Origin of the sequence: Algicella marina (assembly GCF_009931615.1) — a bacterium.
Taxonomy (GTDB): Bacteria; Pseudomonadota; Alphaproteobacteria; order Rhodobacterales; family Rhodobacteraceae; genus Algicella; species Algicella marina.
Genome location: NZ_CP046620.1, coordinates 57,672 through 112,795 on the forward strand (window position 1 = coordinate 57,672; position 55,124 = coordinate 112,795).

At 61.2% G+C, this 55,124-nt stretch carries 55 protein-coding genes (2 of these 55 cut by a window edge); 28 read left to right on the forward strand and 27 right to left on the reverse strand.

Annotated features, from left to right (window positions below):
* A protein-coding gene (gene aspS, locus GO499_RS00305) for an aspartate--tRNA ligase (protein ID WP_161860304.1) crosses the window boundary here: on the reverse strand, positions 1 to 227 show its beginning. Its footprint begins 1,558 nt before the window's first position; only the first 227 of its 1,785 coding nucleotides appear in the window; its start codon is at positions 225 to 227; its stop codon lies off the left edge, out of view.
* 122 nt (positions 228 to 349) lie between these two features.
* On the opposite strand from aspS, the gene GO499_RS00310 reads away from it, so the two are divergent.
* The gene (locus GO499_RS00310; protein ID WP_161860305.1) at positions 350 to 1,600 is read left to right on the forward strand and encodes an SAM-dependent methyltransferase; all 1,251 of its coding nucleotides are present in this window, start codon (positions 350 to 352) and stop codon (positions 1,598 to 1,600) included.
* Between the two features lie 432 nt (positions 1,601 to 2,032).
* Here GO499_RS00310 and GO499_RS00315 read toward each other — a convergent pair whose 3' ends face one another.
* The gene (locus GO499_RS00315) at positions 2,033 to 2,620 is read right to left on the reverse strand and encodes a cytochrome P460 family protein (protein ID WP_161860306.1); all 588 of its coding nucleotides are present in this window, start codon (positions 2,618 to 2,620) and stop codon (positions 2,033 to 2,035) included.
* A gap of 133 nt (positions 2,621 to 2,753) precedes the next feature.
* Positions 2,754 to 3,770, reverse strand: a complete 1,017-nt coding sequence (locus GO499_RS00320; protein WP_161860307.1) for an acyltransferase family protein — start codon at positions 3,768 to 3,770, stop codon at positions 2,754 to 2,756.
* Positions 3,771 to 3,895: 125 nt separating this feature from the next.
* On the opposite strand from GO499_RS00320, the gene GO499_RS00325 reads away from it, so the two are divergent.
* Complete coding sequence (locus GO499_RS00325; RefSeq protein ID WP_161860308.1) at positions 3,896 to 5,590, forward strand: ATP-binding protein; 1,695 nt, start codon at positions 3,896 to 3,898, stop codon at positions 5,588 to 5,590.
* A 77-nt stretch (positions 5,591 to 5,667) separates the two neighbouring features.
* On the opposite strand, the gene GO499_RS00330 is transcribed toward GO499_RS00325, so the two are convergent.
* From GO499_RS00330 to fsa, 5 genes are all read right to left on the reverse strand, one after another.
* Entirely contained in the window at positions 5,668 to 5,976 is a 309-nt protein-coding gene (locus GO499_RS00330) for a cupredoxin domain-containing protein (RefSeq protein WP_161860309.1), read from the reverse strand.
* A gap of 188 nt (positions 5,977 to 6,164) precedes the next feature.
* On the reverse strand, positions 6,165 to 7,619 hold the full coding sequence (locus GO499_RS00335; RefSeq protein ID WP_161860310.1) for a calcium-binding protein: 1,455 nt from the start codon (positions 7,617 to 7,619) through the stop codon (positions 6,165 to 6,167).
* A gap of 118 nt (positions 7,620 to 7,737) precedes the next feature.
* Positions 7,738 to 8,679, reverse strand: coding sequence for a tyrosine recombinase XerC (locus GO499_RS00340; protein ID WP_161860311.1), 942 nt, complete (start codon positions 8,677 to 8,679; stop codon positions 7,738 to 7,740).
* Between the two features lie 66 nt (positions 8,680 to 8,745).
* Positions 8,746 to 9,468: a DUF484 family protein gene (locus tag GO499_RS00345; RefSeq protein ID WP_284154831.1), complete on the reverse strand. Its 723-nt coding sequence runs from the start codon at positions 9,466 to 9,468 to the stop codon at positions 8,746 to 8,748.
* Positions 9,461 to 10,114 carry a fructose-6-phosphate aldolase gene (fsa, locus tag GO499_RS00350; RefSeq protein ID WP_161860312.1) on the reverse strand — a complete coding sequence of 218 codons (654 nt, stop codon included), beginning with the start codon at positions 10,112 to 10,114 and terminating at the stop codon, positions 9,461 to 9,463. The genes GO499_RS00345 and fsa overlap by 8 nt, the downstream gene beginning before the upstream one ends.
* A gap of 84 nt (positions 10,115 to 10,198) precedes the next feature.
* On the opposite strand from fsa, the gene GO499_RS00355 reads away from it, so the two are divergent.
* Both GO499_RS00355 and GO499_RS00360 read left to right on the forward strand, forming a co-directional pair.
* Entirely contained in the window at positions 10,199 to 12,385 is a 2,187-nt protein-coding gene (locus GO499_RS00355) for a primosomal protein N' (RefSeq protein ID WP_161860313.1), read from the forward strand.
* A complete protein-coding gene (locus tag GO499_RS00360; protein WP_161860314.1) occupies positions 12,386 to 13,087 on the forward strand; it encodes a hypothetical protein in 702 nt (233 codons plus the stop codon). It begins immediately after the preceding gene.
* A gap of 18 nt (positions 13,088 to 13,105) precedes the next feature.
* On the opposite strand, the gene GO499_RS00365 is transcribed toward GO499_RS00360, so the two are convergent.
* Both GO499_RS00365 and GO499_RS00370 read right to left on the reverse strand, forming a co-directional pair.
* A complete protein-coding gene (locus tag GO499_RS00365) occupies positions 13,106 to 14,713 on the reverse strand; it encodes a peptidoglycan -binding protein (protein WP_161860315.1) in 1,608 nt (535 codons plus the stop codon).
* Between the two features lie 3 nt (positions 14,714 to 14,716).
* The gene (locus GO499_RS00370) at positions 14,717 to 15,874 is read right to left on the reverse strand and encodes a biopolymer transporter ExbB (protein WP_161860316.1); all 1,158 of its coding nucleotides are present in this window, start codon (positions 15,872 to 15,874) and stop codon (positions 14,717 to 14,719) included.
* A gap of 184 nt (positions 15,875 to 16,058) precedes the next feature.
* On the opposite strand from GO499_RS00370, the gene GO499_RS00375 reads away from it, so the two are divergent.
* The 3 genes from GO499_RS00375 to GO499_RS00385 all read left to right on the forward strand — a co-directional run bounded on the left by GO499_RS00375 (position 16,059) and on the right by GO499_RS00385 (position 18,701).
* The gene (locus tag GO499_RS00375) at positions 16,059 to 16,979 is read left to right on the forward strand and encodes an SPFH domain-containing protein (RefSeq protein WP_161860317.1); all 921 of its coding nucleotides are present in this window, start codon (positions 16,059 to 16,061) and stop codon (positions 16,977 to 16,979) included.
* A gap of 3 nt (positions 16,980 to 16,982) precedes the next feature.
* Entirely contained in the window at positions 16,983 to 17,468 is a 486-nt protein-coding gene (locus tag GO499_RS00380) for an NfeD family protein (RefSeq protein WP_161860318.1), read from the forward strand.
* An 84-nt stretch (positions 17,469 to 17,552) separates the two neighbouring features.
* The gene (locus tag GO499_RS00385; RefSeq protein WP_161860319.1) at positions 17,553 to 18,701 is read left to right on the forward strand and encodes a LysM peptidoglycan-binding domain-containing protein; all 1,149 of its coding nucleotides are present in this window, start codon (positions 17,553 to 17,555) and stop codon (positions 18,699 to 18,701) included.
* Between the two features lie 5 nt (positions 18,702 to 18,706).
* On the opposite strand, the gene GO499_RS00390 is transcribed toward GO499_RS00385, so the two are convergent.
* Positions 18,707 to 19,246 carry a gamma-glutamylcyclotransferase gene (locus GO499_RS00390; RefSeq protein ID WP_161860320.1) on the reverse strand — a complete coding sequence of 180 codons (540 nt, stop codon included), beginning with the start codon at positions 19,244 to 19,246 and terminating at the stop codon, positions 18,707 to 18,709.
* 75 nt (positions 19,247 to 19,321) lie between these two features.
* Here GO499_RS00390 and GO499_RS00395 point away from each other — a divergent pair, with 75 nt between their 5' ends.
* Positions 19,322 to 20,335 carry a DUF2125 domain-containing protein gene (locus tag GO499_RS00395; RefSeq protein ID WP_161860321.1) on the forward strand — a complete coding sequence of 338 codons (1,014 nt, stop codon included), beginning with the start codon at positions 19,322 to 19,324 and terminating at the stop codon, positions 20,333 to 20,335.
* 6 nt (positions 20,336 to 20,341) lie between these two features.
* Here the strand turns inward: GO499_RS00395 and GO499_RS00400 are convergent, their stop codons facing one another.
* Together GO499_RS00400 and GO499_RS00405 are read right to left on the reverse strand one after the other, a co-directional pair.
* Positions 20,342 to 21,262 carry a DMT family transporter gene (locus tag GO499_RS00400; RefSeq protein ID WP_161860322.1) on the reverse strand — a complete coding sequence of 307 codons (921 nt, stop codon included), beginning with the start codon at positions 21,260 to 21,262 and terminating at the stop codon, positions 20,342 to 20,344.
* Positions 21,263 to 21,331: 69 nt separating this feature from the next.
* Positions 21,332 to 21,862 carry an acyl-CoA thioesterase gene (locus GO499_RS00405; RefSeq protein WP_161860323.1) on the reverse strand — a complete coding sequence of 177 codons (531 nt, stop codon included), beginning with the start codon at positions 21,860 to 21,862 and terminating at the stop codon, positions 21,332 to 21,334.
* A 145-nt stretch (positions 21,863 to 22,007) separates the two neighbouring features.
* Here GO499_RS00405 and GO499_RS00410 point away from each other — a divergent pair, with 145 nt between their 5' ends.
* The gene (locus tag GO499_RS00410) at positions 22,008 to 22,292 is read left to right on the forward strand and encodes a YggT family protein (RefSeq protein WP_161860324.1); all 285 of its coding nucleotides are present in this window, start codon (positions 22,008 to 22,010) and stop codon (positions 22,290 to 22,292) included.
* On the opposite strand, the gene GO499_RS00415 is transcribed toward GO499_RS00410, so the two are convergent.
* Positions 22,293 to 22,925 (reverse strand): VOC family protein, encoded by a 633-nt coding sequence (locus tag GO499_RS00415; protein WP_161860325.1) that lies wholly within the window; start codon positions 22,923 to 22,925, stop codon positions 22,293 to 22,295. It lies immediately after the preceding gene.
* A 126-nt stretch (positions 22,926 to 23,051) separates the two neighbouring features.
* Here GO499_RS00415 and chrA point away from each other — a divergent pair, with 126 nt between their 5' ends.
* Positions 23,052 to 24,272 carry a chromate efflux transporter gene (gene chrA / locus GO499_RS00420; protein ID WP_161860326.1) on the forward strand — a complete coding sequence of 407 codons (1,221 nt, stop codon included), beginning with the start codon at positions 23,052 to 23,054 and terminating at the stop codon, positions 24,270 to 24,272.
* Positions 24,273 to 24,328: 56 nt separating this feature from the next.
* On the opposite strand, the gene msrA is transcribed toward chrA, so the two are convergent.
* Positions 24,329 to 24,928, reverse strand: coding sequence for a peptide-methionine (S)-S-oxide reductase MsrA (gene msrA, locus GO499_RS00425; protein ID WP_161860327.1), 600 nt, complete (start codon positions 24,926 to 24,928; stop codon positions 24,329 to 24,331).
* Positions 24,929 to 25,071: 143 nt separating this feature from the next.
* On the opposite strand from msrA, the gene GO499_RS00430 reads away from it, so the two are divergent.
* From GO499_RS00430 to GO499_RS00440, 3 genes are all read left to right on the forward strand, one after another.
* Positions 25,072 to 25,539, forward strand: coding sequence for a DUF302 domain-containing protein (locus tag GO499_RS00430; RefSeq protein WP_161860328.1), 468 nt, complete (start codon positions 25,072 to 25,074; stop codon positions 25,537 to 25,539).
* A 159-nt stretch (positions 25,540 to 25,698) separates the two neighbouring features.
* On the forward strand, positions 25,699 to 26,214 hold the full coding sequence (locus tag GO499_RS00435) for a DUF305 domain-containing protein (protein WP_284154832.1): 516 nt from the start codon (positions 25,699 to 25,701) through the stop codon (positions 26,212 to 26,214).
* Positions 26,215 to 26,272: 58 nt separating this feature from the next.
* Positions 26,273 to 26,848: a hypothetical protein gene (locus GO499_RS00440; protein WP_161860329.1), complete on the forward strand. Its 576-nt coding sequence runs from the start codon at positions 26,273 to 26,275 to the stop codon at positions 26,846 to 26,848.
* A gap of 12 nt (positions 26,849 to 26,860) precedes the next feature.
* Here the strand turns inward: GO499_RS00440 and GO499_RS00445 are convergent, their stop codons facing one another.
* The 3 genes from GO499_RS00445 to GO499_RS00455 all read right to left on the reverse strand — a co-directional run bounded on the left by GO499_RS00445 (position 26,861) and on the right by GO499_RS00455 (position 30,067).
* Complete coding sequence (locus GO499_RS00445) at positions 26,861 to 28,075, reverse strand: sensor histidine kinase (RefSeq protein ID WP_161860330.1); 1,215 nt, start codon at positions 28,073 to 28,075, stop codon at positions 26,861 to 26,863.
* Between the two features lie 186 nt (positions 28,076 to 28,261).
* On the reverse strand, positions 28,262 to 29,485 hold the full coding sequence (locus GO499_RS00450) for an argininosuccinate synthase (protein WP_161860331.1): 1,224 nt from the start codon (positions 29,483 to 29,485) through the stop codon (positions 28,262 to 28,264).
* A gap of 315 nt (positions 29,486 to 29,800) precedes the next feature.
* Positions 29,801 to 30,067 (reverse strand): hypothetical protein, encoded by a 267-nt coding sequence (locus GO499_RS00455; RefSeq protein WP_161860332.1) that lies wholly within the window; start codon positions 30,065 to 30,067, stop codon positions 29,801 to 29,803.
* Between the two features lie 207 nt (positions 30,068 to 30,274).
* On the opposite strand from GO499_RS00455, the gene GO499_RS00460 reads away from it, so the two are divergent.
* From GO499_RS00460 to GO499_RS00480, 5 genes are all read left to right on the forward strand, one after another.
* Positions 30,275 to 31,366, forward strand: a complete 1,092-nt coding sequence (locus GO499_RS00460; protein ID WP_161863782.1) for an iron-containing alcohol dehydrogenase — start codon at positions 30,275 to 30,277, stop codon at positions 31,364 to 31,366.
* Complete coding sequence (locus tag GO499_RS00465; RefSeq protein WP_284154834.1) at positions 31,360 to 31,806, forward strand: VOC family protein; 447 nt, start codon at positions 31,360 to 31,362, stop codon at positions 31,804 to 31,806. The genes GO499_RS00460 and GO499_RS00465 overlap by 7 nt, the downstream gene beginning before the upstream one ends.
* Positions 31,807 to 31,860: 54 nt before the next feature.
* The gene (locus tag GO499_RS00470; RefSeq protein WP_161860333.1) at positions 31,861 to 32,634 is read left to right on the forward strand and encodes an alpha/beta fold hydrolase; all 774 of its coding nucleotides are present in this window, start codon (positions 31,861 to 31,863) and stop codon (positions 32,632 to 32,634) included.
* A gap of 144 nt (positions 32,635 to 32,778) precedes the next feature.
* Complete coding sequence (locus GO499_RS00475; RefSeq protein WP_161860334.1) at positions 32,779 to 33,207, forward strand: TadE/TadG family type IV pilus assembly protein; 429 nt, start codon at positions 32,779 to 32,781, stop codon at positions 33,205 to 33,207.
* Positions 33,208 to 33,216: 9 nt separating this feature from the next.
* On the forward strand, positions 33,217 to 34,524 hold the full coding sequence (locus GO499_RS00480) for a pilus assembly protein TadG-related protein (protein ID WP_161860335.1): 1,308 nt from the start codon (positions 33,217 to 33,219) through the stop codon (positions 34,522 to 34,524).
* A gap of 3 nt (positions 34,525 to 34,527) precedes the next feature.
* On the opposite strand, the gene GO499_RS00485 is transcribed toward GO499_RS00480, so the two are convergent.
* Together GO499_RS00485 and GO499_RS00490 are read right to left on the reverse strand one after the other, a co-directional pair.
* Positions 34,528 to 35,703, reverse strand: a complete 1,176-nt coding sequence (locus GO499_RS00485) for an acetyl-CoA C-acyltransferase family protein (RefSeq protein ID WP_161860336.1) — start codon at positions 35,701 to 35,703, stop codon at positions 34,528 to 34,530.
* Between the two features lie 88 nt (positions 35,704 to 35,791).
* On the reverse strand, positions 35,792 to 36,817 hold the full coding sequence (locus GO499_RS00490; protein WP_161860337.1) for a GGDEF domain-containing protein: 1,026 nt from the start codon (positions 36,815 to 36,817) through the stop codon (positions 35,792 to 35,794).
* A 248-nt stretch (positions 36,818 to 37,065) separates the two neighbouring features.
* Here GO499_RS00490 and GO499_RS00495 point away from each other — a divergent pair, with 248 nt between their 5' ends.
* A complete protein-coding gene (locus GO499_RS00495; protein WP_161860338.1) occupies positions 37,066 to 37,476 on the forward strand; it encodes a response regulator in 411 nt (136 codons plus the stop codon).
* Between the two features lie 12 nt (positions 37,477 to 37,488).
* Here the strand turns inward: GO499_RS00495 and GO499_RS00500 are convergent, their stop codons facing one another.
* Positions 37,489 to 38,490, reverse strand: coding sequence for a glutathione S-transferase family protein (locus GO499_RS00500; protein ID WP_161860339.1), 1,002 nt, complete (start codon positions 38,488 to 38,490; stop codon positions 37,489 to 37,491).
* Between the two features lie 281 nt (positions 38,491 to 38,771).
* Between GO499_RS00500 and dgcN the strand changes: the two genes are divergently transcribed.
* Complete coding sequence (gene dgcN / locus GO499_RS00505; RefSeq protein ID WP_161860340.1) at positions 38,772 to 39,767, forward strand: N-acetyltransferase DgcN; 996 nt, start codon at positions 38,772 to 38,774, stop codon at positions 39,765 to 39,767.
* Complete coding sequence (dgcA, locus tag GO499_RS00510) at positions 39,767 to 40,729, forward strand: N-acetyl-D-Glu racemase DgcA (RefSeq protein ID WP_284154835.1); 963 nt, start codon at positions 39,767 to 39,769, stop codon at positions 40,727 to 40,729. The genes dgcN and dgcA overlap by 1 nt, the downstream gene beginning before the upstream one ends.
* Before the next feature lie 12 nt (positions 40,730 to 40,741).
* Here the strand turns inward: dgcA and GO499_RS00515 are convergent, their stop codons facing one another.
* The 3 genes from GO499_RS00515 to GO499_RS00525 all read right to left on the reverse strand — a co-directional run bounded on the left by GO499_RS00515 (position 40,742) and on the right by GO499_RS00525 (position 46,408).
* A complete protein-coding gene (locus tag GO499_RS00515; RefSeq protein WP_161860341.1) occupies positions 40,742 to 41,995 on the reverse strand; it encodes a calcium-binding protein in 1,254 nt (417 codons plus the stop codon).
* 38 nt (positions 41,996 to 42,033) lie between these two features.
* Entirely contained in the window at positions 42,034 to 43,191 is a 1,158-nt protein-coding gene (locus GO499_RS19600) for a calcium-binding protein (protein WP_284154836.1), read from the reverse strand.
* A 196-nt stretch (positions 43,192 to 43,387) separates the two neighbouring features.
* A complete protein-coding gene (locus tag GO499_RS00525) occupies positions 43,388 to 46,408 on the reverse strand; it encodes a vWA domain-containing protein (RefSeq protein WP_161860342.1) in 3,021 nt (1,006 codons plus the stop codon).
* Between the two features lie 349 nt (positions 46,409 to 46,757).
* Between GO499_RS00525 and GO499_RS00530 the strand changes: the two genes are divergently transcribed.
* Positions 46,758 to 47,060 (forward strand): DUF6280 family protein, encoded by a 303-nt coding sequence (locus GO499_RS00530; protein ID WP_161860343.1) that lies wholly within the window; start codon positions 46,758 to 46,760, stop codon positions 47,058 to 47,060.
* A gap of 77 nt (positions 47,061 to 47,137) precedes the next feature.
* Here GO499_RS00530 and GO499_RS00535 read toward each other — a convergent pair whose 3' ends face one another.
* Positions 47,138 to 47,593 (reverse strand): GNAT family N-acetyltransferase, encoded by a 456-nt coding sequence (locus GO499_RS00535; RefSeq protein WP_161860344.1) that lies wholly within the window; start codon positions 47,591 to 47,593, stop codon positions 47,138 to 47,140.
* Between the two features lie 131 nt (positions 47,594 to 47,724).
* On the opposite strand from GO499_RS00535, the gene glpK reads away from it, so the two are divergent.
* Positions 47,725 to 49,209 carry a glycerol kinase GlpK gene (gene glpK, locus GO499_RS00540; protein ID WP_161860345.1) on the forward strand — a complete coding sequence of 495 codons (1,485 nt, stop codon included), beginning with the start codon at positions 47,725 to 47,727 and terminating at the stop codon, positions 49,207 to 49,209.
* Here glpK and GO499_RS00545 read toward each other — a convergent pair.
* A complete protein-coding gene (locus tag GO499_RS00545; RefSeq protein ID WP_161860346.1) occupies positions 49,206 to 50,192 on the reverse strand; it encodes an L-threonylcarbamoyladenylate synthase in 987 nt (328 codons plus the stop codon). The genes glpK and GO499_RS00545 overlap by 4 nt on opposite strands.
* Before the next feature lie 120 nt (positions 50,193 to 50,312).
* Between GO499_RS00545 and GO499_RS00550 the strand changes: the two genes are divergently transcribed.
* The 5 genes from GO499_RS00550 to GO499_RS00570 all read left to right on the forward strand — a co-directional run bounded on the left by GO499_RS00550 (position 50,313) and on the right by GO499_RS00570 (position 55,112).
* Positions 50,313 to 52,019, forward strand: a complete 1,707-nt coding sequence (locus GO499_RS00550; RefSeq protein WP_161860347.1) for an acyl-CoA dehydrogenase — start codon at positions 50,313 to 50,315, stop codon at positions 52,017 to 52,019.
* 2 nt (positions 52,020 to 52,021) lie between these two features.
* Positions 52,022 to 53,056 (forward strand): MBL fold metallo-hydrolase, encoded by a 1,035-nt coding sequence (locus tag GO499_RS00555; protein ID WP_161863786.1) that lies wholly within the window; start codon positions 52,022 to 52,024, stop codon positions 53,054 to 53,056.
* Between the two features lie 138 nt (positions 53,057 to 53,194).
* A complete protein-coding gene (locus tag GO499_RS00560; RefSeq protein WP_161860348.1) occupies positions 53,195 to 53,329 on the forward strand; it encodes an aa3-type cytochrome c oxidase subunit IV in 135 nt (44 codons plus the stop codon).
* Between the two features lie 386 nt (positions 53,330 to 53,715).
* Positions 53,716 to 54,291, forward strand: coding sequence for a hypothetical protein (locus GO499_RS00565; protein WP_161860349.1), 576 nt, complete (start codon positions 53,716 to 53,718; stop codon positions 54,289 to 54,291).
* The gene (locus tag GO499_RS00570) at positions 54,291 to 55,112 is read left to right on the forward strand and encodes an alpha/beta hydrolase (protein ID WP_161860350.1); all 822 of its coding nucleotides are present in this window, start codon (positions 54,291 to 54,293) and stop codon (positions 55,110 to 55,112) included. Before GO499_RS00565 ends, GO499_RS00570 begins: the two co-directional genes overlap by 1 nt.
* Here GO499_RS00570 and GO499_RS00575 read toward each other — a convergent pair.
* Positions 55,109 to 55,124 carry the final stretch of a metallophosphoesterase family protein gene (locus GO499_RS00575; RefSeq protein ID WP_284154837.1) on the reverse strand. It continues 731 nt past the right edge of the window, so 16 of the gene's 747 nt are visible here — the last part of the coding sequence; its start codon lies beyond the right edge, outside the window; the stop codon is at positions 55,109 to 55,111. The genes GO499_RS00570 and GO499_RS00575 overlap by 4 nt on opposite strands.

The window sequence follows — 55,124 nt, forward strand, 5'->3', positions numbered from 1 at the left end:
TCGCCGTCGATGCGGATCACCCATTCGGAGCGGACCTTCTCCACCTCCGAGAACACCGGGCTGTCGGGGTCGGCCAGCACCTGGGTGATGCCGTAATGGTCGCGCAGGTCGATGAACAGGATGCCTCCGTGATCGCGCACGCGGTGGACCCAGCCCGAGAGGCGGATCGACTTGCCGACATCGGCTTTGGTAAGCTCGGCGCATGTGTGGCTGCGATAGACGTGCATCGGTGACTCCGGGTTTCAGAACAGGTGCCGATACACCGCGCGGGCGGCGCATTGTCAAGGGCCGGAGGTGGACGGGCTGCGAAAGCCCGCGTAAAGACCGGAAAAGCCGGAGAGGTACACCGATGGAAAATACCGTTGCCAATGCGTTCGCGCGGATCATGCGGGAGGGGGATGTGACCGTGCATTATCCTTCGGGCCGGGTGCAGAAGCTGGGCGACGGGGATGTCACGGCGACAGGGCAGGCGGTGGTGGTGCGGCTGAGCGAGAAGGCTGTGCGCCAGCTTGCCTGGGATCCGGTGCTTGCCATCGGCGAGACGTATATGGACGGCGAGATGACCTTCGAGGAGGGAGACTTCTTCAGCTTGCTGACCTTCCTGAAGAAAGGTGGCGTGGCGAAGGGGTGGACGCCCGGCGCGGTGGTCAACCATCTGATGCGGGCGGCGAAGAACGGGGTGCGGCAGCGCGCCGGGGTGCGGCTGGCGCAGCGCAACATCGCGCATCACTACGATCTGTCGGAAGCGCTGTTCCGGCTCTTTCTCGACGACGACATGAATTATTCCTGTGCCTATTTCGAGCACGAGCGGCAGGGGCTGGAGGATGCGCAGCGCGCCAAGCAGCGGCATATCGCGGCGAAACTGCTGAGCGCGCCGGGTGCGCGGACGCTTGATATCGGGTCGGGCTGGGGCGGCATGGGGCTCTATCTCGCTGGCGTTTGCGGACACGACGTGACGGGTGTGACACTGAGTGTGGAGCAGCAGCGGGTGGCAAATGCGCGGGCGGCAGAGCGTGGCGTGGCGGAGCGACTAAAATTCGAACTGAAGGATTACCGGGAGGTTCAGGGAACATTCGACCACATTACATCCATCGGGATGTTGGAGCATGTGGGCCTGCCGCAGATGAAGACCTATTTCAAAACTGTCGCGCGGCTTCTGGACAAGCACGGTACTGCCCTGATCCATACGATGATACAGCCCCGCCCGCAGCCCTATGCGGCACCGTTCGGCGACAAGTACATCTTTCCGGGCGGCTATGTGCCGGCACTTTCCGAGGTGCTGCCGGCCATCGAGAAAGCGGGGCTTCTGGTCAAGGATGTGGAAGTTCTGCCGCTGCACTATGCCGAGACCTGCCGACACTGGCGCGAGCGGTTCCATGCAAACCGGGATGCGGTGCTGAAGCTCTACGACGAACGGTTTCTGCGGATGTGGGAAGTCTACCTTGTGGGCGCGGATTTGGGTTTTCGCCATGATCGCATCTATGTCGGCCATTTCCAGTTGTGCCGCCATCAGGACCGCGTGCCGATCCGTCGCGACTGGATTGACGAGGAAAAGTCCCGGTTGCGGCAGTCGGAGGCGGTATGGGACGCAGCGCGTTAAAGTGGCGAAAAGCATTTCAATTACGCTTTCATCTGGCGTCAGCGTACCGGCAAGCGAAAGCAAGATGTGGATGCAGTTGTAAGCATCGTCGTCAGTACTGAATCGGCAGTTGGAAACGGTCCAATCCAATTGTGTCGGTGAGAGCAAAAGTGCGGCAGGGCGAGAAGTTCTGCGCGTCAGATGGAGTCAGGAGGGTCTGCCGCAGGTTTCTTTGCGTTTCCTTCCGCGCGGAAAACACAGCTCCCGCTTTGGATTAGCTTTGCAAGTCCTGCCGGCCGAGGCGGCCGACGATCATGGCGGGTTCGTTCATCGGCAGCAGGTTTTTGCCGCCGATGTTAATACCCATGGTAAATGCGGCGCATGTTGGCATGTGAGCACTATTGCCAAACCGTGCGCGGACACAAAAATTTGCGCCTCTTCAAACAAATCTCGTTAGTTGGTAACGCGAACTTCCGGCAGCGGGTAGCCAAGTGCATCCTGACCCTCGAAGGCGGCGTGACAATCGTGGCAGAAGCTCTGCTTGAATTTCATCGGCTGGCCATTGGGCTGAACGCCGGAATAGACCCAGTCCGCCGTTTCGGGAGCGGTGCCAGGATCACCCTTCGTCATGATGAAGAGCGGACCAATGCGGACTTCGCCCTTGGCGGTGATCTTCAGGCTCTCCTTGGCCAGAATGGAACCAACGGGCATGGTGACGCCATTCTCTGCGAATCTCAGGTACTGCTCGGCGGCGACATCATTGGCGAATGTGTAGAGGAACCTTTCGCCATGCGCGCCGGCCACTGCCGGTCGGGTAGATGTGGCGGTCCAGTCACGATAGGCACTGGCGGTTTCGTTGTCGCCACTGGAGTAGGCTTGCTGCATAGCGTCTTCCATACAGGCGTAAAGATCAGTGACCTGTTCTTCGGTGAATTCCCAAGGGTCCGCGCCGGGGACGTCGCAATCCTGCGCATGGGCAGTCGTCGGGCCAAATATGAGTGCGGTGAAGCCGATGGCTGCGGTGAGCGATGAACGGATCATTATCGTTTTCCTATTTCCGTGGCGTTTCCGGTTGCTTTCAGCATTGGGACAATGCCACGACCGGGGCCATTCCGTCGCCCAACAAGTTCACACGACTGCGTTATGGTTTGGCGGAAAATTGAAACAATGCGGTTCAGAAGCCGGCAAGTTTCGTCAGTCGGAAACGGCGTGCGATTTCATAGAGGATGATTGGCGCGATCAGTCCGATGCCTGTGCCCAGTACCAGATGGACGGGCAGGTTGGTGACGCCAAGCTTGAAAAGAACCTCCCTCAGACCGGCAGAAAAGATTGTGTGGGCAAGGAAGATCGCCATGGACGCCGTGCCGAGATAGGCAAGGATGCCACTGCCGGGACCGTTACCGAACCAGACGAAAACGGCAACGCTGGCGATGGAGAGAGCGGCTGCAAGAAAGACCGTGTTGTAGAGACCTGTGACTTGCGGAGCAATCGCGAGAAGGGCGGCAAAGAGACCGACTGCGAGGATTGCGCCGACTGCGGATACCTGCATTCGGCCCTGAAACCGGCCAATGACAACGCCGAGCAGGAAAAATGGCAGGTGATAAAGTGCCAATCCGATCCAGGCAAAGGCTGCCGGAGGCAGTGGGATCAGCAGAAGGGCCAGCGATCCGGTAAGGAGGGCCAGTGAAACCGGCAACCAGTTACCCTGGTTGGCGAATAGTGGTTTGGCAGGCAGCAGGGCCACCTGAATGAGGAAGAGAGCCCAGAGAAACCAGAAATGGAACCGGCCGGGAATGGGAGACTCGAGGAAGGCGCCGAGACCTACGGGAGTATTGCTGAGCGAGCCTGCCAGAACCTTGAAGGCCAGGAAAAGATAGGTCCAGAGAACCAGTGGCCATAGCAGACGGAGGGCGCGACTGCGCAAAAACGGTATGCCGCGCGCCCTGGCGAGACCATGTGCGAAGAAGAGACCCGAGAGCATGAAGAACAGCGGCATGTGAAAGGCGTAAATGCGGCTGTCGACCGCTTCAAACAGGAGGGGGGGGATGACGCCCTTCTCATAGAGGCCGCGCCAGGCGTGGCCAAACACTACGAGCACGATGCCGAACCCTTTGGCGCAATCTGCCCACGTAACGCGAGACTTGAGTGAAGTTGTGTCACCTGTCTCGTATCGTTCGGAAATCTCGCTCATCGTGATCCCATTTTTCAATGCGCTACCGGCAGCTTCGAAGGCATAGACCTTGACGGCTGATAAATTGTTAACGGAATGTTAATCCATATTGCGGATGGTATACCAGACACAGCCGGGAGACTGCAGTGCAGACGGCGCTATGGGATATTCTTTCGGCCATAGGGTTTCTACCCTATGGCCAGATGCTGCTGGAGAGATCGGATCTCTTCTGGGTGGCTGTCGTTGCGCAGGGCGTGACGTTCCTGTCCTGCTCCACTTGCGCCATTATCCTTCTTCATGTCGCGGCCCAGCACAAAGGTGCCGGCTACGTGGTGCCCGTCGCCGTCTTTGCGATTTTTCTGGTGATGTTGGGGTTTGCAGAAGCGCTGTTGATCGCGGTGCTCTGGGCACCGGTGCAAACTTTGTCGTTCATAGTTCAACTGGTCGTGGCGGTTCTTGCCCTGACGGCCACGATCGTCCTGTATCGGCAAGCGCCAAGACTTCTGAAATTGCCCACGCAGGCTGACATGGATGCAAAGGACCGGGCGCTTGCCCATGAGGTAGAAGAGCGGGCGGAGGCCGAGAGGAAGTTGCGGGACAGTCGATCCGCCGCTGATGCTCGGCTGATGGACAGGGTGCGCGATCTGGAGGAAAGAAATGATGCGCTGATGAAGGCCCAGGCGGAAACCGAACGGTCGAACATTGCAAGATCCGACTTGTTGGCCACCGTCAGTCATGAAGTCCGGACTCCGATGAACGGCGTCAAGGGCATGCTGGAACTGTTGAACGCGGATGGCATGGAGCTTGCTTCGGCGGAAATCGTAGACCGGGCAAGCGAAGCCACGGACAACCTGTTGACCGTCATCAACGACATACTTGACCATGCCAAGCTGGAGTCAGGCCGCATGACACTCCTGAACCAGAGATTTTCGCCGCGTGCCATAATGGATGGCGCGGTTTCCCTGATGGAGGCAAAAGCGCTGCAAAAGGGCCTGACACTGTCGGCTACCGTTTCGCCGGATGTGCCGGAAATGCTGATCGGTGACGGTGCCCGGTTGCGGCAGGTGCTGCTGAACCTGATCGGCAACGCAGTCAAGTTCACGGAAGCGGGGCGTGTGGACGTGCGCATGGCTCATGACGAGGTTGCACGTGACGAGTGCCGCATCGATATTTCGGTTCGCGATACCGGTATCGGCATCGAAAGGGAGCTTCAGAAGCAGCTTTTCAAACAGTTTTTCAAGGGTGACGCATCCGTTACGAGGCGATACGGCGGGGCCGGGCTGGGGCTTGCCATCTCCAACCAGTTGGTGCGGTTGATGGGGGGGCGGATCGACGTAACCAGTGAGCCCGGTCAGGGGAGCGCTTTTCGTTTCTCGGTACGGTGCAGGATCGACTCCGCACCGCAGAGGGCGAGCGTCAACGACAGCGTCCTACCGTCAGCCGTTGTGCAGCCGTTGCGTGTGCTGGTGGCGGAGGACAACGAGACCAACCGATTCCACCTGCAGCATCTTTTGCGGCGGGCCGGACATGAGGTGGACGTCGTGGAGAACGGTGTGATGGCCATCGCGGCAGCGGAGGAAAAGAAGTACGATCTTATCCTCATGGATATTTTCATGCCGGAAATGGATGGGACCATGGCGGCACAGGCCATCCGTTCGATGGAGGGGTTGTCTGCGGAAACACCGATCGTGGCAATCACCGCCAATGCGATGGTTGGCGACCGGGAGCATTACATGTCCAAGGGCATGGACGAGTACATCGCCAAGCCGATCGATGCCAACACGCTGTTCTCCGCCATCTGGCGGGCTCTTGGGGGGCGCGACAGTCAGGCGCCCGCTTGATCGCACTTGCGAGATTTTGCGCCAGAACGACAACGGGGCGCACCATTGGTACGCCCCATTGTCCCGCTATTGGCTGATCAGTTGGCGGTGACGACAGCCTTCATGGCCGGGTGGACCCTGCAGAAATAGGGAATGTCGCCAGAGCCAGTGACTGTGACGGTAGCGGATTTGCCGCGCACGAGACGGCCTGTGTCGAAGCTGCCATCATTGGCTGTGGCGGTGTGTGGGGCCGGACCCTCGTTGGTAAAAGTGATGGTGTCGCCGGATGCGACCGTCAGCGCTGCCGGGACATATTTGCCGCCGCGTATGGCGACGGAATGGTCGGCAGCAAAAGCGGAGGCGGAAAGGGCCAGGGAGAGTGCAAGGGCGGAAACGATCGTTCTCATTGGGCTGTCCTGTGTGTTTTTGAGTTTCAAGTTCTGCGGGTCTCAGAGGGTCTACGCGCCAGCTGCGGAAATTATTCTTGGTAAAATAACCTTTTTTATCCTTAGAAAGTGCCGCGGCCCGGAGCCCATGAGGCCGCGGCGAGCTGCAGCGGGGAGGGGACCCGCTGCGGCTGTTCTGATCGAGGGGCTCAGATCAGGAAGTCGTTGGCGTCGATCAGACCTGCGGAGCCGTGCAGGGCGATCTGGCCGTCGCCGCCAAGGGCTGTGAGATCGACCACGGCGATAGCTCCGTTGGTAGAAATCGCGGCTTCCAGTTCCGCTTCGCTGGCGATGTTGAAGGCCGTCAGGTCAATCAGGTCGCTGCCATCTTCAAAACCGAAGATGCGATCCTCTCCAGCGTTCAGTTCAAAAACGAACACGTCCGAGCCGGCACCGCCGTTAAGCGTATCATTGCCCGCACCACCGTTCAGGATATCGTCGCCGCCGAAGCCGCGCAAAAAGTCGCCGCCGGCGCCGCCATCAAGAACATCGTCGCCACCACCGGCCGACATGTCATCGTTGCCCTGACCGCCGAACATAAGATCGTTACCGTTGGCACCTGCCAATGTGTCGGCACCGCGCTGACCATAAAGTGTGTCGTTGCCTGCACCGCCGTTGATATCGTCGTCTCCAGCGCCACCAAAAATCGTGTCGTCGCCACCCTGGCCAAAGATGGAACCGTTTACCGTGCCGCCGCGTCCGTCGAAGACATCATCTCCATTGGCGAGGGCGACGTTGCCGTTGAGGGTGCCTGTGTTGAAAATGTTCTCGATGCCGGAGCTGCCCTGAATGGCGCGGGGGCCGTTCGAGGCTATCGTGCCGGAGTTGATGAGGGTGTTGATGTTCTCCTGTGCAATGTCTGACTGGAAGAAGACGCCTTCCAGAACACCTTCGATCGTGCCGGAGTTCTGAACAGTTGCGCCCGTCCCGTTGACGCTGAGTGCGATCTCGTCGCTGGTGATCGAACCGGAGTTGATGACCTGCATTGCGCCTTCGCTGAAGAGGTCGATGCCGAATTCGCCGCCGAAGATGGAACCGGAATTGAGGACAGTTGCGCCGGTGCCGTCGAGCCGGATGCCATTAAGCCCACCGGAGATCGAGCCGGCGTTGACGAGGTTCAGGCTGCCAGAAGAGCTAAGGTCGAAGCCTTCGAGGTTGGAACTGACGCTGCCGTTGTTGAAAAAGGACTGGCCAAAGTTGTTGTCGTTGGTGACGCCGTCACTTTCGCCGAAAATGGTGCCGTTGTTGATGAAGACGGAGTTGTTTCCTTCCATCTCCACGCCCTGATCGAACAGGCCGGTGACGGACCCGTTGTTGAGGAAGAACGCGTTGTCGTTCAGCATCCGGACGCCGTCGGATTCGCCTTCGACGGTGCCGGTCGTACCGATCTGGAGGGAAGAGTCGAGGCCGCCGATTTCAATGCCATCGGATCCGGCGATGACGGTGCCGTCGACGAAGACGGTCATGTCGGCTGCAGATGTGATCAGAGCATCGTTGCCTGCGACGGTTGTGTCGACGGTCTCACCGGTTGCGAGCTTGAAGGTTTCGCCGGCGGCATCAAGAGTGACCTGATCGGTTGTGCTTTCGATAAGTGTGATGGGCATGGACTCAACTCCGGGATTGGGAACGCAGGTTCCTTGATTGAAATTCGGACAGGCTTTGTGCCTGCCTCCCATCGCTTACGCAGGAAGCCGCAGAATTATTCGGAGCCTTTGAATTTTTTCAGGATTTGCGCTGGCGGGGATGGCTGGCGCTGTAGATCTCCATCAGCCGTGCCTGATCCACGCCCGTGTAGGTCTGGGTTGTTGCAAGTGAAGCATGGCCCAGAAGATCCTGAATGGTGCGCAGGTCGCCGCCGGCTTCAAGAAGATGAGTGGCGAAGCTGTGGCGCAACGCGTGGGGCGTCGTCGTTTCCGGCAGGCCGGAGAGGGCGCGGAGATCGCGAACGAGTTTCTGCACCTGGGCCGGGTTCAGCGGGCCGCCGCGCAGGCCGCGAAAAATCGGACTGTCGGGGGTCGCGGGATGCGGGCAGAGGGTGAGGTAACGGTCAAGGGCGTTGCGCACGGCGGGCAGGACGGGGACGATGCGGGTCTTGTTGCCTTTGCCTGTGATGCGAAGGGTGTCTCCAAGTGGCAGGACAGCATGGGTGAGGCCGAGGCCTTCGGATATGCGCAGGCCGCAACCGTAGAGCAGGGTGAGGATGGCGGCGTCACGGGCGTTGATCCAAGGTTCGTCGTGCATCAGCGGTACATCGGAAATCATCGCCCGGGCGGCATCTGCGGTTACCGGGCGTGGCAGGCGGGCTTTCAGACGGGGCGAACGGGTGGCGGTCACGGCGGATGCTTCGATACCTTCGGTCTCTGCCAGCCAGCGATAGAAGGATTTTACCGCCGAGAGCGCGCGGGCGAGGGAGCGGGCTTCGATGCCGCGCCCACGCTCGGACGCCATCCAGGCCCGCATGTCCCGCGTTGTTATCTCTCCCAGCGCCTCGCGCCCGGCCGGGCCACCCCAATGGCCGGCGAGAAAGCCGAGAAAACCAGCGACATCACGGCGGTAGGCCTCGATTGTGTGGGGGCTGGCATCGCGCAGGCCTTTGAGGCCCTCCAGCCAGCGCGAGAGGAGATCGGACGCGCCGGCGGAAAGCTCGAATGCGGAGTCTACCATGCCTGTTGATCTTTTCTGCCCGCCGCAGTTTAGCTCAATTGGTTGTGATGGCAAAGCGCCGCCAGCTCAGGCCAGCCAGCGGCGTAGCATTTTCTCGAAGGACAGGCCAAAAAAGTTAAGCAGGTCGGTGCCCTGTTCGGGGTGGAAGCGCTGGGCATCCTCCGCTCCGAGGGCAAGCAGGCCGGGCAAGGTTCCCGGACCGAGATCAAGCTTGATCAGCGCTTCGGACTGAACCCATTTCGGCTGGTCCGCATAGAGGCCGTCGAGCTCCGCACGGGTTGGGCGCAACGTGACGCGGCGGGGCGCGACCTCCGGATTGCCGGTCAGATAACTGTCGATACTGCCCTTGGGCAGCGCGATGACGGTTGTGGCGAGCGGACCGGCGGGGCCAAGCGCCTGGCCCGGTGCGGCGGAGGCGGTTTCCAGCCCCAGTCGGATGACATCCAGCGACAGGATATTGGCTACATCCTGCCCGAGCGAGGCGAGGAATTCCTTGAAACTTGCGGCTTCCAGCAAGGCCAGCACGGCGCGATGAACCTGCTGTGTGCCGGCGAGGTTCTCATAGGCGGCGGCGATGACGTGGCGGTGAGTTTCCTCCAGCCTGTCCAACCGATCCTCCAGCCTGTCGACCAGTTTTCCGCGCAGATCCACGACATTGCGCCCGGCGGAGGAAGTACCCCCCGCCTCCAGCAGAGCGGCCATGAGCTCCCGATCCTCGAGGATCACGCTCGGATCCTTGAGAATCTGGCTTTTCAGCGCGCTCGTCGGTTTGGGCGCCTCGTCAGACAATCTTCTGCCCGGTCTTGGCCCAATCCTTCAGGAAAGCGTCGAGCCCCTTGTCCGTCAGCGGGTGATCGGCCAGTTTCATCAGCACTTCCGGCGGTGCGGTGATCACGTCGGCGCCGATCAGCGCTGACTGGGTAACGTGATTGACTGTCCGGATGGAGGCGGCGAGGATTTCCGTCTCGAAGCCATAGTTATCGTAGATTGTGCGGATGTCGGAGATCAACTCCATCCCGTCCATGTTGATGTCGTCCAGTCGGCCGATGAAGGGTGAGATGAAGGTGGCGCCGGCCTTGGCTGCGAGCAGCGCCTGATTGGCGGAAAAGCAGAGCGTGACATTGACCATCCGGCCTTCATCGGAGAGAACCTTGCAGGCCCTGAGACCAGCCCAAGTGAGGGGGACCTTGACGGTGATGTTGTCGGCGATTTTTGCCAGCTTTCGGCCTTCGGAAATCATGTCGTCGGCTTCCGTGGCCACAACCTCGGCCGAGACGGGGCCGGGGACGAGATCGCAGATTTCCTTCGTCACCTCGAGGATGTCACGGCCTGACTTCAGGATGAGAGACGGGTTCGTGGTGACACCGTCGACCATTCCGTACTCGGCAAGTTCCCTGATCTTGTCGATTTCTGCGCTGTCTACGAAGAATTTCATGGCATCCTATCCGGTCCTGGGGTGGGTTTGGCCGGACCATATCGCATGGCTTGGCGAAGGGAAACACCTTCCGGGCAGCGGGCAATGACGGAGACCCATTTTGCTCAAGGGGCACTGATTTCGGTGTTGACGTCGGAGCCGCTGGACCGATTCCTGGACTACCGTGCGCCGGAAGGCGGCGTGCAACTCGGTTCCTTCGTACGCGTGCCACTGGGGCCGCGCAGGGTGCTGGGAGTCGTCTGGGGGCCGGGAGCGGGCGACTTCGACATTGCCAGAATACGGCCGGTGCATGCAGTGCTTGATGTGCCGCCGATGGCAGAGGCGATGCGCGCCTTCCTGACCCGTGCTGCCGAATATACGCTGACGCCGCTGGAGGCGATGCTGCGGTTGGCGACGCGGGTGCCGGACCTAGGTGCACCACCTGGGATGCGCAAGGTACTGCGTCGTGGCGTGGGCGAGCCGGACAGGCTGACGGACGCGCGGGCGCGGGTATTGGAGGTACTCGAGAGTGGTGGCGTATTCGCTCCGGGAGAGTTGAGTGCGCTGGCCGGGGTCAGCGCATCGGTCATTTCCGGGCTGGAAAAGCAGGGTGTGGTCGACCGGGTGGCGGCACCGCGCGACGCGCCATTCGACATTCTTCAACCTGACCTGCGAGGCAAGGAGTTGAATGAGGATCAGCAACGGGCGGCCACAGCGTTGCGCGAGGCGGTAAGAAGCGGGGCTTACGGGACAACGCTGCTGAAAGGTGTGACCGGTTCGGGCAAGACGGAGGTCTATCTCGAGGCAGTGGCGGAGGCACTGCGGGCAGGGCGACAGGCGCTGGTGCTGTTGCCGGAGATCGCACTGACGGGCGCGTTTCTGGAGCGGGTGGAGGCGCGATTTGGCGCGCGACCGGCGGAATGGCATTCGGGGGTCACGCAGGCCGACCGGCGCCGCTGCTGGCGGGGGGTGACCAGCGGCGAAGCAAGGCTTGTCGTCGGCGCCCGGTCGGCGCTGTTCCTGCCGTTCCGCGATCTTGGGCTGATCGTTGTCGATGAAGAGCATGACACCTCCTACAAGCAGGAAGACGGGGTGCTTTATCATGCCCGGGATATGGCGGTGCTGCGCGCGTCGATGACTTCGGCTGCGGTGGTGCTGGCGTCGGCGACGCCGGCGCTGGAGAGTTGGGCAAACGCGAGAGCGGGAAAATACGCGCGGCTCGATCTGACGGAGCGTTTCGGCGTGGCGGAAATGCCGGAAATGGCGGCGCTGGACCTGCGGTCTGACCGCCCGGAGCCTGGGCGCTGGGTGGCGGAAGGTTTGCGGGCGGCGACGCAGGCGCGGCTGGCGGCAAACGAACAGGTCTTGTGGTTTCTGAATCGTCGCGGCTATGCGCCGGTAACGCAGTGCCGCGCCTGCGGTGAGCAGATCGGTTGTCATGAATGCGATGCGCGGATGGTTGAGCATCGGTTCCGCAAAATCCTGATGTGCCATCAGTGCGGGGCAGAGCGGGCGGTGCCCACGGCCTGCCCGGCCTGTGGCAAGGAAGGGATGATGGCGGCCATCGGGCCCGGCGTTGAGCGGTTGGCCGAGGAAGCGCTTGCGCTGTTTCCAGAGGCACAGGTGGAGATACTGAGTTCCGACCAGACGGAAAGTGCGCGGGCGCTGAAGGCACGGATCGACGCGATTGCCGCGGGCGGTGCCGATATCATCATCGGTACCCAGATCGTTGCCAAAGGGCACAATTTCCCGAACCTGACGCTGGTCGGCGTGATCGACGCTGATCTTGGCCTGCAGGGTGGCGATCTGCGGGCTTCGGAGCGGACGTTCCAACTGGTGCGCCAGGTCGCAGGTCGTGCGGGGCGGGCAGAACGCCGGGGCAGCGCGTTGATTCAGACCTGCGTACCGGATCATCCGGTGATCGCGGCCATCCTTTCCGGTGACGAGGAAGAATTCTGGGCGGCGGAAGCCGCGGCTCGGGAGGCAGCGGGCGTGCCGCCATACGGACGGATGGCAGGTGTCATTGTCAGCGGGCCGGACGAGGCCCGCGTCGTCGACGTGGCGCGGGAACTGGGACGGCGCAGCGACATGTTGCTGGCCGAAGGGGCGCAGGTGTTCGGTCCGGCCGCTGCACAGATTGCCCGGATTCGCGGGAAGTTTCGCTATCGGTTGCTGGTCAAGGCCCCGAAGGGGCGCGTGATCCAGCCAGCACTTTCGAAATGGCGGGCGTCGGTAAAATTGCCGCCGAACGTGCGGGTGGTGCTGGACATCGACCCGCAGAGCTTTTTCTGAATGCGGTGGGTGATCACCATCGCGCTGATTGTCGGGTTCGCCGGGGCGGCCCTGCCGGGACCACAACAGATGGTGCTGCCGGAGGCGTTCGGGTTCGAAGAGGTGGCACCGGCGGTATTCGCGCCGCCGTCAATGACAGATGACGCACGGCGTCGCGCACTGGCGGCGCTGGATGCGGGCGAGACGGTTGTCGAGGCATGGTTCGGCAGGCCGTTCACGCGGCCGATGGTCGTGCTCTGTCCTGGTGACAGTTGCGATGCGGCCTTTGGAGACAACGGCCGGCGCGGTGCAGCATATGGCAGTTTCGCCGTGCGCCTGGGAGACAGCGGCATGACGCCCGTGATCGCGGCGCATGAATTCACCCATACGGAACTCAAGCGCGAGGTCGGACTATTGCGCGTTGCGGCTGGTGCCTTCCCGGCCTGGTTCGACGAGGGATTGGCGGTACTGGTGTCAGGGGACACCCGGTTCGACGCCCCGGTTCCCAAGGCCGTGCTTGCTGATCTGCGTGCGCGCGACGCGTGGTGGCAATGGGATGCGCTGGTGGAGGCGCATGGCTCCCGCGTTGCCTATGCAGGCGCAACGACGCTGGTGGAGGAAATTCTGGACGAAATCGGCCGCACAGGTGTACTCGCAGTGGTGTCCCGGATGGCAGAGGGGGCGGGTTTTGCTGACGCACTGGCTGCCGTACGCGGAGGCTGAGGCGCAGCCGCTGTCATCTCAGCGCTCTGTGAACTTCAACTCGATGCGGCGGTTGCGGGCGCGAGCCTCAGGCGTGTTCGCCGGGTCCACCGGCTGGAACTCGCCAAAGCCGTTGGCGGCAAGGCGATCGGCAGGAATGTCTTCGGAATCGATCAGGTACTTGACCACGGAGAGCGCACGGGCCTGAGACAATTCCCAGTTGTCGGCGAACCGGCTGGAGTTGGTCGGAATGTTGTCGGTATGACCGTCCACACGCAGAATCCAGTTGATCTCTGGTGGAATTTCACCGCGGATCGTGCGGATGACCTCTGCGACTTCGGCGATCTGATTGCGACCCTCGGAACCAAGGAAGGCGGAACCGGGTTCGAAGAGGACTTCGGACGAAAAGATAAAGCGGTCGCCGACGATTTCTACGCCCTCGCGATCGCCAAGGATCTCGCGCACACGGCCGAAGAACTCGGAGCGGTAGTTCTCGAGGTTTCTTGCTTCCTCCTCCAGCCGTTTGCGTTCTGCCTCTTCCAGCGCAGCACGGCGTCTTTCTTCGGAAGCGACCCGTGCGAGAGCCGTGTTGAGGTTGGAACCTAGTGCCTCGATCTGGATCTGCGCGAGTTCGTCCTGTTCGCGGGCCTGATCCAGCAATGCTTGAAGTGAACTTAGCTGACGGTTGAGTTCCCGGGTCTGCTGATTGAGGAGGGCGACCTGACGCTGGCTTTCGGCGGAGATTTCCTTTTCCTGAGATAACAATTCACGCGCCTGTTCGAGGGCAGCATCCTTTTCGGCGACGAGTTCCTCGACGTTTTCATTCTGCGGCTGAGCGGCCTCCAGGCGGCGGCGGGCGGTTTCGACCGCGGCAAGCATCGTGAGGGTTTCCTGGGCGGCCTTGCGTTCCTCCTCCAGCCGCAGTGACATGGCGGTCAGTTCGGCATCGGAGTCTGCCAGTCGCTGGCGCAGCGCCTCGGCTGCGGCGGCTTCCACGAGGCGGGACTGCTCAGCTTCGGAGAGGGCGGACTGGCTTTCGTCGACTTCGGCCTGCAAGTCTTCCGCGTTGCTACGCAAATCGGCAATGAGAGCTTCCATCGCGTCGGCTTCGGCTGCTGCGCGGCGGGCGGCTTCGGCTCCGGCGTCTATCTCTGTGCGCGCGGCAGCGAGGGCGATTTCGAGGGCTTCGGCATCGCTGACGGCCTCCGCCAGTTGGGTGTCGCGCGCCGCGACATCTGCCGTCAGGTCCTCGTTGCGGGCGAGCAGGCTAGCAACCTGTTCTTCGAAGCTCGCAATGCGGGCGGATGCGGCATCACGTTCGTCCGTCAGGGTGGAGATCAGTGCGGCCTGGGCGGCAGCCTGTGCCTCGGCATCGGAAAGTTGGGACGAAAGGCTGCCGACCTGAGTTTCGAGCCGGTCATTACTCTGTTGCTCCAGTCCGAGGGCATCGGCGAGAGTGGCAACCTGGCCCGAGAGGTCATTCAGTTCGTTTTCCTGCACGTCAATGGTTTCGCGTAACACGAACTGCACGATCATGAAGATCGAGAGGACAAACATAAGAACGAGCAACAGGGCCGTCATCGCATCGACGAAGCCGGGCCAGATGTTGGCCTCGAAACGGGAACCTGATCGTCGCGTCAGCGCCATTGATCAGCCTCGCAGCGCCTGACGGATGATATCCGTCAATGCGTTGAGGTCCTGCCGCAACTCGGCGACGCTATCCTGCCGGCCAGCGGCCATTTCTTCGAGAATGCGCAGCATTGTCGTATCCATGTTGCGCAGGCGCATGCGGCTGTCAGGATCGAGGGCTCCGCCCTCTTCTCCCTGTGCTTCCAGCAACTGAGCGATGCGTTCCTGACCGGCGGCGACGCGTTCCAGCGCTGCGCCATCGCTGCCGCCGCCGCCGCGCGGTGCTTCGTTAAGTTGCTGTGCGAGTGCCATCACGGCGTCGGTGAGGCGGGACATCTTGGCATCGCTCTCGATGCGGGATTGTTCCGACTGTACGAGCATGGCCTGAAAACTGGCAAGGTTGCCGGCGGCTTGATCGGCGCCACGACGTCCGGAGACGGCATCGTCGTCACCGGTGAACAGCGAAACCTTGGTGATCGAGGACAGCCATTCCTCCAGTTCGGAATAGAACCGGTTCTGCCCGTGACCGGCGAACAGTTCCAGAAGGCCGACGACCAGCGAACCGGCAAGGCCAAGTAGCGAGGAGCCGAAGGCTGTGCCCATGCCGCCCAGTTGCTTTTCGAGGCCACTCATCAAGTTATCGAAGACGTCGATGGTGTTCTGGCCTTCCTGCGGCGCCAGGGAACGGATGGTTTCGACAACACCGGGAACGGTGATCGCGAGCCCGTAGAAGGTCCCGAGCAGACCGAGGAAGATGAGCAGGTTGATGATGTAGCGGGTGATGTCCCGTGCTTCGTCCAGCCGAGTGCCGACGGAATCGAGGATCGAACGGGTGGACGTGGACGTCAGCGAGCGTCGGGCCTCGTTGTCGCGCAGAAGCGCTGCCAGAGAAGCGAGCAGACGGGGAGAAGCGGAGAATTCATGTCCGGGACGGTCGAGTGCGAAGCCTTCGATCCAGTTTACTGCCGAGGTCAGTGTGAGGACTTGCCAGAAACAGGCGAGGACGCCGACTGCGAAGACGGCAAGAATTACACCGTTGAGATAGGGTGATGCGAGGAAGATCGGCGCGATGGACGAATAGGCGAAGAAACTGCCAACTGCGACCAGGCCGAGGATCGTGACCATGATCAGGATCTGGCGGATCGGCTGGGAGAATTGCGGCTCTTGTTCGCGGTCCATCAGCATGGCGGCTCTCGATCCTCGGATGCACTATTTTAGTGTTTTTTCACACACTACGCAGGGTTATTGCGCATTCCAACACTCAATTGCACCACATTTGGTTGCGACAAGCGAAGGCGTGGATATTGCAACAGATGGCGACACGGGCCATATAAGCAATAACGAATTTGTGAAGGAATTTTCCATGCTTGACGCCTTCTTCGCCCCGGCAGCAGCGCTGCTAGTCTTTGCCCTGATCCTCCTTTACATGATGGTCAAATCTGTCCCGCAGGGCGAGGACTGGACGGTGGAGCGGTTCGGCCGATACACGCGCACGCTCAAGCCCGGGCTGAACTTTCTCATACCGCTGATCGACAAGGTGGGCGCGCGGATCAACATGATGGAGACGGTTCTCGACATCGAGAGTCAGGAAGTCATCACCAAGGATAACGCGATGGTCGTGGCCGATGCCGTCGCTTTCTACCAGGTGGTGGATGCGGCGCGGGCGGCCTACGAAGTAAGAAACCTGGAGCGGGCACTCTCCAACCTTTCGCAGACCAACATCCGCGCGGTCATCGGTTCCATGGACCTCGATGAAAGCCTTTCCAATCGTGATGTCATCAATTCCAAGCTGCTGACAGTGATTGATCAGGCATCGAACCCGTGGGGGGTGAAGGTGACGCGGGTGGAGATCAAGGATCTGGCCCCGCCGATGGATATCACCGAAGCGATGGGCCGCCAGATGAAGGCCGAGCGCGACCGGCGGGCGGAAATCCTGATGGCGGAAGGGCAGAAGCAGTCCGCCATTCTGAAAGCAGAGGGTGAACGCGAGGCCCAGATCCGTGAAGCCGAAGGAAGACGCGAAGCGGCATTTCTCGATGCCGAGGCACGGGAACGGCAGGCCAAGGCCGAAGCCGAAGCGACGCGGATGGTTTCCGAAGCAATCGCAGCAGGCGACGTTCAGGCCGTGAATTACTTCGTGGCGCAGAGGTACACAGAGGCATTGCAGAATGTGGCCGCCTCTCCGAACTCCAAGACGATCATGATTCCGCTGGAGGCTTCCAGCCTGCTCGGATCCATTCAGGGCATCAGCGAATTGGCCAAGGCGGCCAAGAGCGGAGGGTAGGCCATGAACTTGTTTGCGGTTCTGGAAAGTATTTCACCCTGGTGGTGGGTGGCATTCGCCCTCGTCCTTGGGGCACTGGAAATGCTTTCAATGGCGTTTTTCCTGATAGGTCCGGCATTGGCTGCGTTGATCATGTCCGTTCTGCTGGTTCTGATACCGACCATGCCGGGTACGGTTCAGGTGGCTATGTTCGCCGCGATTTCCGTAGCTTTGACGTTTGCTTTTCAGGCCTTGCGGCACCGAATTCAGAACGAGCAACCTGAACACGGACTGAATGACCGTTCCGCCCGGATGGTCGGGCGGACGGGAACAATTATTTCCTTTTCCCACGGGCACGGTACGGTCGAGATCGACGGCGTGCATTGGCAGGCAAAGGCCGACCCGGCAGCAATCGGGATGAAGGCCGGAGCCGCTGTTGAAGTTTCGGCAACGCAAGGTAGCACGTTGCAAGTCGTGCGTCTGATGCCGGAGGAACAGGCCTCCGCCTGACACTGCCGTTCAATTTTCGAATGCTGTTAACCCTGTGTGAACCTGCGAAGGGTACCTGCTGACGCGAAGGCTTCGGAGGCGGGTATGCGTGCATTTTCTGTGGCAATCATGCTGTTTCTGGCTGCCGTGGTTCCGGCAGCCTCTGACGACGCCTGCCCGGCGCATGTCGTCGAACCCGGTGACACGTTGGGCAATGTGGCGCTCCGCTACTACGGCACGCGCGCGCAGGTGAAGCTGCTTCACGATCGCAATCGAAACATCATCGGCCCGGACCTGAACCGGATCTCGCCCGGGCAGAGGCTATTGCTGCCCTGTGATGACGATTCCGGGCTGCTGTCGGATGCGGCAGACATCGACGCTGTAGAAAAGCCTGACCCTGCTGCAGCTTCGAGCGGGGAACATGTGGTTTCCGCTTCTTTCGATGATGCTGCCGGGACTGGAGCCGCAGTTGGGGAAACTGAAGAGCAGGTGCAGGACGAGGCGCCGAGCAACGTGCTCACAATTCTCGCTGGAGGGCCGTTTCCACCGTTTGCGGGTGAAGACTTGCCGGGCGGCGGCATGATTGTGGAATTGCTGGAAATGGTGCTGCAGGTATCCGGCGAAACAGATTACACGCTGGGCTTCGTCAATGACCGGGACGCAGCACTTGACTTCGTATTGCCGAAAGGTGGTTTCGGACTGGCCTTGCCGTGGGTCTTTCCCGACTGCGGTGCTGAAGTGCTGGAGGCGCGAGACGCATCACTGTGCAAAGAATTTGTGGCTTCTGACGGGTTCTATGAATTTGTCACGGAATTCTATGCGCGTGCGGACAGCGAATTTTCCTCCGTGGTGCTGCCGGGCGGGTTGACCGACACACGCCTCTGCCGGCCACAAGGACATCCGCTGAAGGACCTTGTGGCATCAGGCCTCTTGCCCGGGCGTCTGACATTGGTACAGGCAGCCGATCCGGAGGCCTGCCTTCGGGCTCTGGATGCCGGCGAGGTGGACGTTGCTTCCATGGATGCGGCGGTGACAAGGGCGCTCGTGGATCGTATCGAAATCCGCAATCCGATCGTCGTTCTGGAGAACCTTACCGTTGTCGACCGGCTGCGCGTGCTGGCTTTGCGGGGCGACCCGGAGTCGGACGAGCGAATGACGCGGATCAATGCCGGCCTGCAGGTTCTCAGTGAAGATGGACGCTGGTTCGGGATCGTCAGCCGACATTTGCGGGGAGACCGCGCAAAGGTGAATTGAACCCGTCAGGTGGTACGCCCGATTTCATCCGCCAGCCAGTTCAATTCGGCATCCTTGAGCCCCAGGCGGGAAAGACTCTGGACCGTGTTCAGAAGGTAGTCACGGTTGCTGCCGGCAGGGCCAGCTGCGCGGGCGATGATTTCTGCCTGATCGGCGAGGGTCAGGTGGCCGCGATATTGGTCGTGCTCGCGGTCCATAACATAGCACAGCGCCTGCACCTCCCGGCCATCGGCAAGTTCCAGCGTCTCCACCGACTCCTTGTAGGCAGAGGATACGAGTTCCCGCTCACGCAGATAGGCCAGCACTTCCTCGGCTGTTGCGGCCGGTACGTGATATGCGAGTCCCTCACAGGTGCCGCTGTCCTGCCGGTCCAGCGCCAAGACGAGGCCGGGATCCTCTGGCGTACCGCGGTAGACGATTGAGGCCATGCAAAAGGACCGATGGTAGCCTGACAGGGTAGCGAGGACGGATTCGTCCGGTTCGAAACCCGGGTTCCAGATAAGGGAGCCGTAGCCGAAAACCCAGAAGCCATCCGCCAAATCCATCGCTTTCCCTTTCTTTCCTGCACGAAACCCATATCTTGCGCGCAACGTGAACCCAAGCCCCGAAGGGACCGCTTCATGCGCAAACTGTTCTTCCTCGTGATCCTGCTGGCCGCCGGCTGGGCCGCCTACTGGTTCGTGGGGTCAACAGCCCAGAGGGCGGCGCTGGAGAGTTGGTTCGCGCAGCAGCGGCAGGCTGGATGGGTGGCGGAGTACGAGGATTTGAGCGTCGCAGGGTTCCCCAACCGCTTCGACAGCCGGTTTACCGGCCTCGATCTGGCCGACCCGGGCACCGGCTGGGCGTGGGAAGCACCGCATTTCAACATTCTGGCATTGAGCTACCAGCCCAACAAGGTCATCACGGTTTTTCCGCCCGAGCAGGTCGTGCGGACACCCGTCGAGACTCTGACTGTGGTCAGCCAGGATCTGCGGGCCAGCGTGCATCTGGAACCCAACACGCTGCTGGGATTGAAAGAGGCGATACTGGCGATAGACGGTCTTGGCATAACGTCCGATTCCGGCTGGGCAACCGCCATCAGCAGCGGCCAGTTGTCGGTGCGGCGAAGCCCGGAGGGCAATGCGCCGGATTTCAGCTATGATGTCGCGCTCGATGCCGCCGATTTCCGCCTGCCGGAGCCGCTGCGCAAGGCCATCGACCCGGCGGGCCTTTACCCCGTAGCTGTGACGCCCATCTACCTGCGTATGACGCCCGTCTATGACGCGCCGTGGGACAGACTGGCGGCGGAGGGAGCGACGCCGGCACTGACGGCACTCAATATCCAGAACCTTTCCGTGACATGGGGCGAGTTGGAGATGCAGATGCGCGGCAGCCTCGACATCGACACACTTGGGCGCCCGGAAGGTTCGCTGAACCTTGTGGCGCGAAACTGGCCGGACATGCTGCAACTGGCGGTGACGGCCGACCTGATCAGTGCTGATCTGTCGCGGACGCTTGAGAGGGGGCTCTCGATTCTGGCGCAGACAACAGGTGAAACAAGTACACTGGACCTTCCGTTGCGCTTTGAAGGCGGCTTCGTGAAGCTGGGTCCGGTGCCTATCGGCCGGGCGCCGGTACTTGTCTACAGGCCCTGAGGGCTTTCAGCGAAGATGTCTGTCCACCGGCGGCTTGCGGCGGAGTGCCCGCTCCCGCGCGAAGGTGAAGAGACCAGTGCCGACGATGATCGCCGATCCGATGAGAGTGAAGGCGTCGGGGCGCTCTCCGAAGACGAAAATGCCTAGCAGCAGTGCCCAGACGAGAACGGAATAACGGAACGGCGAAACAAAGCCGACTTCGCCGGTGCGCATTGCCTGAATGCCGAAGATGTAGCCTGTCGTTAGTGCCAAAGCCGATCCCGCCAAGCCTAGGGCCGCGCCGGGAGTAGGTAAGCTGGATTCGACGAACAGCATGGCAATGCCCGCGGCAATCGTCAGCATAATCGAGGCAAAGAAGGCGATGAAGAACGTGGGGGCCGCGGCGGTAAATGTTCGCGTCGCCAGATCACGCAGCGTGACGGCAAAAACGGCGACGAGCGCCAGCAGCGCGTAGCCGGTGAAGCCATCGGTTCCGGGGCGGATGATCAGAAGGACTCCGCAAAAACCGATGACCGCTGCAAGATAGCGTCGCCAACCGGTCGGCTCTCCCAGAAATAGGGCCGCACCGAGGGTGACGACAAGCGGTAGCGACTGCATGATTGCCGTCGCATTGGCGAGGGGCATGTGCAGAAGCGCGGTGAGAAATAGGAACGTGCCGACGATCTCTCCTGATGCGCGCAATACGAGTGCCAGCCGGTCGCCGCCCTGCGGTCTCCATGTAAGAACGCCCTGGCGTGCCGCCAGTACGCCTATCAATAGAGAGGCGATGACGCCACGCCAGAAGATCGCCGCGAACAGCCCGATATCAGGCGCGAAAGCCTTGATCAGTGCGTCGTTGAAACAGAAACCTGCCATCGAGAACACCATGAAAGTGGCGCCGCGCAGGTTGTTTGTATCGGAGGATTCGGTGGCAGCAGACATGGCCATCGCTGTATGCCCGCCGGGTGATAAATGAAAGACGCATTCCAGGAATATTTTTAAACGTCAGTCAGTTCGTCAGTGCTCAGGCGGCCACGGACGTGAATGGTCGGCAGCGATCCACGACTGAACCCAGTCCGGCAGAGGCCTGTTCCAACCCGGCTGGCCGAGGGCTGTGGTCAGTTCGGTGGGAGGAACAATACCAGATTTGCCCACGAGGGCCGCGCGGCCGAGCGAGGAACTGGTTGTCTCACCGCCGCGTCTGAAACTCTGGAGTGAATAAACGAAGCGATCATCGTGGCCGAGGAATGTTGTGTGCAGTTCCAGCCTATCCCAGAGAACTACCCTACGGCGGTAACGGACGGAGACACCGGCCATTGTGAAACCCCAACCGTGCTTCTTGAGCGCGGAAATGATTCCGGTGCGGATGGCGAGACCGGTACGGCCGAGATCCATCAGCGTGAGGGTCCTGCCGTTGTTGAGTTCCATGAAGTAGTCGAGGTCCCACGGCAAGCAGGTGACGCGTGTGACATGGGTGCCGTCAAGCGGCAGGGGTGGTGCCTTGCGGGCCGCGCGCATTTCGAGGGCAGTACGGATGATTGGATACATAACGCCAGTTTCCTTTGACGTCAGCTTCCTGTGTGGATGGCAGAGTGCAAGAGTGGCCGTGGCGTCAACCAACTGGCAAAGCTGCCTCTTGCGAGGACGGACACGGCGGATTAGGTGTTTCCGGCAAGCTATCCGGGAGAATGCCGTGGGCTCTTTGATGCAAATTCTGCTGCTCGTTCTTGATGTGGTCTGGTTCTTCGTGCTGGCTCAAGTGATCATGAGTTGGCTGGTACAGTTCGAGGTGCTGAACCTGCGGCAACCGATCGTCTACCAGATCTGGTCCGGCTTGCAGCGGATCCTAGAGCCCATCTATGCTCCGATCCGCCGGATTCTTCCGCCGATGGGGGGGCTGGATTTCACGCCTCTGGTGGTGATCCTCGTCATCGCGGCGCTGCGGATCATTATTCGCAACAACATATACGCCTTCTGATCAACCGAGCGTGACCGTTCCCCGTGTGGGGCTCTCAACGGAAATGGTAAGGGCCGGTATCGTGCTCTCAGTGATCCGCGTCGGTAGGTGATCGGCGCCGATGCGAGCGAGAGCCTGCGGCAGGCTGGGCGGACCTGCAAGAGTGAATGCGGTGAGGGCAATGCCCTGATCGGGCAGAGATTGCGCCGGAGAGGTGATGCCTTCGGGCCATTCGATCAGTGCAGGGAAAGTTCCACCCATGGGAGGAACCCCGTCGTCTGGCACGGTAAGATGCCAGTGGAGGCTGTCGCGGGTGAAATAGAGGGCTGGACCGGCTTCGGGCGCGGCCGCCCGACTGGCATCCATGTTGTCGGTGGCGGCGACCCAGGTGACCATTTGGGGCGTGACGGCGGTCCGCTCCCGGATGGAGGCCTCGTCAAGGCCGAACCAGCGCGGGCGATCCGGTCCGGGCGCCGATGTGTCTATGGCGATGACTTCGAGATAGGCGTCGCCAACGCGCCAGAGTGCATTGTGCGTGCCCATCCGCGCGTGTTTTCCAGCCCCAACGGGCGGCAGACCGAGCGCATCTTCCATCCATGCACGGCCCTGTTCCAGTTCCCCGCAGGCGAAAACGAAGTGATCGATTTTGAGCATTTCCAGCCTCCCTGTTCTGGTCTGATTTTATCCGGAGGCTGGAGAAATGAACATTGCATACATTGTTTTATTTCCGTCACTTATGGCGGATAAGCCGGTGAAGCTGTTTGATGCGGGGGGGCAAATGTGAGCGAAGAGGTGGGGCTGCGTTCCGCATTGTCGGTCTACCTGAGGATCGGTTTGCTGTCTTTCGGGGGGCCTGCAGGGCAGATCGCGCTGATGCAGGAAGAGATCGTCGAGCGGAAGGGCTGGGTTTCGCCGGAAGGCTTCCAGCGCGGGCTGAATGTGGCGATGTTGCTGCCGGGGCCGGAGGCGCAGCAACTGGCGACTTGGCTGGGTTGGCGATTGCACGGCGTGGTCGGCGGCCTGGCGGCAGGGCTGGCTTTCATTGTACCGGGTGCAATTTTGATGATCCTCCTCGCCTGGATCGCTGCGCGGTTCGGGGACGTGCCATTTGTGGCGGCGATATTCTACGGCATTCAGCCGGCGGTACTGGTGTTGGTGCTACGGGCGCTGTGGGCTGTGGCCAATCGCGCACTGACGGGGCCGTTTCACTGGGCTCTGGCGGGCGCTGCGTTCCTCGGGCTGTGGGCGTTCGGCTTGCCGTTTCCGCTGATCGTGGCTCTGGCGGCACTGGCTGGCTGGATGATGCCGCATGAAGACAGCGGGCCCGAAGGCATGACAGCGCCCGTGGACCGAGGCTATCTGATGCGGATCGTCGGAGGATTTTCGGCTGTTATCCTGTTGGTTTTTCTGGGGTTTCGGTTTGTCTTCGGGCCCGAGCCGCTGGACGGTGTGGCGACGCTGTTTACTTCCGCCGCATTTGTATCCTTCGGCGGCGCATACGCGCTGCTGCCCTATGTGGCCGAGCGCGCAGTGGAAACCTATGGATGGCTGACGGCTGCGGAAATGCTGAATGGGCTTGCGATTGCAGAGGCGACGCCGGGGCCGCTGATCCTCGTCAATGTCTATGCCGGGTTCTTTGCCGGGTACGATATGGGGCTGGGAGTGTTGACGGCTTCGCTGGCCTGTTTCTACACGTTCGCGCCGAGTTTCATGCTGATCCTTGCGGTCGCGCCCTATGTGGAGGTGCTGCAGAAGGCCGCGGGAATGCGGCGGGCGCTGGTTGGTGTTTCGGCCGCAGTTGTCGGCGTGATCCTGAATCTGACAGTCTATCTGGGGCAGGCGGCGTTTCTGCCCGCCGGCTGGGGGGCTCCGGAATGGCCGAAGATCCTGCTATTTGCCGGTTTTGTATTGCTGGCGTTCTGGCGCAAAATTCCGATCCTCTGGTTGATCGGCTTGGGCGTGGCGTCAGGGCTGTTGCTGGAGTTGACGAGCACAATATGAACGGGAAACGTTAAAATACCGTTCAATTGCTTTGTGGACAGCATATGAACGCTGCCTCAACTGCCGTGGTTGCGCGCTTCGTCACCCCAAAGTTGCTCTACCCGGTCATCGCGGCGGCAACCCTGTCGATAGGTTTTGTAGCGTAGCGGACTCTTGAGGTAGAAGTCCTGATGGTAGTCCTCCGCCGGATAGAACGTTGTAATCTCTGCTATTTCGGTCACGACCTGTTGGCCAAGGGCAGCCTCCGCCTCAGCGCGGGAAGCTTCGGCGATCGCTCTCTGGGCCGGGTCGGTGATGAAAACTGCCGTGCGGTAGCTATCGCCACGATCGCAGAACTGGCCACCGGCGTCGGTGGGATCGACCGTTCGCCAGAAGACGTGTAGCAGATCCTCGTAGGATATGATGTCGGCATCGTAAGTGATTTCAACAGCTTCGGCATGACCGGTGCCCCCCTGAACAACCTGCTTGTAACTGGGGTTCTCGACCGTGCCACCGGCGTAGCCGGAGATTGTTTCGGTTACGCCTTCGACTGCGTCGAAATCGCTTTCCACGCACCAGAAACATCCACCTGCGACGACGGCCTTCTGAAGGTCTTCGGCCTTGGCCGCGGAGGTGAGGGTGAGCAGGGCAAGGGCAGTGAGGGCGGTGGTGCGCATGTGGGCTCCTGTTGCGGCGGTTGATGGCAGGTTGGTTCCCAGTCCGGGCCATTGCAAGGCCAGCACACAGGCTTCACGCAGTTGTCAGAGGTGCGGAGGACGGGGCGTGTTAGGCTCCACGCACTGGCAAAGGGGGCAAGCTGATGAAACGATTGATATTTCTTGTGCTGACTTTTTGTGCGGGACCCGCACTTTCGGGGCCGCTGACGGAGCGGGACGGCTGGGAGATAATGCCTACTGGCAAGGGGTTTGATGCGTTGGTGGAGGATGTGCTGGCGGCGGTTGAGGGGAACGGGATGGGGGTTGTTACCCAGGCCGGGCCTACGGGCGCGGCGAAGGCGCGAGGTGTCGATATACCAGGAAATCGAGTGATCGGGGTGTTCAACAACATTGTGGCGGTAGAGGTGCTGGGCTTGAGTACGGCAGCGATGATCGAGGCGCCGATCCGTCTGTATGTTACTGAAAATGAAGATGAAACCGCGACATTGAGTTACAAGACGCCGAGCCTGGTGCTGGCACCCTATTTCGAGGAAGGCGGGGCGAGGCTGGAGGAGATCGCGGGAGAACTCGACACGGTTTTTGACGAGATCGCGGCGGACGCGACAGAGTGAAATCTGCCCTCCTGTGAAAGCCGGGTTTGGTATGGGTTTGGTATGGAAACCGTATTGCGAGTGTTTCGCTCAGGCATGAAAGCGCAGCACTGACCGGGAACCCGACCACCGGTGCCTCCGTTGGGCCACTGATGGCCGCGTGAACGGAAAAGGGGCGATATGGCAGAAAAGAACGAAACCAAAGGCATGGCCGGTTACGGCCGTTTTGCGGCGATGATCATCACGTCGACCGTGGTGATGTACGGGCTGATGTACCTGAACACCTATGCGCTGGATCACGTATTCTTTTCGCAGACGCGATTGTGGATGGCGCTGTACATGGGATCGGTGATGACGATCATCATGCTTGCATTCATGCTGAACATGTACGGAAACCGGCGGGTAAATGTGGCGATCTTCGGCGGGGTTGCCATCGCCTTCGTGATCTTCCTCACACTGGTGCGTAGTCAGGCGACGGTGGGAGACCTGGCATGGATGAAGGCGATGATCCCACACCATTCGATCGCGGTGCTGACGAGCGAGCGTGCCGAATTGTCGGACCCGAGAGTAAGAGCTCTCGCCGATGCCATCCTGGAGACACAGCTTCAGGAAATCGACGAGATGAAACGCTATATAGCCGACATCGAGGCCAATGGCGACGCACCGCCGGGAACGCCGCGCGACACGAGCGACTGAACGGGGGTGACGCCACCTGATTTTGCTGGTTTGATGACCTGATCGATCAGGAGACGGCATGACAGGAATCGGACACAACAAGGGCCCTTCGCTGGAGCCCGGAGCGGGCTGGCGGCGGTATGCCTGGAAACGGGCGCGGCAATCGCTGATGAAGGAGGCGGTGCCGCTGGAAATCGTGAGGCTGCGAATGCGGCGGGCGAAGGAGCTTGGTCTGGCCTACCCGCAGTATGCGTCGATCCTGCGTGGCACTGGCCGTGATGTAACGGCGTTCCTGTTTACCTGTGACGGACTTGGCCTGCGCCTGCGGCGGCGGTTGGAGATGCCACAGCCTGTGCGGGACAAACTGGGCGGGTTGATCCGTACCGATCTGCTGGCGCTGGCGCCGGAGGGCGAAGTGCCGGAGGAGTTTCGCGCAGAGCTGGAAGACGTTTCCGGCCTGCGGTTCGCGGCGGCCGGAGTGGCGGCGCCAACAGGTTGGCGGGCGAGCGCAGAGGCGGTTCGCTCCGTCCTTGGGCCGCTGAAACTTGCCGGCGATGCCGTGGTGCTGATCGGTGAGAACGAGGCTGCCGGATTGGTGGTTGCCGGAAAGCTGGCCGGTCACCTGCAGCGAGAGGCGTATTTCGGCGAGACCTGAAGGCGTGCGCCTTCAGCGTGCTTCGCCGACTGCCTCGGACGCTGCCAGTTTGCGAATGGCCGCCGTCGGTTCAATTTTGATTTCCAAGTTGGTCGTGTGGCCATTGGGGCGAGCAGCATTTGCTGCCGCATTGTCCAGACGTGAGGGGCGGAAGACCAGAGTGCTGACAACGCCGTCATCGCTGCTTCGCAGATCATGCTCGCAATCGAGTTCGAGGCTGATGATTTCCGCGATTTTCATGCCGAGGCCGGCCTTGTTGTCGGTGGCACCTTCCGACATGCCCACGCCGTTGTCCGAGCATACGAGTCGCAGGGTGCCTTCGGGCTGGCGCGCAAGGTGAACCTTCACCCGGCCTGGGCGCTGGCCCGGAAAGCCGTGCTTGAAGGAGTTGGTGACAAATTCGTTGAGGAATGTGCCGACTGCGGCTGCCTGCTGGGAATTGACGGAGGCGGATTCCGTCGCGATTTCCAAGGTGACCCCGCGCGGTGCCATATCTGCGAGTTGGTCGCAGATCGTCCGGATGTAGCTGCCAAGGTCCACATGCATGTGGTCGTCGTTCATGTAGAGTTGCTCATGCAAGCGGGTCATGGCGTCGATACGGGCCAGTACGGTGGAAAGGGCTGTCTTTGCTTCCCTCGACTTGTAGGCGCGGCTTTGCAGGCGCGCGAAGGAGGAGAGCGACTGGAGGGAGTTCTTGACGCGGTGATCCACTTCCTTGCGGAGGATATCAGCCGCTGTAAGCGCTTTGCGCATTTCCAGTTGCGACATCACCTGGCGGGCGAGCACGCGCATGGTATCGCGTTGCAGAGGTGTCAGGCGGCGGGGCTTGTAATCCAGCACGCAGAGGGTGCCGAGGGGCAGGCCGTCGGCGGAGCGGAGAAGGCATCCGGCGTAGAATCGCAGGCCGTTTTCCGGCGTGCAGAGGCTGTTGGCGACGGTGCGCTCATCTGCCAGCGTATCCTCGATTTCCAGAAAATCGTCTTCGAGCAGGGCGTGGGCGCAAATGGAGTTCTCGATCGGGGTCTCGCAGATGCCAAGACCGGTTTCCGCCTTGAACCACTGGCGTTCCTCTTCCACGAAGGAGATCAGGGCTATCGGTACACCACAATGGGCAGCCGCGAGTTTGACGATATCGTCAAACTCGTCTTCCGGGTCGGTATCCAGCACCTCGTAACTGTAGAGGGCCGAGAGGCGTTCGCGGTGGTCCGCGTGTTGTTTTGCCTTCACGATTTTCCCATCCGGTCAAAGTTTGACGTGTACGTCATGCAGACGCCGCCGGACAGACTAACGCATTAATGGCGGTTAGGAAGCCTTAACTTTGGTTAACGGCTTTGCGCATGCACTTTTTTGTCATGCATTTGTCGCGCCGGTCGGCGAACCGGCGCTGGGTTTCGCGCAGTGAGCCGAACGCCGTCAGCGCCGGTTGCGGGCGGCCAGAAGTTTGAGGCGCAGGGCGTTGATCTTGATGAAGCCTGCCGCGTCCTTCTGGTCGTAGGCGCCAGCGTCATCCTCGAAGGTGACGTGCTTCTCGGAATAGAGCGTCTGCTCGGACCAGCGACCGACGACCGTGGCGCTGCCCTTGTAGAGCTTTAGCCGGACGGTGCCGGAGACGTGCTCCTGGCTCTTGTCTATCGCGGCTTGCAGCATCTCGCGCTCGGGGCTGAACCAGAAGCCGTTGTAGATGAGTTCGGCGTAGCGCGGCATGAGTTCGTCTTTCAGGTGGGCCGCGCCGCGGTCGAGCGTGATCGATTCGATGCCGCGGTGGGCGGCGAGCAGGATCGTGCCGCCCGGTGTCTCGTAGATGCCGCGGGATTTCATGCCGACGAAGCGGCCCTCGACGAGATCGAGGATGCCGATGCCGTGCTTGCTGCCGTATTCATTCAGTTTCGTCAGCAGCATTGCGGGAGAGAGCGCCTCTCCGTTGATGGCGGCGGCATCGCCCTTCTCGAAGGTGACTTCGATGTATTCGGGCGTGTCGGGCGCCTTTTCCGGCGGGGTGGTGCGCTGGACGACGTATTCGGGCGCTTCCTGCGACGGATCCTCCAGCACCAGCCCTTCGGAGGAGGTGTGCAGGAGGTTGGCATCGACGGAGAAGGGGGCCTCATTGCGCTTGTTCTTGGCGATGGGGATCTGGTGCGCCTCGGCGAATTCCAGAAGCTTGGTGCGCGAGGTCAGATCCCATTCGCGCCAGGGCGCGATGACCTTGATGTCGGGGTTGAGGGCGTAGGCCGAAAGCTCGAACCGCACCTGATCGTTACCCTTGCCGGTGGCCCCGTGGGCGACGGCATCGGCGCCGGTCTCGGCCGCGATCTCGACCAGCCGCTTGGAGATGAGCGGGCGGGCGATGGAGGTGCCGAGCAGGTAAAGACCTTCGTAGACGGCATTGGCGCGGAACATCGGGAAGACGAAATCGCGGACGAATTCCTCGCGCACATCCTCGATGTAGATGTTCTCGGCCGGGATGCCGAGCAGTTCTGCCTTCTTGCGCGCGGGCTCCAGTTCCTCGCCCTGGCCGAGATCGGCGGTAAAGGTGACGACCTCGCAGCCGTATTCCGTCTGGAGCCATTTCAGGATGATCGAGGTGTCGAGGCCGCCGGAATAGGCGAGGACGACTTTTTTCGGGCTGGGCTTGGACATGGTTTTCTTCCGCTTCTGATCGCGGATGAGGCGTATTGCGTTTGAGGGCTAGCTGCAAGAGTGCCCTAAAACAAAAGGACCCGGCCAGTGTGTCAGGACCGGGCCCTTTCGGGCTTTCAAGATGTTGTCTCGGGCAAATAGCCCTCTCGTCCACCCCCCAAAAAGCGCCCGGCGGAACGCAGCCGGCAGTATTACTCTGGCGTCCGCTTGCGCGGCAGATGCGAAGGATCAGTGGTCCGGGAGTGTGCCGCAGCCTCCAACGCTCGCCATTAACGCGATGTTAGTGGTTTTGAGACCCGGCAAATGTATCAAATATCACAGTTGACCGGAGAGGTGCGTTTTTTCGGAAGAAACAAGGCGGCTGCCCTCCTGAGCCCAGAGCGGCGCATCGGCAAATTTACCCTCCGGCAGGCAGATGCCTTCGAGAACGGGGTATTCAATTCGGCTGTTCGCCATCTCTTCGGCCAGACGGGCATCGCACACCTCCCATGAAGCCGCTTCCACTTCCATGCGGTGGACTTCACGGCAGTCGTAGGCATCGTGGCCGCAGCCGGCGATGAGGAGGATGAACGTGGACAGCATTTGTACCTCTTTACCAATAGGTCACATGTAATCACTCAACGCCTGCCCGACTGTTACGTTCCGCACAGTTCACGCATTTGCGTTCTGGCGTAACAGTTTGGCTTTTCTTTGCGGAAAATCTGGAATCTTATTGCGGGCGGGAGGGGCTGCGCTTTGGATTTCTTGTTTCACACGACGCCTTCGGTGGTTTTTGGCCCGGGTCGGGCAATGGAAATGGGGGCGAGGACAGGCGCGTTGCTGGGGCCGCGCCCGTTCCTCGTGACAGATGCGGGGCTGACGCGACTGGGCCTTACTGAACCGGTACTGGAAAGTCTCGGCGACGCGGTGGCCGTGTTCGATGCGGTGGAGGCGGACCCGTCGCGTGCCACGCTGGAAGCGGCGGTCGCAGCCGGGCGTGCCCATGAGGCGACGGGAGTGATCGGTTTCGGCGGTGGCTCTTCGATGGATGTGGCCAAGCTGGTGGCGCTGTTGCTCGGCTCTGGCGAGGACCTCGACGAGGCCTGGGGAGTGGGGCAGGCCCGGGGACCGCGATTGCCGCTGGTGCTGGTGCCGACGACTGCGGGAACCGGTTCGGAAGTGACGCCGGTCAGCATCATCACGGTCGGGGACGACGAGAAGCGCGGCGTGGTTTCGCCACTGATTCTGCCGGATATTGCGGTGCTGGACCCGGAATTGACGCTGGGCCTGCCGCCGGACGTGACGGCGGCTACCGGTGTCGACGCGATGGTGCACGCGATCGAGGCCTACACATCGAAAAGTGTGAACAACAACGCGGTGAGTCGAGCGCTGGCGGTCGCGGCGTTGCAGAAACTGGGGGGCAGTATCGAGCAGGCGGTTGCCGATGGCAGCGATCTGGGGGCGCGGAGCGAGATGCTGCTCGGCTCCATGCTTGCCGGACAGGCCTTTGCCAACAGCCCGGTGGCGGCGGTGCATGCGTTGGCTTATCCCATCGGCGGGATTTTCCATGTTCCGCATGGCCTGTCGAACGCGCTGGTGCTGTCGGAAGTGATGCGCTTCAACCTGCCGGAATGCGGCGAGGCTTACGCGGAACTGGCGCCGCATATCTTCCCTGACCTCGGCGAGACCGGGCCGCAGGGGCGGGGAATGGCGCTGATCGAAACGCTGGAGGCACTGGGGCGGCGCCTTGGGCTGCCGGATCGATTGCGCGATGTTGGCATTCCGGAAGATGCACTGGTGCGCATGTCGCGGGATGCAATGAAGCAGACCCGCCTGCTGGTGAACAACCCGCGCACCGTCAAAGAGGCGGACGCACTGGCCATCTACAGGGCGGCATGGTGAAGCCGCCCTTCACGATTCGGGACCTCGGCGAAGTGGCGATCCGCTGTGGCGAGATCGGGCCGATGTTCGCATTCTACCGCGATATCATCGGATTGGAGGTTCTGCGGGCGCCGGAGTCCGGTATCGGATTTTTCCGGATATGCACGGGCTACGCCGGTCATACCTGTGTGCTGGCGTTGTTTGCCGCCGAGGCGGGCGCGGCGGCGTTTGCCGGTACCACCGGGGCGGTTACAGCGGGCAGTCACTCGTCGCTGCACCACCTGGCGCTGACTGTGGACTATGGAGAGCAGGACGAAGCGGTAGCCTGGTATCGCCGACACGGGTTGGAACCGGTGGTGCAGGAGTTTCCGTGGATCGGTTGGCGCGGCGTGTTCGTGCAGGACCCTGAGGGCAACACCGTGGAACTGGTTGCGAAAGATCCGGCATGGCGCGGAGGCTGATGGACGGCCCCTGCGGCCTGTGGCAAAAGAGGTGCGGGTTTCCAAGGGGCTGAAATGCTGAACTACATCGAATATGCGCCCGAACACGAGGGGCGGCCGCTGGTGATTGCACATGGGCTGTATGGCTCTGCGCGCAACTGGGGGGTACTGGCCAAGCGCCTTTGCGACACGCGCACCGTGGTAACGGTAGATATGCGCAACCACGGCGACAGCCCCTGGTTCGACAGCCATACCTACGAGGACATGGCCAAGGACCTGGCGGAGGTGATCGGCAGCCTTGGCGGCGAGGCGGACGTGCTGGGGCATTCGATGGGCGGCAAGGCGGCGATGATGCTGGCGCTGACCCGGCCCGACCGGGTGGCGCACCTGATAGTGGCGGACATCTCGCCTGTGGCCTACGGACACAGCCAGATCGAGTACATCGAGGCGATGCGGGCGGTTGACCTAAGCGGCGTGACCCGTCGCAGCGAAGCGGATGCCGGGCTGGCCAAAAGAGTGGCCGATCCGATGTTGAGGGCGTTCCTTTTGCAAAGCCTCTCGCTGGCAGACGGCAAGGCGCGCTGGAAGTTGAACCTGGACGTGCTGGCCGAAGATATGGACGGAATCCTGGATTTTCCGGCTGTCGAGGGCAGTTTCGACGGGCCGGTACGATTCATCCACGGGTCGAAATCCGACTATGTGAAGGACGACTACCACGGCCGCATCCGCGAGCTTTTCCCGCTGGCGGAGTTCGACGTGTTGGAAGGGGCAGGCCATTGGTTGCATGCCGAGGACCCCCGTGGTTTCGAGGCGATGGTCCGGTGCGCGCTGAAGCGGCAGGCAACATAGGGCCGAAATCCCCGGGACGGCGCAGGGTATGGCTTTGTCTCTACCGCCGGTGCGTCACCTTCAATTAACCACAATCGAAACCATTTTCAGCCGAATGCGTCTGTCTATATCGCCCAGAATGGATGTTTAGGGCGAACAGACAAAATGGAACGCAATCGGGGGAATCTTGAGGTTGGTGGTCACCGCGCTGGACCGGGCGGTGTGTTGCGAAATGAAGGCGGCAACGCATCCGTCGAGTTCGTTCTCTGGGTGCCGGTTTTCCTGCTGGTTCTTTCCGTTATTGTCGATGCCAGCTTCATCTTCCTGAACCATGCGAACATGTGGTCCGTTACCCGTGACACGGCACGGCGGGTTTCCATGCATCAGATGACGGCAAGCGAGGCGCAGGCCCACGTGGAAAGCAGCCTTGCGACAATGGGCGACCGGGTTTCGGCATCGGCAGACGACAGTGGACTGGATATCTGGGTGGAGGTCTCCGTGCCGATGGAGGACGTGGACCTTTTCGGCGTGCTCAATCCACTGACATCGAATGAACTGGTTGCGCGCGTCACGCTCGTCAGCGAACCGCGCTAGGAGAACGATATGTGGTTCAATCGGCTCAGTGCAAAGGCTAGCGAAGAAGACGGGTCTGCCATGATCTGGTCTCTGTTCTGGTCTGCGATGTTCATCCTTATCGGCGGTCTGGCGGTGGATGGCGGCAATGCGTGGCGTATGCGGACAATGATGCAGGCCACGGCCGATGCATCGGCCCACGCGGCGGCGGTTGCCCTGAATTCCGGCCGCAGCACCGCGATGGCAGAGGCCCTGCGCGTGGCGGAAATCAACATGCCCAGCCGGTTCTACGGCAATGTCATTCAGGAAAGCGACATTGATATCGGGCGGTGGAACAGTGCGTCGGGCGAGGTCGACACATCGGCTGCCGCGCCGGATACGGTACGGGTTACGGCAAGTCGGACGCGGGCGAAGGCCAATGCGCAGCGGACGTTTTTCCTGACGCTCGGTTTCTTCGACTTCTGGGAGTTGCGTGCGCAGTCCGCCGTCCAGCGTTTCTCTCCGGCTTGCGTACAGGATGGACTGATCGCCTATGGCGTCGTGGAACTGTCGTCGAACAACGATTTTGAGGGCGATATCTGCGTGCACGGGCAGGGTGGCGTGAAGATGAGCCAGCACAACAGTTTTGCTGATGGCGTTACCGTCGGTATGCCCGACCTGGATAGTCTGCAGGTGCCCGCCGGCAATCTCGACCGGAACCCCGGACTTGCGACGGCCCTGTCCGAGCAGTTTCTGGAACCGCGGCTGGTGAATCGGATCGGTGAGATGATCAGTGAGCTTTCCGATCCGAACTCGGCCCTGCAGCCGAGTTACATGGCGCCCTATGGCAAGCGTGTGGTGAGCGTCATGGCCAAGGATTTCGATGCGGGAAACCTGGATAAGGGGACGATCTACCTGGTCACTTGCAAGGGTAACAGTGGGCTCAGCCTGCGGGATTCCGCTGTCATGGAGGACGTGGTGATCGTGACGACATGCAAGGTTTCCTTCGGCAAGAACATGACGCTTCGCAACGTGACGATCGCGACGTCGAACACGTCCAACCAGTCATTTTCCGGCAGTGCCGGTACGCGGATCGGCTACCCGGACAACTGCGCGGAGGGCGGCGGGGCGCAGCTTCTCACGGCCGGAAACGTGCATTTCGCGGCGAAGATGGAATTTCACGGCTCCCAGATCGTTGCGGCGGGCGATGTCATGCTCGCCGCACAGGCCAATGGCATTCAGGGGACGTCGGTGCAGGCCGGGGGCGACATCAAGGTCACTTCCAACAGTGCGTTCGGCCTGTGTGACGGCGATGCCGATCAGGAGTTCACGGCACCTTATTGGCGGCTCGTCAACTGATCGTCAGAGGCGTTCGAAAGCGAGGGCGATGCCCTGTCCGCCGCCGATGCACATCGTCACGAGGGCGCGTTTGCCCGCTATCCGTTCCAGTTCATAGAGCGCCTTGACGGTGATGATGGCACCCGTGGCGCCGACCGGGTGTCCCAGTGCGATGGCACCGCCATTGGGATTGACGCGGGCCGGGTCCAGGCCGAGGCCCTTGTTGACGGCCAGGGCCTGAGCTGCGAAGGCCTCGTTCGACTCGATGACGTCGAAATCACTCGCAGATAGGCCGGTTCTGGCCAGCAGCTTCTCCACTGCCGGAATCGGGCCCACCCCCATCACTTCGGGGCGGACGCCGGCATGGGCATAACCCAGCAGGCGGGCCCTCGGTTTCAGGCCTGCAGTCTCGGCCGCAGATGCGGTGGCCAGCACAATAGCAGCAGCGCCGTCGTTGATGCCGGAAGCGTTGCCGGCCGTGACGGTGCCGTCCTTCTGAAAGGCGGCGCGCAGGCCGGCGAGGGCCTCGGCGCTGGTGGCCTTGGGGTGTTCATCACGTGCGAAAGCCACGGTGTCGCGTTTGATGCGCACCTCGACCGGGGTGATCTGGCTGTCGAACCGGCCATCGGCTATGGCTTTGGCCGCGCGTGTCTGGCTCTCCAGAGCGAAGGCGTCCTGCTGCTCGCGGGTGATGTCATGCTCCTGCGCCACGTTTTCAGCGGTGACGCCCATGTGACCCGTGCCGAAGGGGCAATTCAGGGCGCCGAGCATCATGTCACGGCTGGCGATGTCACCCATCTTCTGCCCCCAGCGGGCCGCTGGCAGAATGTAGGGGCTGCGGCTCATGCTCTCGGCACCGCCTGCAATGGCGAAATCGGCGTCGCCGAGCATTAGCGACTGGGCTGCGGAGACGATGGCCTGTGCGCCGGATCCGCAGAGGCGATTGACGTTCATGGCGGGAGTGGCGTCGGGAATACCGGCTTCGATGGCCGCGGCACGCGAGAGGTACATGTCGCGTGGTTCGGTGTTGATGACATGACCGAAAACGACGTGACCGATCTGTCCCGGTTCCACGCCCGCCCGTTCCATCGCGGCGCGGGTGACCTCTGTGGCAAGGGTGATGGGAGGCGTGGCCGCAAGGGCACCGCCGAAAGTGCCGATGGCGGTGCGGGTGCCGTCCAGAATTACGATGTCGTTCATGATCTCTCTCCCTCAAGCGCTTTGCCGCCATCCTGCGGGCAGCGGCGGGGAGTGGCAAGTGGGAGGGGCGCGGGAAGTGGCGTTACCCTCAGCCCGAAATCACCAGGTCACGGCCGTTGTTCTTGGCCTGGTAGAGCAGTCTGTCCGCGCGGTCGTAGATCGAGGCGGGCGTGTCTGCGCTGTCAAAGGCGGTAACTCCCGCGGACAGGGTGAGCATGCCGATATCCTCATCCGTGGATTGCGATATCCAGTTGATGTCTCGAAATTCGCCGGCAATCAGTTCACAAAGGCGCCGAGCGCCCGAGAGTTCCGTCTCCGGCAGGACGAGGCCGAACTCCTCGCCTCCGATTCGGGTGGCGATATCACGTCCTTTCGTGTTTTCGCGCAGCAACGCCCCAAGGCGGCGAAGAATGTTGTCACCGGCGGAATGGCCCCATCGGTCGTTCACGGATTTGAAATGGTCGAGGTCGATCATCGCGAAACAAAAATTTGCACGCCGTGAGACCAGTTCCTGAAGCTTCTCATCCAGATAGCGGCGATTGGGCAGGCCTGTAAGATGATCCGTCGAGGAGGTCTTCCGCAGGATGACGAGTTCCTTCTGCATCTCTGTCAACTGGAACTGGGTTCGTTCCAGTTGCAGCGACATGCTTTGAACAGAGGCCAGATGCAGCTTGTTGGATGCCGCGACCCCCTTGCAGATCGAGCGCAGGTCGTCTTTCGTAACCTGCTGTGCGAGCGAGCGGATGCTTTCACGCATGTTGCTGCTGAGTTGCTGGTTGCCGCGAAGACTGTCACTCACATGGACTGAAACCTCGGCGATTTCGTTGTCGAGTTTCTTCTTGATCCGGCTGAGGCCCTTCTGGAGCGCTTCCGGACCGAACCATCGGTCGTAGATGTGGCACAGCTTTTCCTCGATTCGGGTGGGCGGGCCGGAAAGTACACCCGCCACTTCCTCAGACAGGCCGCGATCCATGCCTCGTACGTGATTGAAGAGCACTTCGAACACGGGAGGGCTGATGGGGAGGCGCAGATCGACGGCGATCTGGATTACGGTTTCGGCAAGGCGACGCTGCTCCTCGAACCGGGGGTTTTCGATGCGTGGGTCTTCTACCATGGCCAAACCTCGACTTTTGGCAGCATGTAAGGCTCGTTTCGTTGAATAATCCCTAATACTCACCTTCGTGCATTCACCCGAGATGATCGGGCTGGAGGCGGCAGCTTGCCGAGGAGCCGAAATGCTTAACCGTTTGTTAAGGAACTTCGGTCAATTTTCGGAAAGGTGGTGGCAAAGTTTTCTGAGTGATGGTGTTGCGAATGGCCGACCCCTCGGACGGGAACCTTCTTGCAAAGGGAAGTCAGCTGATGCGTGTGCTTGTTGTTCAAGACAATCGTGATCTGGGTTCAGTGTGGTGCAAGTTCCTCGAGCGGCAGGGACTGGAGGCCGTGCTTGCGACATCGGAACAGCAGGCAACGCTGGCGCTGGAGAACGAGCATTTCGATGTGCTTGTTCTGGAACCGGTATTGGAAAGCGGCGGAGGGCTTTGCATCGCCGATCTGGCATCGTTCCGTCATCCTGACATGCCGATTATTGCCGTGACAAAATCATCCTTCTTTGCCGACGGCTCGATCTTCGCCATGATCCCCAATGCCTGTGGGCTGTTGCGCACGCCGGTACGGCCACATGACCTTGTCGCCTACCTTGAGCATTTTGCACCGCGTGGGTCGTTCAAACCCAAGCGGATGGAGGATGAGGTTACATCCGGCGCGGCATGACCGTAGGCAGTCTCACGCCCTCGCCGCGAGTTTCTTCGCAGAATCGCGCCCGTGAGGTTCATTCCAGTCAAGATTGATACCGATGGGCAGGATGCGGTGAGGATTCACCGTTTCGTGGCTGCGATGGTAATGGTGACGGATATGGTCGAAGTGGACCGTATCCGCGATTCCCGGCCACTGGTAGAGTTCGCGCGCATAGGCCCAGAGGTTGGGAAAGTCGATCAGGCGGTTGCGGTCGCATTTGAAATGGCCGTGATAGACCGGATCGAACCGGAAGAGGGTCGAGACCAGCCGCCAATCCGCTTCCGTCACCCGCTCTCCCATCAGGTAGCGGTGTGAGGACAGTCGGTCTTCGAGCCAGTCCATCGTATCGAAGAGAGCGGTTACCGCTTCGTCGTAGGCCTTCTGGCTGGTGGCGAAGCCGGCCTTGTAAACGCCGTTGTTGAGCGTGTTGTATATACGGTCGTTGACCGGTTCGATCGCTTCGCGCAGGGCTTCGGGCCAGTAGTCATCGACGTTGCCGGTGATGTCGTCGAAAGCGCTGTTGAACATCCGGATGATCTCCGCACTTTCGTTGGAGACGATGGTACCGCGGTGTTTGTCCCAGAGGATCGGCACCGTGACACGGCCGGTCATGCCCGGCTTGTCCTCTAGGTAAATCTGACGCAGGAAATCTTTCCCGAGAAGGGTGTCGCCGGTGGCACCGGGGAAATCCGTCTCGAATGTCCAGCCGTCATCAAGCATCAGCGGGTGGACGACGCTGACGGTGATGTGGTCTTCCAGCGCCTTGAGGACGCGGAACATCAAAGCGCGATGTGCCCAGGGACATGCGTATGAAACGTAGAGGTGGTAGCGACCGCTCTCGGCCTTGAAACCGCCTTCGCCCGAGGGGCCGCGGGTGCCATCGGCGGTGACCCAACTGCGGAAGGCGGCCTCGCTGCGCTTGAAATGGCCGCCGTTGGAGTCCGTGTCGTACCAGTCAGTTTTCCATTCGCCGTCGATCAGTCGTCCCATGCGGTGCGTGCTCCCTTTGCTTGTGAACGGCATATATTGCGGTGTTCTCGGTTGGAAATACGCGCGAGCGGAGAACACTGTTCCCAATTCGGCAACAAAAAATGGGTGGGCAAAGAATTTCAGATGTTCAGGGAATTGGCAGCGGCAGGAGTTTCTGCGGTGAACGGAAGGGTTTGGCGCGAATCCTTGCGCTACATTGCGTTCCGGCCTTGTATTTGGGACGTGCTGCCTCAGAAGCTGACTAGACTGACTTTCGAGCCGACAATTCCAAGGAGCCGTTCATGATACCCACCCCTTACCTGTTGTTTCTTGGCGATGCGCCTGACCCGCTGGCGGCAAAAGTGGCGCAGGGAATACGTGACTGGCGGCCGGAGAACGCGGTGGGGCAGTTCCGCATGGAAGGATGCAGGGCGGACATGAGGCTGCCGGACATGGAGATCGCCGAGGCTGTGGAGGCGGGAGCCAAGACACTGGTCATCGGCGTCGCCAACCGGGGAGGTGTCATTTCCAAGGGCTGGATAGCAGTGTTGAAGGAGGCGCTGGCGGCGGGGATGGACGTGGCATCGGGGTTGCACAACCTCTTGCGGGACGAGCCGGAACTGGTGGCGGCAGCGGAGGCGGCCGGGCGGACCTTGCACGACGTGCGCCTGCCGCCGAAACCGTACCCGATCGCCAATGGCAAGCGGCGGAGCGGAAAGCGGTGCCTTGCGATCGGAACCGATTGCAGCGTTGGCAAGATGTATACGGCCATCGCCATGGAACAGGAAATGCGGGCGCGGGAGATGAAGGCGACATTCCGGCCGACCGGGCAGACCGGTATACTGATCACCGGGTCCGGCGTGCCGCTGGATGCGGTCGTCGCCGATTTCATGGCCGGGGCGGTGGAGGACCTGACGCCTGACAATGACGCAGACCATTGGGATCTGATCGAGGGGCAAGGGAGCTTGTTCCACGCCTCTTTTTCCGGTGTGACCTTGGCCCTGGTGCATGGCGGCCAGCCGGATGCACTGATCCTCGCGCATGAACCGACCCGCACCCACATGCGCGGGTTGCCGGACTACCAGCTACCGTCGCTGGAGGAGCTGCGCGATGTCGGGCTGCGGCTGGCGCAGGTAGTTAACCCTGATGTGTACGTCGCCGGTATCTCGGTGAACACGGCGGCGTTGGACGAGGCAGAGGCACTGGAGTACCTCGCCGGGGTCGAGGCGCGGATGGGTCTGCCGGCGGTGGATCCTTTCCGGCAAGGCGCGGGGCGGCTGGTGGACGGGTTGCGCTGATGCTGGAAGTGACGGCGGAGCGGTTTGCGCTGCGAGAAGTCTTTACCATTTCTCGCGGATCGAAGACCCATGCGGATGTGCTGACGGTTCGGGTGTCGCGGGACGGTGGCGTGGGTCAGGGCGAGTGTGTGCCCTATGCCCGTTATGGCGAGACACTGGAGAGCGTGTCCGGGCAGATCCGGGCCTTGGCGTCTGATATTTCCCGCACGGAATTGCAGGCGGCACTGCCGGCTGGTGCAGCCCGGAACGCTGTCGATTGCGCTCTGTGGGACTTGGAGGCGAAGGTTGCGGGGCGACGTGCATGGGATCTGGCGGGGGTGGCTGCGCCCTCGCGCGTGATTTCGGCCTACACGCTCTCGCTCGGCACACCTGAGGCCATGGAAGCACAGGCGCGGCGTGAAGCTAATCGCCCGTTGTTGAAGACCAAACTGGGTGGTGATGGCGACGTGGCCAGAATCGAGGCGGTGCGCAGAGGAGCGCCGGATGCGCGGATCATCGTAGATGCCAATGAAGGCTGGACACCCGAGGTTTACCGTGAACTTGCGCCGGTGCTGGTGCGACTGGGCGTCGAGATGGTCGAGCAGCCGTTCCCGGCGGGCGAGGACGGCGCATTGGCTGAACTGGCGCGGGTTCTGCCTGTGTGCGCAGACGAGAGTTGCCACGACAGGGGCTCGCTGGCGGAATTGAAGGGCCTGTACGACATCGTCAATATCAAGCTCGACAAGACCGGCGGCCTTACCGAGGCGCTGGCGTTGCGGCGGGAGGCATTGTCGGAGGGGTTCGGAGTGATGGTGGGGTGCATGGTCGGCACGAGCCTTGCCATGGCACCGGCATTGTTGCTGGCGGACGGGGCGGAGTTCGTCGATCTGGACGGACCATTGCTGCTGGCAGAGGACAGGGAGCCGCCGCTGGTGTTCGAGGGCTCGGCGGTGTTGCCGCCGGACCCGGGTTTGTGGGGCTGACCGGCCTCCTGCTCAGAGGATGAAGTCGCCTGCGTCCAGTTGGCCTGCCGCCCCCATGATCAGGATGCTGCCGTTGCCACCGAGATCGGCGAGGTCGATGACGACGTTGCCCCAGCGCGTGGTGATGGCGCCGTTGATGTCGGAAAAGAAGACGTTGAAGGCGGTGAAGTCGATCAGGTCGGTGCCGTTCTGGAAATCCCAGATGATGTCGTTGCCGGCATTGCGGTAGAACTGGAACGTGTCCGTTCCGGCGCCACCGGCGAGGCTGTCGTCGCCTGTCCCGCCATTGAGCAGATCGTCACCGCCGAAATCGCGAAGTATATCGTCGCCTGCGCCACCCTGAAGTGTATCGGCGCCGCCGCCACCTACCAGTTCGTCGTCACCGAGACCGCCGGAGATGATGTCGTTGCCTGCGGCGCCGCGCAATTCGTCCTGACCGGCGCCACCGACACCCGTGTCATTGCCCGAGCCGAGATCAAGGAAATCGTCGCCGTCGCCTCCCCAGACGATATCGTCACCCGCACCGGCGAAGACGTCGCCCACGAGTGTGCCGTGGCGGGTCGTGAAGAAATCGTTGCCGTCGCGAAGATCGACGTCGCCGATCAGGAGGCCGGTGTTGATGACGGTCTCATTGCCGAAATCGCCAAGGACGGCCATCCCTGACCCGCCCGGCGGGGTAGTGCTTACAATAGTGCCGCTGTTGCGCAGTGTGTTCTCTTCACCCGCGAGGGTGTTGAACTCAACGCCGTGGCCCTCTCCGGCGATAGTTCCGGAGTTGAAGACGCTGGAGCCCGTCCCATCGACGTTCACCCCGTCACTTTCGCTGCTGATGGTGCCGCTGTTGATCAGCTGATTGTTGTCTCCTTCCAGCGAGATACCATCCGACTGGCCATAGACTATGCCCGTGATCACGACGGTACCCGTGTCGCCGATCATTTGAACACCGCGGTCATTGAGGCCGGTGACCTCGCCGTAGACGTAGACTTCATGGTTGTTCCCGGACATCTCGATCCCGTCGCTGGAGCCGTAGACGGTGCCGGAGCTGGCCACGGTGACCGTATTGCTGGTGCTGCCGGAGTCGCTGTCGATAGCGTCCGTCTGTGAGAAGACGGAGCCTTCGACCAGCAGCTCGCCGCTGCTGAAACCACCGAAGTCGAAGGTGTCGGCGGTGTTTGACATGTAGAACCCACTGCGAAGGATCCAGAGATCGCCGTTGGCGTCGGCGTCCACTCCGTCGGTGTCGTTCACGATGAATCTGATGGCCATGTGTGTCTCCCTAAGTGGTTATGTCGTCTTTTGTCGTGTCAGAGGATGAAATCGCCGGCGTCGAGAATTCCGGCGGCGCCGCGGATGATTATGGAGCCATGCCCCCCGAGTTCCGCGAGGTCGATCACGGCGTTGCCCCAGCGGTTGGTGATCGCGCCGTTGATGTCGGAGAAGAAAACGTTGAAGTCGGACAGGTCGATCATGTCGCTGCCGTCCTTGTAATCGGCTATGACGTCAAATCCGGCGTTGCGGCTGAACTGGAAGATGTCATCGCCGCCGCCGCCGACAAGGAAGTCGTCACCCTGACCTCCGTTCAGGACGTCGTCATGGCCGAAACCGTTGAGTACGTCGTCGCCGAGGCCACCGTGCATGATGTCATTTCCGCCGCCGCCGAGGACTTCGTCATCGCCCCCCCCACCGCGAAGGGAATCATCGCCGGAACCGCCGCGCAGGATGTCGTCGCCGTCGCCGCCGCGCAGCGTGTCGTTGCCGCCGCCGCCCTGGAAATCATCGACGCCACTGCCGCCGACCAGCAGATCGTCTCCGAATTCGCCATCGACAAGACCGCGGACAGTGCCTTCAGCGCCCCAATAGACATCGTTGCCGTTGTTGAGGAAGATGTCGCCGACAATCAGACCCTGGTTCGTGACGAGTTCGACGGCGGCGCTGCCTTCCAGCGCCGCGTAGCGGCCGTCGATGACGCCGGTATTGACGATGCGGTTTTCACCTTCGTTAAAGGGGCTCATTGCTATGGCTCTGTTCACCGAGGTGATGGTGCCTTCGTTCAGTATGCGGGCATTGGTGCCAGCGAGATAGACACCATAGCTGTCGCCATCGATCAGGCCGGTGTTTGTCAGGCGAGCGAAGGCTCCGTCCAGTCTGACGGCCGATATCTCCCCGAAAATCGAGCCTTCATTGCTTATCCTGCCGACCCAGTTCGCCCCGTTGCCGGTGGAGGATATGCTGCCTGATTCGGTGACGCGGAGCGCGTTCGACCCGGTGGTCTCCACTCCAAATGCTGAAAATCCGGCGGCCAGGACCGATCCATGCAGGATGTACTGATTGCCGAAGCTCGCACCGAACGTGAAGGCCGTACCCGTGTTGGACACGTATTCATCCGCCAGCGTGACGTAGATATTATCGGTGCCGCCGGCGGATATGCCGTTGATATCGTTTCCCGTATAGACGACTGGCATGGTTCATTCCCCTTTTGAAAATTGCTACCGACAGTATTCAAGCCGTGCTCACTGGCCGGGCTGGCCAAAGGTTAACGCGATTGGCGATCACGTGTGAGAAAATCGACCGGAGTATGTGAATATTGCTACGTAACCGTGCGGAACGGAGGTCGGAGAGGTTCCGGATGCGGCATCTTTGACGATGCCGCATCCCGAATCATTCGACGATGATTTCCCGGCGTGAGATGACGCGCGGGCCTTCACCGAGTACGTAGCGCAGTTCATAAGTGCCCGGGGCATCAGGAGCCTTGATGATCAGAGGCGACCCATCGGATGTGTAGACATAACGCTCATAGCGGTTGTCGTCCGCATCCGGTACCGTGATGGAAATGTAGTCGCGCTTATTGTCCGGGCCTTGCCATGTGACGGCAATGTTTCCGCCCGAGCCGACGCTGCCGGGCGCGTCGAGCGAAGCCGCGGGTTCCGTGATCGTAATCGGCATGGCGACGAGGGTCTTGTTACCCGTGGCGAGAACGTAGCGGATCTCGTAAGCACCAGCGTCCGATGGCATCTGCAGGCGCAGGGGAGTGCCGTCGCTGGTGTAGGTGTATTTCTCATAACGGCCTTCATCCGCGCCTGACTCCGCGATCGAGATATAGTCGCGGGCATTGTCCGGCCCTTCCCAAGTGACAACAATCACCGACCCGGCCTCCGCCTCGGACGGGGCGTCTACGCTGGCGGTGGCACCGACAAGGGTAATCGGTTGGGTGGCAATGGTCTTGTTGCCCTGCGCCAGAACGTATCGCAATTCGTAGTCTCCGGGGTCGGACGGCATCTGGAGTTTCAGGGGCGAGCCGTCGCTGGTGTAGGTGTATTTCGCATAACGGCCATCAGCCGCGCCCGCCTCGGCGATGGAAATGTAGTCTCGCGCGTTGTCCGGACCCTCCCATGTGACGGTGATGAGAGACCCTGCTTCGGCTTCCGCCGGGCCGGAAACGCTGGCCGCCGATGCAACCAGGGTGATCGGTCGGGAGACAAGTGTCTTGTTGCCGGTGGCAAGGACGTAGCGCAACTCGTAGTCGCCCGGCTCCGGCGGCAGTGCAAGTTTCAGCGGTGAGCCGTCGCTGGTGTAGGTGTACTTCTCGTAGCGGCCTTCATCCGCACCTGTCTCGGCGATGGAGATATAGTCCCGCGCATTGTCTGGACCTTCCCACGTGACGGTTATGCTGCCGCCCGCTTCTGCTTCTTCCGGGCCATCGAGACTAGCATTGGATGCCACCAGGGTGATCGGACGGGTGGCGACGGTGGCATTGCCCTTCGCCAGTACATAGCGGAGTTCATAGTCGCCGGGTTCGGCGGGCATGGACAGCTTCAGCGGTGAGCCTTCGCTGGTGTAGGTATATTTCTCGTAGCGGCCTTCATCTGCACCTGCCTCGGCGATCGAGATGTAGTCTCGCGCGTTGTCAGGGCCGGTCCACTCAACAGTTATCGTCGAGCCGGCAGCTGCCTCTTCCAACGCGGTAATGGTCGCGGTCGTTGGCACGACATTGATCGGTTTGCGGGCGATGACGCGGGGGCCGACGGCCTGCACGTATCGGAGTTCGTATTCTCCGGGTTCTGACGGCAGGACCAGTTTCAGGGGCGATCCGTCGCTCGTGTAGGTGTAGCCATTATAGTGGCTGTCCTGCGAATCCGGAACTGCGATGGATATGTAGTCCCGGTCGTTGTCCGGACCTTCCCAGATGACGGCTATTGTTGATCCGACCTCAGCGCTTTCCGGCGCTTCGATGGTGGCGCTGACATCGGTGACCGTGATCGGCAAGGTGGCGAGAACGGTGGCATCCTGTGCCAGCACGTAGCGGATGACGTAATCACCCGGTTCAGCCGGCATAGTCAGTTTGAGGGGCGAGCCTTCACCGGTGTATGCGTAGGTCTCATAGCCAGCGTCAGCCTCTGCCGCGATGTCGATGTAGTCGTTCTGATAGTCCGGCCCTGTCCACTCGACGGCAATGATTTCGGCGACATTCGCGGACTTAGGTGCGCTGAGGGTGATCTCGACGGGCGTGACCTCGATGGGTACGGAGGCGATGACCTTGTTACTGGCGCTGTGATAGTAGCGCAGTTCGTAAGTGCCGGCCTTCGGTGGCAGCAGCAGGGTGGCGGGGGAGCCATCACCAACGGAGGCATAGTTGATGTAGGATTGCGGCGCGGCGTCCGGCTCCGCCACTGTCAGATAGTCGCTGTCCTCCGCCGGGCCATCCCAGGTAACGGGAATGCTGCTGCCGAGCGGGGCCGTAGCCGGACCGGATATGGTTGCATCGGGTATGGAGGGCGGTAGCGCGAGGGTAAAGTCATTCGGTCGGTCTGCGGTGACGGTGACCGTGAGGTTGACGCTATCCTCTGTCGCCGGTCGGTCGACTGTGGCGGTGTACTTGCCGGGCGTCATGGCGAGACGGAGTTGGCCGATGTCGAACTCTTCCAGACTGGTGCCATCGGCGGCTTCCGGGGCGAGCGTCCAGAGAATGCCGGAGGTGATCGTCGGACCGCCTTCACCATCGGTGGCAATAAAGCTGGCATCCGTCTTTGCTGGCGGCGGCGGCGCCTGCTCGGCGACTTGGGCCAGCGCCTCGGAAAGTTCGGTGGCGTTGGCGGCGGACAGGAACCGGCCGCCGGTTTCTTCGGCAAGACAGGCAAGCTGGGCGATGTCCTGCTCGGCAGTGACGTCAAAGCCGACGACGTGGGCGGTGAAGCCGATACCCGTCTGCTCCAATTGTCTGCCGACGGCGCATGGGTCGAGATCACAGGTTTCGACTCCATCGGAAACGAGAATGACGGTTGCGACATCCTCTTCGTATTTCAGGGTTTCAGCTGCATCGATGACGGCTTGCGAGAGCGGTGTCTTGCCCTTGGGGTTGATGGCATTGACTGCGCTTCGGATCGCCTCCCGCGTGCCGGCGCCGGGTTCGACGAGCAGTTCGATGTCGGAGCACTGGCCTTTCTGACGGTGGCCGTAGGCTGAAAGGCCGAGCTGTGTGGTATCGGGCAGACTATCGAGAAGGTTCGAGATTACTTCCTTGGCGATGGTGATCTTGGCGGTGCCGTCGATCTGCCCCCACATCGAGCCAGAGGCATCAAGCACAAGGATCGTTTTCTGGGGAGAATCAGGGGGCGTTGTCTGGGCCGAGAGCGGCAGGGCGAGTGCGGCGAGGGCGAAAATTGTTGCTGAGAGACGGCACATCTGGAAACTCCCGGTTGTTTGTTTCTTGTTAACCGGCTGTCCGCAATGGGCCAAGGAAATGATTTACGTGGCGTGAGCTTTGGCACAGTAGAACCGTTGCACCGATTGCAGACACCGGATGACTGCCATATTTTTGCCATCTTGACGCAGGTTTTCCCTTGATCGACTGCGTAAACAGCATACATCCGGCTGACGCAGGTCGCGCTGGTGTAATGCTGGTGCATGGAGTAATCCGATCAGGCTATGCGCATGATGCAACCCAGCCATGCGTTTTCGACACTTCTCCAGTGTCAAAAACCTGACATATTACGCCAGACTTCGCAAAATGTTGAGAATACGGGAGAGCGTAGTGTTCGATTACGTAGATGCAACGGCTTACGCCAACGACCAGGGATCGCGCGCGCGGAAGCTTTTCGCTGCCGTGGTGCTGGCTGCGTTGGATGATGCCATTGCCGACGACAAGAAATACGGTAACGGCCCTGAGGTGATCGCGCGTTGGGCGCGATCGCGTGATGGCCGTGAAGTATTGAGCTGCGCCGGCATCGACCCTTCGGAGCGCTGTGTTTCCGGGCTCATGGAGTTCGTGAAACGTGGTGTGCGTACGTCCGTGGCGCTGAGCCGCGAGGAAAGCGAACGGCGTGCGGCAGCCTGAGGGCGCTGCGCACAATTAAATCCAATTCGAAAGGGCGGCCTGTCTGGGCCGCCCTTTCGCGTTTCTGGCCCACGGCTTCAACTCGCCGGGCGGGGGCGCTCCATAAAATACCGCGTTTCTGTCGAGCGGTCGGGATCGTGGATGAAGCCGCATTTTTCGTAGCAGCGGATCGCGCGGGTGTTGGATACGTGGGGATCCGCGGTCAGCGGATCGGTGATGCCAAGGTTCTCCAGATAGGCGATGAAGGCGGACAGTGTGGCGGTGCCGAGGCCCTGACCGAGCCTGTCGCCCTCGGCCAGAAACTGATCGACGCCGCAAAGTCCGTCCTCGCGCCAGTACTGAAAGTAGCCGATATCGCAGCCATTCTCCTGCGCGATGTAGCGCCACGTGCTGGCGGGGTTGCGTGAATAGGCGCTGGCAACCTGCGCGACCGTCTTCAGTTCCTCGTCCCACCACGGTTTCATGTGCGCACGTGCCAGCCATTCGCGGATCATCGGATAATCTGCTGGTTCGAGTATACGAAATGAAATCATGCGGGTTGCCCCCGGAGAATTAATGCTCTCAGCGTCGCGGACAACCGACCTTGCGTCAAGTCAGTGGGTTGCCGGTATGCCGGAGCTGGTGCAGTCTGCCGGGAAAAAGAACTGCGTGCGGGGAGAGAAAGATGACGCACATTCTGGCGATAGATCAGGGCACGACCTCCAGCAGGGCGATCGTATTCGATCGGGAGATGCGGGTGGTGGCAAGTGCGCAGGAAGAGTTTCCACAGCACTTTCCGAGATCGGGGTGGGTCGAGCACGATCCGGCCGACCTCTGGTCCTCTACCGCTGCCGTGTGCCGGGGGGCCATAGAGCGGGCCGGACTGGCACCGGACCAGATCGCCGCAATCGGTATCACCAACCAACGCGAAACCGTAGTGGTGTGGGACCGGAAGACCGGAAAGGCCGTCGGCAATGCCATAGTCTGGCAGGACCGGCGGACGGCGGGGTATTGTGCAGAACTGCGGGATGCGGGGCACGAGGCCCTGATCACCGAGCGTACGGGATTGCTGGTGGACCCGTATTTCAGTGCCACCAAGCTAAAATGGATTCTGGATAATTTTGACGGTGCTCGCGGGCGGGCCGAAGCGGGCGAATTGGCCTTCGGCACGGTGGACAGTTTTCTGATCTGGCGGCTTACTGGCGGAGCGGCGCATGTGACCGACGCGACCAATGCGGCGCGGACAATGCTGTACAATATTCACCAGGGCGCGTGGGACGAGGATATCTGTGCCTTGCTGGACATTCCGATGGCAATGCTGCCCGACGTGAAAGATTGCGCGGCCGATTTCGGCATGGCACGGGGTGATCTGTTCGGCCGTGAGGTTCCGATCCTCGGAGTGGCGGGGGATCAGCAGGCGGCGACAGTCGGGCAGGCGTGTTTCAAGCCGGGGATGCTGAAATCCACCTATGGGACGGGATGTTTTGCCTTGCTGAACACGGGTGATGCCCCGGTAGCCAGTTCCAACCGGCTGCTGACGACGATCGCCTATCAGTTGGACGGCAAGCCAACCTATGCGCTGGAGGGGTCCATTTTCATTGCCGGAGCGGTGGTCCAATGGCTTCGCGACGGATTGAAGATCATACGCGATGCAGCCGAAACTCAGCCGCTGGCGGAAGCGGCGGACGAAACCCAGCCACTGTACCTGGTGCCGGCTTTCACCGGTCTGGGTGCGCCATACTGGGATGCGGAATGCCGGGGCGCGATCTATGGCCTGACACGTGGATCGGGACCAGCGGAGTTCGCGCGGGCGGCGCTTGAGAGCGTGGCCTACCAGACCCGCGACCTGCTGGAGGCCATGCAGGCGGACTGGGATGGCGGAGAAGCCTCGGTTTTGCGGGTGGATGGCGGCATGTCGGCCTCTGATTGGACGATGCAGTTTCTCGCGGACATGCTGGGCGCAAGCGTTGACCGGCCCGAAGTGTTGGAGACGACGGCACTGGGTGCCGCTTGGCTGGCGGGGATGAGGGTCGGAATCTATCCGGATATGGATGGCTTTACCGAGCGATGGGCATTGGAACGGCGGTTCGAGCCACAGATGGAGGATGGCACGCGCCAGGAGAAATACACTGGCTGGAAAGATGCCGTGGCCCGGACATTGAGCCGTTAAGCGTCGTCTCTCGGCGCGGAGGCTCGGCGGAGACGATCATTGATGGCAAGACCCAGACCGGTTTCGGGGATCTTGTCTAGTAAAATGGATGTCTGTCCCTGCTCCGCCGCGAGTTTATCCAGCGCGTGCATGTGGCCGAAGAGGTTGGCGGCGGCTTCGGCAAGATCACCTGAGTGGGAGAGCGTGAGTCCCCGGCGGGTGCCCAGTGGGCCGAAGGCGAGCCAAAGGGCATCAGCGGGGTGGACCGGTGATTGTGGCCAGTGAAGGGCTGCGCCGGGCGCGTAGTGCGAGGAGAGTTGTCCGGGCGCGGTGATGCCTGTGCTGGTGCCATGAGCGGCGAGTGGGGTCCCTAAGGCCTTTTCAAGCGCTTCGACCGGGATGCCGCCCGGACGGGCGAGAATAGGTGTTTCGTTCGTCAGGTCCAAAATCGTGGATTCAAGGCCGACGGCACAGGGACCACCATCGAGAACGGCGTCAATCCTGCCAGCGAGGCCCTCCATGACGTGATCGGCATTTGACGGGCTTATACGTCCGGAAGGGTTGGCGCTGGGAGCGGCGACCGGGCCGCCGAATGCGGCAAGCAGTTTGCGGGCCAGAGGGTGGGCGGGTATGCGGATGGCGACGGTTGGCAGGCCGCCCGAGGCAAGCGGACTGATGGAGCTTTCCGGCTTGCGAGGCAGGATGAGCGTCAGCGGGCCGGGCCAGAATGCCTGCGCAAGATCGAGGGCCCGAGGGGTGAAATCGGCAAAAGCCTCCGCCGACGCCGTGTCGGGCACATGAATGATAAGCGGATTGAAGCTGGGACGGCCCTTGGCGGCATAGACGCCGGCCACGGCCCGATCATTGCGGGCGTCACAGCCAAGGCCATATACCGTTTCCGTCGGGAAGGCGACGAGGCCGCCCTGTGCAAGCAGCGACGACGCTGCTCGAATGCCCCTGTCCGTCGCGGAGAGGCGAAAGGTGTTCTTTTCCGACGCAGTCATGACGTGGCGTCCCGACCTTTTCGTTTAACTTGTTTGCCGTCCGGCAGCGCTCTAGTTTGAGGGCAAATCTATAAAGATGGTTATGGTCCTGCGGCAAGGGCCGACCCGGAGGAACTTTCGATGCAATACCGCGCACCGGTCCGAGAAATGCAATTCTACCTCGAACATGTGCTGGGTGCCGGACGGCTGGCCGAAACGGATCGCTTTGCCGAGGCAACCGGCGAGATGACCGAGGCTATCCTGACAGAGGCGGCAAGGCTGGCAGAGGGAGTGCTGGCGCCCCTGAACCGGGCGGGCGACGAGACGCCGGCACGGCTTGAAAATGGTGTCGTGCGTACCTCACCCGGATTCGCGGATGGCTATCGGGCAATTGCCGAGGGCGGCTGGGTTGGCATTTCCGCCGATCCGGAGCACGGGGGCATGGGGCTGCCGATGGTGATGACGACCTGTGTCAACGAGATGATGTCCGGGGCCTGTTTGTCTCTGTCGCTGAACCCGCTGATGTCGCAGGGGCAGATCGAGGCGCTGGAACATCATGCCAGCGAGGAGTTGCAGGCGCTTTATCTTCCAAAGCTGATTTCCGGAACGTGGTGCGGAACGATGAACCTGACCGAGTCCGGGGCGGGGTCCGATGTCGGAGCGCTGCGGACGAAGGCGGAGCCGAACGGTGACGGAACCTATGCGATCACCGGGCAGAAGATTTATATAACGTGGGGCGATCACGACATGGCGGAAAACATCTGCCACCTGGTTCTGGCGCGGCTGCCGGATGGCGGGCCGGGAACCAAGGGCATAAGCTTGTTCCTGGTGCCCAAATACCTGCCGACCGAGGATGGTGAGCCGGGCGTTGCCAACAGCCTGAAGGCCGTGTCGCTCGAACACAAGATGGGACTGCACGGATCGCCCACTGCCGTGATGGCCTATGAGGGCGCGACAGGCTGGCTGGTGGGGGAACCACAGGGCGGTATGGCTGCCATGTTCACGATGATGAACAACGCCCGGCTAGGGGTCGGGGTGCAGGGACTGGGGCAGGCAGAGGCGGCACTGCAGCAGGCCGTGGCCTATGCATTGGAACGCACGCAGGGACGCTCACCCGTCGAAGGCGGCAAAGGTACCATCGTCGACCATGCGGACGTGCGGCGGATGCTGTTGACGATGAAGGCGCTGACGGCGTCCGTCCGGGCGATCTGCCTGGATCTTGCGTTCAGCATCGACATGGCACGGGCCACAGGAGAAGCGGCATGGCAGGCACGGGCGGCGTTCCTGACGCCGATTGCGAAGGCATTCGGTACCGATGTCGGCTGTCAGGTGGCGGAAATGGGTATCCAGGTGCATGGCGGCATGGGATACATCGAGGAAACGGGGGCGGCGCAGTACTATCGCGATGCGCGGGTGACGACGATCTACGAAGGAACCAACGGAATACAGGCGATGGACCTTGTCGGCCGCAAGCTGATGGATGGTGGCGCGGCGGCGCGTTCCTTGCTGGACGAGATTGCCAAGACGGCCGCGGCGGTACCGGAAGGTTTCGGTGACGGCCTGAGCGCTGCCCACGCGGCGGCGATGGAAACACTGGATTGGATGCTGGCTACCGACAACCTCAACGACAGGTTTGCCGGGGCCGTTCCATTCCTGCGGGCGCTGGGACTGACGCTGGGGGCGCACTACCTGACGAAGGCTGCGCTGGCCAATGGCGAGGAAGAGCGCATGCAAATTGCGCGTTACGCGGTGCGGCGGCTTCTGTGCGAAGTGCCGGGTCTGTGTGCTGTGGCGCGGGAAGGGGCGGAGGACCTTTATGCCCTCGATGCGGAGGCATTGGCGGGGTGAGCATGGATGGAAGCGGTGGACCGATAACCTTTCCGTTCGAAATGCCGCCGGGCGAAGGCGAGGCTGTCGAAGTTGCCCCAGGTATTCTGTGGCTGCGTCTGCCGTTGCCGATGAAGCTCGACCATGTGAACATTTATGCTCTGGATGACGGTGACGGATGGACGGTGGTGGACACGGGTTTCCACTCCCGGCGGGGCGAGGCACTATGGGAGGGCATCCTGGCCGGTCCGCTGGCCGGCAAGCCGGTTTCACGCGTCGTGCTGACACATCATCATCCGGATCACGTGGGTATGGCGGGATGGCTGGCCGAGCGCGGTGCGGAGATCTGGGCGACGCGGACGGCATGGCTTATGGCGCGTATGCTGACCCTTGACGAGCAGGACCGGCCGACGGCGGAAACCCTGATGTTTTATCGTGCTGCGGGTATGAAGCCGGATATCTACAGTTACCGCGCCGAGACCCGGCCGTTCAATTTCGCCGATGTCGTCTATCCGATCCCGCTGGGTTTTCGCCGCATTCGCCAGGATGACGTTCTGGAGATGGGTGGCAGGCGGTGGCAGGTTCATATTGGCAATGGCCATGCGCCGGCGCATGCGACCTTCTGGTCGGATGACGGGTTGGTGTTGGCTGGGGATCAGATCATCCCGGGCATATCGTCCAATCTCGGCGTGTATCCTACGGAGCCGGAGGCCGATCCGGTGGCGGAATGGCTGGAAAGTTGCGAACGGTTGCTGCCGCTGGCCGAACCGGGACATCTGGTTCTACCCGGGCACAAGTTGCCCTTCCACGGACTGAGCGCCCGGTTGACGCAGTTGATAGATAATCACCACGGCGCACTGGCCCGGCTGGAAGCGTTCCTGGATGAACCCAAGACGGCTGGCGACTGTTTTCCACCGTTGTTCAAACGCGAGATCGGCGGGGGAGAATACGGGCTGGCGCTGGTGGAGGCCTATGCTCATCTGAACCATCTGCATCAATCCGGACGGGTTAAACGGTGGAGGCGAGAAGACGAGGCCTGGCTGTGGCAGGCAGTTTAGCCTTTAGTTTGGCTTGCGGTTACAACTCATTAACTTTATTCAGCAATGCAACTAGTGGTCGGAACATGTCATAACTGGATGTTTCGAGCAGACGCAGCTAGATTGAGCAAGCGACGTCAGTTTCCGGAGGAGGCGCATATGGCCGAACACGAGCATGGCAAGATGGACATCACCGAACATGAGCGGATGTTCGAAGGTTTCATCAAGTTCTGGATTTGGCTGTTCGGTGCAAGCGCCGTAATCCTGATCTTTCTGGCGATCTTCAACTCCTGAACTGGATGCGGAAGAGCCTCTTCGCATTCGCGATTGTCTTGGCCTTGCCGGCGGTACCGAGTTCGGCGTTTGCCATAACAGATGGGCAGATCCGCAGTTTCGTGGAGAGGTCCGACGCTTTCCAGCGCATGCTGCCGCGATCGGCAGTGCTGGACCTTTCAGCCCCACAGAAACGACTGCGTGCGGCGTGTATTCTACAGACTATGGAGGAACGCCATGGTCAGAACGGACTTGGTGCCGTCCTTTCGCTTATGTCCGTGCTGTCACAGGGCGCGGAATTTGATGACCCAACGATAGTTTCCTTCAACGATGCCTATGGTTCTGACTATGATCGGATCGTGGCACAGTGTACGCGGATGGCACGCGGAAGCTGAGGAGGTAGTGCGTTGCGGTTGATCGGTGCGATTCTCATCCTTCTTGCCGTTGCCGGTTGTGCGCGGGAAGTGGATGCAAGTTACGAAGAGGTCGCCCGAGCCCGGTACGTAAGCGAGGAGCCGCCCTACATCGCCATTGTCAGCATGGTGGACCGCAGTGACGAACGGGCGGCGCATACGGCCATGATCATCAATGCTTCCGAACGGGTGATTTACGACCCGGCCGGTACTTTTCAGCACCGTGACCTGCAGGAGCGCGGTGACATACATTATGGCGCGACGGATCGGATGGTCGACTACTACGAGCGGTATCACGCCCGTTTCTCCCACTATGTCCACACCCAGAAGATTTATGTCACGGCGGAACTGGCTGAACGGGTGCTGAGACGTACGCAGGCCCAGGGACCGTCGCCGAAGATGTTCTGCACATTGCACACCGGGCAGATCCTGAAGGATCAGCCGGAGTTTGCGTTTCTGAAGGTCGGGTTCTTTCCGGAGAACCTGCGTAGACAGTTTGCAAGATATCCAGGCGTTGTAAATTCTTATGTCGTGGAAGAAGACGCCGGAAAAGTGGTTCCCGAAGCCTGATGGGCCAGTACCTCAAATTCATTCTGGTGCTGTTGGTGATCTACGGCATCGCCTTGGCTGGTTTCCTGTTTTTTCGGCACGACTTCATCTACTTTTTCGTGGAAGAACGCGTGCCGCCGGCCGACATGCCGCGGACCGAGGTGAAGTTCCTGCCCGAGGCTTTCGAGGAGCCGCGGCTGGAAGTCTGGGTTACCGAACCGCTGCCCGGCAAACCGGTGATCCTGTATTTCATGGGCAACGCGGGCGCGCTTTCAGTGCATGAACCGCGACTGCGGGAATTGGCCAACAGGGGGTTCGGCGTTGCGGCCATGGCATATCGCGGTGGTGGTGGTCAGCCGGGAGTGCCGACAGAGGCAGGGCTCTATCGTGATGCGGAGCGGCTTTATGACGGACTGGACGGGTTGTTCGGCAGGGAGATCGCCGCCAGCGACAGGGTTATCTACGGCTACGGTCTGGGATCCGGGCTGGCAATACGCTTGGCGAGTGAAGTGGACGAAATGGCGCTGGTGCTGGAAGCACCATTTGCGAGCATGTGCGAGTTGCTTCGACAGCGTGTCGTGATCTTGCCGACATGTTCGCTGATGTGGGACGAGCGCTACGATAACCTGCAATACATCGGCGACATCGATACAACGGTCCTGTTCCTGCACGGTGCGCAGGATTCCACAATTCCGCTGACCGCAGGGCGTGTGCTGTTCGATGCGGCGCGGCAGCCGAAGTTCAGCAAGATCTACCGCGAAGGTGGGCATATCGATCTCGGCCGATTCGGGGCCAGCAACGATATTGCCGAGTTTCTGGATACCCTGAGGGGAGAGCGTTAGGAAAGCTGACGC

What these genes read in the sequence shown, in the direction of transcription:
- GO499_RS00335 (WP_161860310.1), bottom strand. Translation starts at nt 7,619, where the DNA reads ATGCCCATCACACTTATCGAAAGCACAACCGATCAGGTCACTCTTGAT.
- GO499_RS00340 (WP_161860311.1), bottom strand. Translation starts at nt 8,679, where the DNA reads ATGGTAGACTCCGCATTCGAGCTTTCCGCCGGCGCGTCCGATCTCCTC.
- GO499_RS00490 (WP_161860337.1), bottom strand. Translation starts at nt 36,817, where the DNA reads ATGGTAGAAGACCCACGCATCGAAAACCCCCGGTTCGAGGAGCAGCGT.
- GO499_RS00330 (WP_161860309.1), bottom strand. Translation starts at nt 5,976, where the DNA reads ATGAGAACGATCGTTTCCGCCCTTGCACTCTCCCTGGCCCTTTCCGCC.
- fsa (WP_161860312.1), bottom strand. Translation starts at nt 10,114, where the DNA reads ATGAAATTCTTCGTAGACAGCGCAGAAATCGACAAGATCAGGGAACTT.
- GO499_RS00560 (WP_161860348.1), top strand. Translation starts at nt 53,195, where the DNA reads ATGGCCGAACACGAGCATGGCAAGATGGACATCACCGAACATGAGCGG.
- GO499_RS00435 (WP_284154832.1), top strand. Translation starts at nt 25,699, where the DNA reads ATGGCAGAAAAGAACGAAACCAAAGGCATGGCCGGTTACGGCCGTTTT.
- dgcN (WP_161860340.1), top strand. Translation starts at nt 38,772, where the DNA reads ATGATACCCACCCCTTACCTGTTGTTTCTTGGCGATGCGCCTGACCCG.
- GO499_RS00360 (WP_161860314.1), top strand. Translation starts at nt 12,386, where the DNA reads ATGCGGTGGGTGATCACCATCGCGCTGATTGTCGGGTTCGCCGGGGCG.
- GO499_RS00450 (WP_161860331.1), bottom strand. Translation starts at nt 29,485, where the DNA reads ATGTCCAAGCCCAGCCCGAAAAAAGTCGTCCTCGCCTATTCCGGCGGC.
- GO499_RS00315 (WP_161860306.1), bottom strand. Translation starts at nt 2,620, where the DNA reads ATGATCCGTTCATCGCTCACCGCAGCCATCGGCTTCACCGCACTCATA.
- GO499_RS00525 (WP_161860342.1), bottom strand. Translation starts at nt 46,408, where the DNA reads ATGTGCCGTCTCTCAGCAACAATTTTCGCCCTCGCCGCACTCGCCCTG.
- GO499_RS00365 (WP_161860315.1), bottom strand. Translation starts at nt 14,713, where the DNA reads ATGGCGCTGACGCGACGATCAGGTTCCCGTTTCGAGGCCAACATCTGG.
- GO499_RS00550 (WP_161860347.1), top strand. Translation starts at nt 50,313, where the DNA reads ATGCAATACCGCGCACCGGTCCGAGAAATGCAATTCTACCTCGAACAT.
- GO499_RS00400 (WP_161860322.1), bottom strand. Translation starts at nt 21,262, where the DNA reads ATGGCCATGTCTGCTGCCACCGAATCCTCCGATACAAACAACCTGCGC.
- GO499_RS00455 (WP_161860332.1), bottom strand. Translation starts at nt 30,067, where the DNA reads ATGCTGTCCACGTTCATCCTCCTCATCGCCGGCTGCGGCCACGATGCC.
- GO499_RS00405 (WP_161860323.1), bottom strand. Translation starts at nt 21,862, where the DNA reads ATGTATCCAATCATCCGTACTGCCCTCGAAATGCGCGCGGCCCGCAAG.
- GO499_RS00545 (WP_161860346.1), bottom strand. Translation starts at nt 50,192, where the DNA reads ATGACTGCGTCGGAAAAGAACACCTTTCGCCTCTCCGCGACGGACAGG.
- GO499_RS00480 (WP_161860335.1), top strand. Translation starts at nt 33,217, where the DNA reads ATGTGGTTCAATCGGCTCAGTGCAAAGGCTAGCGAAGAAGACGGGTCT.
- GO499_RS00485 (WP_161860336.1), bottom strand. Translation starts at nt 35,703, where the DNA reads ATGAACGACATCGTAATTCTGGACGGCACCCGCACCGCCATCGGCACT.
- GO499_RS00375 (WP_161860317.1), top strand. Translation starts at nt 16,059, where the DNA reads ATGCTTGACGCCTTCTTCGCCCCGGCAGCAGCGCTGCTAGTCTTTGCC.
- GO499_RS00430 (WP_161860328.1), top strand. Translation starts at nt 25,072, where the DNA reads ATGAAACGATTGATATTTCTTGTGCTGACTTTTTGTGCGGGACCCGCA.
- GO499_RS00415 (WP_161860325.1), bottom strand. Translation starts at nt 22,925, where the DNA reads ATGCTCAAAATCGATCACTTCGTTTTCGCCTGCGGGGAACTGGAACAG.
- GO499_RS00390 (WP_161860320.1), bottom strand. Translation starts at nt 19,246, where the DNA reads ATGGATTTGGCGGATGGCTTCTGGGTTTTCGGCTACGGCTCCCTTATC.
- GO499_RS00460 (WP_161863782.1), top strand. Translation starts at nt 30,275, where the DNA reads ATGGAAATGGGGGCGAGGACAGGCGCGTTGCTGGGGCCGCGCCCGTTC.
- GO499_RS00465 (WP_284154834.1), top strand. Translation starts at nt 31,360, where the DNA reads ATGGTGAAGCCGCCCTTCACGATTCGGGACCTCGGCGAAGTGGCGATC.
- GO499_RS00380 (WP_161860318.1), top strand. Translation starts at nt 16,983, where the DNA reads ATGAACTTGTTTGCGGTTCTGGAAAGTATTTCACCCTGGTGGTGGGTG.
- GO499_RS00385 (WP_161860319.1), top strand. Translation starts at nt 17,553, where the DNA reads ATGCGTGCATTTTCTGTGGCAATCATGCTGTTTCTGGCTGCCGTGGTT.
- GO499_RS00355 (WP_161860313.1), top strand. Translation starts at nt 10,199, where the DNA reads ATGACGGAGACCCATTTTGCTCAAGGGGCACTGATTTCGGTGTTGACG.
- GO499_RS00500 (WP_161860339.1), bottom strand. Translation starts at nt 38,490, where the DNA reads ATGGGACGACTGATCGACGGCGAATGGAAAACTGACTGGTACGACACG.
- GO499_RS00475 (WP_161860334.1), top strand. Translation starts at nt 32,779, where the DNA reads ATGGAACGCAATCGGGGGAATCTTGAGGTTGGTGGTCACCGCGCTGGA.
- dgcA (WP_284154835.1), top strand. Translation starts at nt 39,767, where the DNA reads ATGCTGGAAGTGACGGCGGAGCGGTTTGCGCTGCGAGAAGTCTTTACC.
- GO499_RS00555 (WP_161863786.1), top strand. Translation starts at nt 52,022, where the DNA reads ATGGATGGAAGCGGTGGACCGATAACCTTTCCGTTCGAAATGCCGCCG.
- GO499_RS00470 (WP_161860333.1), top strand. Translation starts at nt 31,861, where the DNA reads ATGCTGAACTACATCGAATATGCGCCCGAACACGAGGGGCGGCCGCTG.
- GO499_RS00570 (WP_161860350.1), top strand. Translation starts at nt 54,291, where the DNA reads ATGGGCCAGTACCTCAAATTCATTCTGGTGCTGTTGGTGATCTACGGC.
- GO499_RS00495 (WP_161860338.1), top strand. Translation starts at nt 37,066, where the DNA reads ATGCGTGTGCTTGTTGTTCAAGACAATCGTGATCTGGGTTCAGTGTGG.
- msrA (WP_161860327.1), bottom strand. Translation starts at nt 24,928, where the DNA reads ATGCGCACCACCGCCCTCACTGCCCTTGCCCTGCTCACCCTCACCTCC.
- GO499_RS00310 (WP_161860305.1), top strand. Translation starts at nt 350, where the DNA reads ATGGAAAATACCGTTGCCAATGCGTTCGCGCGGATCATGCGGGAGGGG.
- GO499_RS00440 (WP_161860329.1), top strand. Translation starts at nt 26,273, where the DNA reads ATGACAGGAATCGGACACAACAAGGGCCCTTCGCTGGAGCCCGGAGCG.
- GO499_RS00515 (WP_161860341.1), bottom strand. Translation starts at nt 41,995, where the DNA reads ATGGCCATCAGATTCATCGTGAACGACACCGACGGAGTGGACGCCGAC.
- GO499_RS19600 (WP_284154836.1), bottom strand. Translation starts at nt 43,191, where the DNA reads ATGCCAGTCGTCTATACGGGAAACGATATCAACGGCATATCCGCCGGC.
- GO499_RS00320 (WP_161860307.1), bottom strand. Translation starts at nt 3,770, where the DNA reads ATGAGCGAGATTTCCGAACGATACGAGACAGGTGACACAACTTCACTC.
- GO499_RS00370 (WP_161860316.1), bottom strand. Translation starts at nt 15,874, where the DNA reads ATGGACCGCGAACAAGAGCCGCAATTCTCCCAGCCGATCCGCCAGATC.
- GO499_RS00395 (WP_161860321.1), top strand. Translation starts at nt 19,322, where the DNA reads ATGCGCAAACTGTTCTTCCTCGTGATCCTGCTGGCCGCCGGCTGGGCC.
- GO499_RS00535 (WP_161860344.1), bottom strand. Translation starts at nt 47,593, where the DNA reads ATGATTTCATTTCGTATACTCGAACCAGCAGATTATCCGATGATCCGC.
- glpK (WP_161860345.1), top strand. Translation starts at nt 47,725, where the DNA reads ATGACGCACATTCTGGCGATAGATCAGGGCACGACCTCCAGCAGGGCG.